General features: G+C 43.5%; 42 protein-coding genes, 2 tRNA genes, 1 rRNA gene and 1 pseudogene. 8 read left to right on the forward strand and 38 right to left on the reverse strand.

Going from position 1 to position 43,208, the window contains the following annotated elements; translation table 11 throughout:
* Positions 1–57: 57 nt before the first annotated feature.
* The 4 genes from C1G53_RS10100 to C1G53_RS10115 form a co-directional block, all read right to left on the reverse strand.
* Positions 58–1,041 (reverse strand): rhodanese-related sulfurtransferase, encoded by a 984-nt coding sequence (locus tag C1G53_RS10100; RefSeq protein WP_105118558.1) that lies wholly within the window; start codon positions 1,039–1,041, stop codon positions 58–60.
* Positions 1,042–1,153: 112 nt separating this feature from the next.
* Positions 1,154–2,080 (reverse strand): hypothetical protein, encoded by a 927-nt coding sequence (locus tag C1G53_RS10105; RefSeq protein ID WP_105118559.1) that lies wholly within the window; start codon positions 2,078–2,080, stop codon positions 1,154–1,156.
* 156 nt (positions 2,081–2,236) lie between these two features.
* Positions 2,237–2,782: an ECF-type riboflavin transporter substrate-binding protein gene (locus tag C1G53_RS10110; RefSeq protein WP_105118560.1), complete on the reverse strand. Its 546-nt coding sequence runs from the start codon at positions 2,780–2,782 to the stop codon at positions 2,237–2,239.
* 20 nt (positions 2,783–2,802) lie between these two features.
* Positions 2,803–3,651 carry an SAM hydrolase/SAM-dependent halogenase family protein gene (locus tag C1G53_RS10115; RefSeq protein WP_105118561.1) on the reverse strand — a complete coding sequence of 283 codons (849 nt, stop codon included), beginning with the start codon at positions 3,649–3,651 and terminating at the stop codon, positions 2,803–2,805.
* Between the two features lie 232 nt (positions 3,652–3,883).
* Here C1G53_RS10115 and C1G53_RS10120 point away from each other — a divergent pair, with 232 nt between their 5' ends.
* From C1G53_RS10120 to C1G53_RS10135, 4 genes are read left to right on the forward strand one after another with little or no spacing between them, the layout of a single operon-like run.
* Positions 3,884–4,408, forward strand: a complete 525-nt coding sequence (locus C1G53_RS10120) for a hypothetical protein (protein ID WP_105118562.1) — start codon at positions 3,884–3,886, stop codon at positions 4,406–4,408.
* A gap of 1 nt (position 4,409) precedes the next feature.
* Positions 4,410–4,625, forward strand: coding sequence for a helix-turn-helix domain-containing protein (locus tag C1G53_RS10125; RefSeq protein WP_002943099.1), 216 nt, complete (start codon positions 4,410–4,412; stop codon positions 4,623–4,625).
* A gap of 1 nt (position 4,626) precedes the next feature.
* Complete coding sequence (locus tag C1G53_RS10130) at positions 4,627–5,133, forward strand: DUF2975 domain-containing protein (protein WP_105118563.1); 507 nt, start codon at positions 4,627–4,629, stop codon at positions 5,131–5,133.
* 11 nt (positions 5,134–5,144) lie between these two features.
* On the forward strand, positions 5,145–5,615 hold the full coding sequence (locus C1G53_RS10135) for a hypothetical protein (RefSeq protein WP_105118564.1): 471 nt from the start codon (positions 5,145–5,147) through the stop codon (positions 5,613–5,615).
* Positions 5,616–5,964: 349 nt separating this feature from the next.
* Here the strand turns inward: C1G53_RS10135 and C1G53_RS10140 are convergent, their stop codons facing one another.
* From C1G53_RS10140 to C1G53_RS10150, 3 genes are all read right to left on the reverse strand, one after another.
* Positions 5,965–6,681, reverse strand: a complete 717-nt coding sequence (locus C1G53_RS10140; protein ID WP_105118565.1) for a YebC/PmpR family DNA-binding transcriptional regulator — start codon at positions 6,679–6,681, stop codon at positions 5,965–5,967.
* Positions 6,682–6,789: 108 nt separating this feature from the next.
* Positions 6,790–8,958, reverse strand: coding sequence for a PTS transporter subunit IIBC (locus C1G53_RS10145; RefSeq protein WP_105118566.1), 2,169 nt, complete (start codon positions 8,956–8,958; stop codon positions 6,790–6,792).
* 38 nt (positions 8,959–8,996) lie between these two features.
* Positions 8,997–9,788: an endonuclease/exonuclease/phosphatase family protein gene (locus C1G53_RS10150; protein ID WP_105118567.1), complete on the reverse strand. Its 792-nt coding sequence runs from the start codon at positions 9,786–9,788 to the stop codon at positions 8,997–8,999.
* Positions 9,789–9,984: 196 nt separating this feature from the next.
* Here C1G53_RS10150 and C1G53_RS10155 point away from each other — a divergent pair, with 196 nt between their 5' ends.
* Entirely contained in the window at positions 9,985–10,692 is a 708-nt protein-coding gene (locus C1G53_RS10155) for a GntR family transcriptional regulator (RefSeq protein WP_105118568.1), read from the forward strand.
* 56 nt (positions 10,693–10,748) lie between these two features.
* Here C1G53_RS10155 and glgP read toward each other — a convergent pair whose 3' ends face one another.
* From glgP to C1G53_RS10255, 20 genes are all read right to left on the reverse strand, one after another.
* On the reverse strand, positions 10,749–13,013 hold the full coding sequence (glgP, locus tag C1G53_RS10160) for a glycogen/starch/alpha-glucan family phosphorylase (protein ID WP_105118569.1): 2,265 nt from the start codon (positions 13,011–13,013) through the stop codon (positions 10,749–10,751).
* Entirely contained in the window at positions 13,006–14,514 is a 1,509-nt protein-coding gene (malQ, locus tag C1G53_RS10165) for a 4-alpha-glucanotransferase (protein WP_105118570.1), read from the reverse strand. Before malQ ends, glgP begins: the two co-directional genes overlap by 8 nt.
* A gap of 203 nt (positions 14,515–14,717) precedes the next feature.
* On the reverse strand, positions 14,718–16,820 hold the full coding sequence (locus C1G53_RS10170) for an ATP-dependent Clp protease ATP-binding subunit (protein WP_105118571.1): 2,103 nt from the start codon (positions 16,818–16,820) through the stop codon (positions 14,718–14,720).
* A 564-nt stretch (positions 16,821–17,384) separates the two neighbouring features.
* A complete protein-coding gene (locus C1G53_RS10175; protein WP_105118572.1) occupies positions 17,385–17,795 on the reverse strand; it encodes a peptide deformylase in 411 nt (136 codons plus the stop codon).
* Positions 17,796–17,866: 71 nt separating this feature from the next.
* Positions 17,867–18,595, reverse strand: a complete 729-nt coding sequence (locus tag C1G53_RS10180; RefSeq protein ID WP_105118573.1) for a MerR family transcriptional regulator — start codon at positions 18,593–18,595, stop codon at positions 17,867–17,869.
* Positions 18,596–18,673: 78 nt separating this feature from the next.
* On the reverse strand, positions 18,674–19,762 hold the full coding sequence (locus C1G53_RS10185) for a nucleotidyltransferase (RefSeq protein ID WP_105118574.1): 1,089 nt from the start codon (positions 19,760–19,762) through the stop codon (positions 18,674–18,676).
* A complete protein-coding gene (locus C1G53_RS10190; RefSeq protein ID WP_105118575.1) occupies positions 19,759–20,505 on the reverse strand; it encodes a class I SAM-dependent DNA methyltransferase in 747 nt (248 codons plus the stop codon). Before C1G53_RS10190 ends, C1G53_RS10185 begins: the two co-directional genes overlap by 4 nt.
* A gap of 148 nt (positions 20,506–20,653) precedes the next feature.
* Complete coding sequence (rsfS, locus tag C1G53_RS10195) at positions 20,654–21,013, reverse strand: ribosome silencing factor (RefSeq protein ID WP_044781673.1); 360 nt, start codon at positions 21,011–21,013, stop codon at positions 20,654–20,656.
* Between the two features lies 1 nt (position 21,014).
* Positions 21,015–21,524 (reverse strand): cysteine hydrolase family protein, encoded by a 510-nt coding sequence (locus C1G53_RS10200; RefSeq protein ID WP_105118576.1) that lies wholly within the window; start codon positions 21,522–21,524, stop codon positions 21,015–21,017.
* Positions 21,521–21,973, reverse strand: a complete 453-nt coding sequence (locus C1G53_RS10205) for a GNAT family N-acetyltransferase (protein WP_105118577.1) — start codon at positions 21,971–21,973, stop codon at positions 21,521–21,523. Before C1G53_RS10205 ends, C1G53_RS10200 begins: the two co-directional genes overlap by 4 nt.
* Before the next feature lie 108 nt (positions 21,974–22,081).
* Positions 22,082–22,669: a bis(5'-nucleosyl)-tetraphosphatase (symmetrical) YqeK gene (yqeK, locus tag C1G53_RS10210; protein ID WP_105118578.1), complete on the reverse strand. Its 588-nt coding sequence runs from the start codon at positions 22,667–22,669 to the stop codon at positions 22,082–22,084.
* A complete protein-coding gene (locus tag C1G53_RS10215; RefSeq protein ID WP_074390984.1) occupies positions 22,666–23,298 on the reverse strand; it encodes a nicotinate-nucleotide adenylyltransferase in 633 nt (210 codons plus the stop codon). Before C1G53_RS10215 ends, yqeK begins: the two co-directional genes overlap by 4 nt.
* A gap of 12 nt (positions 23,299–23,310) precedes the next feature.
* The gene (gene yhbY, locus C1G53_RS10220; protein WP_004195298.1) at positions 23,311–23,622 is read right to left on the reverse strand and encodes a ribosome assembly RNA-binding protein YhbY; all 312 of its coding nucleotides are present in this window, start codon (positions 23,620–23,622) and stop codon (positions 23,311–23,313) included.
* A 56-nt stretch (positions 23,623–23,678) separates the two neighbouring features.
* On the reverse strand, positions 23,679–24,785 hold the full coding sequence (gene yqeH, locus C1G53_RS10225) for a ribosome biogenesis GTPase YqeH (protein ID WP_044764836.1): 1,107 nt from the start codon (positions 24,783–24,785) through the stop codon (positions 23,679–23,681).
* Entirely contained in the window at positions 24,786–25,313 is a 528-nt protein-coding gene (locus C1G53_RS10230) for a YqeG family HAD IIIA-type phosphatase (protein WP_105118579.1), read from the reverse strand.
* Between the two features lie 110 nt (positions 25,314–25,423).
* Positions 25,424–26,101, reverse strand: coding sequence for an SEC10/PgrA surface exclusion domain-containing protein (locus C1G53_RS10235; RefSeq protein ID WP_105118580.1), 678 nt, complete (start codon positions 26,099–26,101; stop codon positions 25,424–25,426).
* Positions 26,102–26,218: 117 nt separating this feature from the next.
* Positions 26,219–26,848: a copper homeostasis protein CutC gene (locus C1G53_RS10240; RefSeq protein ID WP_105118581.1), complete on the reverse strand. Its 630-nt coding sequence runs from the start codon at positions 26,846–26,848 to the stop codon at positions 26,219–26,221.
* Positions 26,849–26,897: 49 nt separating this feature from the next.
* Positions 26,898–27,806 (reverse strand): DMT family transporter, encoded by a 909-nt coding sequence (locus C1G53_RS10245; protein WP_105118582.1) that lies wholly within the window; start codon positions 27,804–27,806, stop codon positions 26,898–26,900.
* Positions 27,807–27,881: 75 nt separating this feature from the next.
* On the reverse strand, positions 27,882–29,363 hold the full coding sequence (gene galT / locus C1G53_RS10250; RefSeq protein ID WP_105118583.1) for a UDP-glucose--hexose-1-phosphate uridylyltransferase: 1,482 nt from the start codon (positions 29,361–29,363) through the stop codon (positions 27,882–27,884).
* 9 nt (positions 29,364–29,372) lie between these two features.
* Positions 29,373–30,545, reverse strand: coding sequence for a galactokinase (locus C1G53_RS10255; protein ID WP_105118584.1), 1,173 nt, complete (start codon positions 30,543–30,545; stop codon positions 29,373–29,375).
* 132 nt (positions 30,546–30,677) lie between these two features.
* Here C1G53_RS10255 and C1G53_RS10260 point away from each other — a divergent pair, with 132 nt between their 5' ends.
* Positions 30,678–31,676: a LacI family DNA-binding transcriptional regulator gene (locus C1G53_RS10260; RefSeq protein WP_105118585.1), complete on the forward strand. Its 999-nt coding sequence runs from the start codon at positions 30,678–30,680 to the stop codon at positions 31,674–31,676.
* 52 nt (positions 31,677–31,728) lie between these two features.
* On the opposite strand, the gene gatB is transcribed toward C1G53_RS10260, so the two are convergent.
* From gatB to C1G53_RS10290, 6 genes are all read right to left on the reverse strand, one after another.
* Positions 31,729–33,168, reverse strand: a complete 1,440-nt coding sequence (gene gatB / locus C1G53_RS10265) for an Asp-tRNA(Asn)/Glu-tRNA(Gln) amidotransferase subunit GatB (protein WP_011921932.1) — start codon at positions 33,166–33,168, stop codon at positions 31,729–31,731.
* Complete coding sequence (gene gatA / locus C1G53_RS10270) at positions 33,168–34,634, reverse strand: Asp-tRNA(Asn)/Glu-tRNA(Gln) amidotransferase subunit GatA (RefSeq protein ID WP_105118586.1); 1,467 nt, start codon at positions 34,632–34,634, stop codon at positions 33,168–33,170. The genes gatB and gatA overlap by 1 nt, the downstream gene beginning before the upstream one ends.
* Positions 34,634–34,936: an Asp-tRNA(Asn)/Glu-tRNA(Gln) amidotransferase subunit GatC gene (gene gatC, locus C1G53_RS10275; RefSeq protein ID WP_011921930.1), complete on the reverse strand. Its 303-nt coding sequence runs from the start codon at positions 34,934–34,936 to the stop codon at positions 34,634–34,636. The genes gatA and gatC overlap by 1 nt, the downstream gene beginning before the upstream one ends.
* 131 nt (positions 34,937–35,067) lie before the next feature.
* Entirely contained in the window at positions 35,068–35,619 is a 552-nt protein-coding gene (locus C1G53_RS10280) for a cysteine hydrolase family protein (RefSeq protein WP_105118587.1), read from the reverse strand.
* Position 35,620: 1 nt separating this feature from the next.
* Positions 35,621–36,409: a GTP-sensing pleiotropic transcriptional regulator CodY gene (codY, locus tag C1G53_RS10285; RefSeq protein ID WP_105118588.1), complete on the reverse strand. Its 789-nt coding sequence runs from the start codon at positions 36,407–36,409 to the stop codon at positions 35,621–35,623.
* A 140-nt stretch (positions 36,410–36,549) separates the two neighbouring features.
* The gene (locus tag C1G53_RS10290) at positions 36,550–37,764 is read right to left on the reverse strand and encodes a pyridoxal phosphate-dependent aminotransferase (RefSeq protein ID WP_105118589.1); all 1,215 of its coding nucleotides are present in this window, start codon (positions 37,762–37,764) and stop codon (positions 36,550–36,552) included.
* 154 nt (positions 37,765–37,918) lie between these two features.
* Here C1G53_RS10290 and C1G53_RS10295 point away from each other — a divergent pair, with 154 nt between their 5' ends.
* Positions 37,919–38,371, forward strand: a complete 453-nt coding sequence (locus tag C1G53_RS10295; RefSeq protein WP_105118590.1) for a universal stress protein — start codon at positions 37,919–37,921, stop codon at positions 38,369–38,371.
* Between the two features lie 18 nt (positions 38,372–38,389).
* On the opposite strand, the pseudogene C1G53_RS13410 reads toward C1G53_RS10295, so the two are convergent.
* Positions 38,390–39,755, reverse strand: a pseudogene (locus tag C1G53_RS13410) (Cof-type HAD-IIB family hydrolase).
* A gap of 69 nt (positions 39,756–39,824) precedes the next feature.
* On the opposite strand from C1G53_RS13410, the gene C1G53_RS10310 reads away from it, so the two are divergent.
* Positions 39,825–40,784, forward strand: coding sequence for an asparaginase (locus C1G53_RS10310; RefSeq protein ID WP_105118593.1), 960 nt, complete (start codon positions 39,825–39,827; stop codon positions 40,782–40,784).
* Positions 40,785–40,847: 63 nt separating this feature from the next.
* Here C1G53_RS10310 and recG read toward each other — a convergent pair whose 3' ends face one another.
* The 4 genes from recG to rrf all read right to left on the reverse strand — a co-directional run.
* Complete coding sequence (gene recG, locus C1G53_RS10315) at positions 40,848–42,866, reverse strand: ATP-dependent DNA helicase RecG (RefSeq protein ID WP_105118594.1); 2,019 nt, start codon at positions 42,864–42,866, stop codon at positions 40,848–40,850.
* Positions 42,867–42,925: 59 nt separating this feature from the next.
* Positions 42,926–42,997, reverse strand: a tRNA-Glu gene (locus C1G53_RS10320).
* A 23-nt stretch (positions 42,998–43,020) separates the two neighbouring features.
* Positions 43,021–43,093 (reverse strand) — tRNA-Asn (locus tag C1G53_RS10325).
* A 5-nt stretch (positions 43,094–43,098) separates the two neighbouring features.
* Positions 43,099–43,208 (reverse strand): 5S ribosomal RNA (rrf, locus tag C1G53_RS10330); the annotation flags it as partial.

Raw genomic sequence — 43,208 nt, forward strand, 5'->3', positions numbered from 1 at the left:
AAGCATTCTGATTACACAAAAAAATTGCACTGATTTCTCAATGCAATTTTAGTATTATTAGGCATTTGCTGGAGCAAGGCTTTCACCAATTGCTTCTAAACGCTCTGCCCATTCTTGGCGAGTCAAGCCATTTTCAGAGATATAACGGTTGCGCTCGTGGGCACGGCATTCAGCTGAACAGCCACGAACATACTTGTGCTCGTTTTCTTCTGACATAAGGGTACGACGGTTACAGAATGGGTTGCCACAGTTGACATAGCGTTCACATGGTGTGCCATCAAACCAGTCCTTACCAACAACAACTGGGTCTACATGGTTGACATCAACAGCGATACGCTCGTCAAAGACATACATCTTACCATCCCACAATTCGCCACGAACTTCTGGGTCTTTACCATAGGTTGCGATACCACCGTGCAACTGACCGACATCCTTGTAACCTTCACGAACCATCCAGCCTGAGAATTTCTCACAGCGAACACCACCAGTACAGTAAACAACTACGCGCTTGTCCATGAATTTCTCTTTGTTATCACGGACCCATTGTGGCAATTCACGGAAGTTGCGGATGTCTGGGCGGATGGCACCACGGAAATGCCCAAGGTCGTACTCGTAGTCATTACGTGTATCCAAAACAACTGTGTCTTCGTCCAAAAGAGCTTCCTTGAATTCTTTTGGTGACAAATAAGCACCTGTTGTTACAAGTGGGTCAATGTCACTGTCGAAGTCGTTGTCTTCTAGACCAAGGTGAACGATTTCTTTTTTATAACGAACAAACATTTTCTTGAAAGCTTGCTCATTTTCTTCATCAATCTTAAACCACAAATCACTGAACAATGGGTTAGCATGAACATAGTCCATGTATTTTTGTGTTGTTTCGTAGTCACCAGAAACAGTACCGTTGATGCCTTCATCAGCAATCAAGATACGGCCTTTTAGTCCGATAGACTTACAGAAAGCCAAGTGCTCTGCAGCATACTCTTTGGCATTTTCAATTGGAACATACTTATAGTATAACAATACGCGAATGTCTTTTGACATGATTTCTCCTTCTCAATCTTTGCAATAGATGATAGAAATTTGACTTTTCTAGTCAAAGCCACCTTCCATTATACCGCTTACAAGACTAAAAAACAAAAATCTGAACTGAAAATTACTCTTCCAATTCAGATTTGAGTTGTTTCAATTTTTCCAAGTCATCATCACCGAGGAGTTGTCCCACCTGGCGCTTGTGGCGCTTGGCAATATTCTTCTTCCACTTGTCCTTTATGGGATCGGTCTGCTTAGCCCTATTTTTCGGTAGCTCCACCTTCTCCTTCTCTTGCCACTCCACATCTTTAATCATCTCTTCCCAGTAGGTGACAATAGCAGAGCAGAGATAGGTTTGTAGTAAGCTCAGCCATTTTTCAACAAAAGTCGACGGTGGTCGATCCTCAACCAAGCGATAGGTCCTTTGGAGTTCAATGAGCTGGGACTGATATTTTTCCCACTGAAGCATGGATTTACTCGGTTTTTTACGATAGAGTTGGCTGTGGCCAATGACCTCTATATAGGGAGCTACAAACCGGCTAATCCGTATTTTGAGAGAGGAACGGGAAAGGTAGGTTGCAGTCAATAAACCTGATGCTAGGAGGCGCTCTACCTCCCTAGCCTGATTATCAGGGAAACGATAGTGGACCAAACAGCTAGCCTCTTCTTCCTCTATGAGCAAACGGACCTGTAACCTGCCTTTATGCCAACTAGCGAAAATATCCTGCTTAGCATCCCAAGCTTTCTGAAAAAATTGTAGCAAGTAGTAGCCTTGTTTGGTCAAGACACACCAACTTCCCTCTTGATAGAGGTAGTTTCGAATAGCCCCCTTCATGTAAAATTCCCCATGAAAATCATAGAAGGTGGGTTGTTTGTAGCTTGAGGTAGATGGATGATTACTGATGCGAAAGACCTTGTAATAAATCGTATTCCATAAAACACATATATAGAGAGAATCTGTCGTTCCAGACTGATAAATGGTTAAAATCTCCTCGCCTGGATTGAGAATAGAATGAATAAGGGGAGCTATATTTTCTTCTGTCCAAGCCATACATCACTCCTCCCTTCATCTGACAATTTCTATTCTTTTATATTATTATATCATACTGTCAATATCTTTCTCAAAAAAATCAACCTAGAAAATTTCTAGGTTGATAGTAACATTCGGTTTTTATTCTATTTTTGATAGTCCTGTTCGTGAAAGTTCTTAATCTTTTGACAAACTACCTGTTTTCGTTTGCGAACGAGCATAAACTCCAAGAAGAATAGTACCAGCAATGGCTATTGTAATACTATTGACAATCCCAGCTACCAAACCCTGAGTGAATACCTTATTTGCTGCTTCACTATAGATTACAATGTCCAATACTGGAGCGATAATTCCCCAGGCAATGACATTGGCAACTACTTGGAAGATATTGAAAACTACAATATCTTTTCCTTCAAAAATCCCTTCCTCAACACGAAGACGATTTTTTGCAAAACCAATAACCAACCCTACTACTCCTGAGGCTAAAATCCATGACCACCAAGGTCCGTATGTCAACGAATCTTTAAGCGTATGGCCAATAAAACCTACTAAAAAGCCAACTACTGGCCCAAATACAACTGACAAAAGTGCCTGAACAGCGTATTGGAGCTGAATTGAAGTATTTGGAACAAAAGTAGGAATGTTGATTAGCAAGCCAATGACAACAAAGAGGGCAGCACCGATACCGGTAGCAACGACTGTTTTGATAGAATTATTTTTCATAAAATTCTCCTTCATTTTCTTTAATTACTAATGCGTTTGATTTCGATATGCCAGTTTTGACCGACACCGACATTATAGGCCTTGGCAAAGGATCCTTGGTTAATGGCCAAGCCCACTCGATAGAGTGAATTGATATAGAGCAGGGGTTGACCGATGCGGACATCCGCAAAAGACTTGCCATAGGTCACTTGGTTTTGATAGACCAACATGTCGTTGTTGTAAATGGTCACTTCAAAACGGTCCTCAAATTGCGGCTTCAAGGTATAAAATTCCTCACGCGTGATTGAGGTCCATAGTGAACCAAAGCGAACATCCAAGATGTCGATAGCTCCTTTGACAAAGTCTGGTCCAACTTCTGTCGGAACGGTTGGAATTTCAACAATATCTGCCACCTGCAACTCTGGTCCAACTTCTTCAAAACTGATATGACCTGAGGCTAATTTTGCACCCGTATAAGCATAAACATCACGACCATGGAAGGTATAGGAATGCTCCGTATTGGCTCTGCGATTGGCCACTTCTGAAATTTCACGAACAGCCTTAATGCCCACATGTTTCTTGATGAAAGAAAGCGTTCCGTTATCCGGGGTAACGATATAGTGGTTTTGTTCCGTCAAAGCCACCACACTTTTACGCTTAGAGCCTACTCCTGGATCAACAACAGATACAAATGTCGTGCCTTCTGGCCAATATTCAACTGTCTGAAAAAGACGGTAAGAGCCTTCGAAAATATTGTAAGGTGTAATATCGTGGGTCAGGTTGTGAACAACTAGGTCACGCGACTCCTGAAGAGCCACACCAATCATAGCTGACACGGCACCATCTACTAGACCAAAGTCAGATTGTAAAACAAGTAAATTATTTGACATAGCTCCTCCTAAAAATGATACTGTTCTATCATAACAGAAAAGCTACAAGCTTTCAAATAGCTATTTTCTAGGGATGGTTATAGTTATCTATTATAACCAGATAATACTACAAACTTTCTCAGTCACACAAAAAATAAATTTTTTAAAAAAACGCTTGCATTTCAAAAATTATTGTTTTATAATAATTTTACAGATAATATTATCATAAAACAATAATAATCGGAGGTTTGCTATGAAAACCAATCTACTCAAAACAGCTGGACTATTAGCTGGTTGTGTTCGCTATTTCTTCTATTTCACGATTGCTCTTTATACCATCTTTACCTTGGCTGGTCTTGGAGGCAACTCCTTTGCGATAGACTCTTGGGAATACACCTTTAACAAACCCATTGACCAGATCAGTGTCTGGCTCATTCTTCTAACGACTGGATTGATTCTAATCGTCTTGGTCGCACTCAGTCACATTGCCTACCTAATTCAAAAACTTTGCAAGCTACTTCTGGAAGAAGATTATTTCGCTTCAGCTAGCCTAGTACTCTATCAGAAACTCTTCATCAGTTTGCTCGTCTTGACTGCTGGGCAATTTTGCCTAACCACTTTGTTTTTCCTGACACATGTTACTGGTCCAAACAACTTCCTCAATCTTCGCTGGTCAGACTTTATCCTCAATGCCCTCTTCCTCTTCGCAACTTATTTTGTCTGGAGATTGGTTCAAAAAGGGCAACAATTAGCAACTGAGAACAGTGAGTTTATCTGATATGGAAATGATTCGCGTAAACTTAGACAAGGTCCTCAAAGACCGACAAATGACTTCCAAGGACCTAGCAGAGCAAGTCGGCATCACCGAAGCCAATCTGTCCATTCTCAAGACAGGCAAGGCAAAAGGTATTCGTTTTAATACCCTGATGAGCATCTGCCGCATCCTAGACTGCCAACCAGGAGATATTTTGGAATATGTGAGGGAGGGGGAATAGCATGAACAAAAAGATATTTTTCAACATCGTCATACAGTTGCTAACGTTTATTCGTTATGGATTGATTGCCTTAACAGGACTAATATTGTTGGCACTTCTTATTCTACTTATAGGCGGGAAACCTATTCAAAATAGTCTACAATTAGATGTCCCCTTTCCTATCATTGTTATTATTCTAATCATAAGTATCCTATTGGTAGCCTGCTTTATCTACATGGCCACCATACTCAAAAAATTGCTCACCAACTTTCAAACAGGAACTATTTTCTCAACTGAAAATGTAGTCTATACAAAGATAATTTTAGGAACCTTAATCGTATGGACGAGCATACAATTTGCAAGTGCTTTTTTCCTATCTTACCTAGATTTAAAGAATGTAAGTGCCTTATATGATTTTTCACTTAGTGACTACTTCATAAATGGTGTGCTGGTTATTATTGCACTACTAGCAAAGATGGTGTTGGAAAAAGGTGTGCTTTTACAAGCTGAAAATGATGAAATTATATAAAGGAGCCCATGATGAAAAAGTATATTTCCCTCATTGCACTCTGCATGATGATACCTTGCTTAAGTGCTTGTCACTCTGTCACTTCAGAAGTTAATAAAGAAATGCAAAACGAGCTAACAGCAGCTTCCATTGAAACAGAAAAAGCTCTAAAAACAGATGAACGTCTGGCTAAGATTGAGAACTTTCAGCAAATTGTCGAAATCACGACATCCAAAGGAGAATTCTCTCTTGAATCTCCTTTCTCTGGCAAAATCTATTTAATGGCAACAAAAGAAAATCTCGAGAAACTCTCAAAAGAAGAGTTTACTCTGAATGAAAAGAGCTTCTCAACTATCGATGCTGGTAGTAGCAATGATTTTAATATTCGCTATAAAAAACAAACTTACCTCACTGTTCAAACCCTATCCGTTCAAGATATGGAACAATTCGAGTACACCAAATCATCTTCCACTTCCGCTATTCTTGTCTTCTATCCAAACTAGCAAAAATTCCTCGATTCAAGCTACAACCGTTCACTGAACAAGCCTCGCTTTTATATTTTTTGCTCGGGTTAAAACAGTCACTTCCCTGACTGTTTTAATCCACTCCCCCGGACTTTTGAGCATAAAGAAAACTGCCTACCGGCAGTTCCAATCTCCAACCTTTTAATATAAAAAAAGTGCTAGTAGATTTCTCGATAAAAAGAAAACCAGCTTCTGCTGGTTCTCATTTCCAACCTTTTAATAAAAATGACTGTCCCCCGGACTTTTGAGTACAAAGAAAACTGCCTGCCGGCAGTTCCAATCTCCAACCTTTTAATAAAAATGACTGTCCCCCGGACAGTCATTTTTATTAAAAGCCATCTACATTCGTGTAGATTTTTTGGACGTCTTCGTCGTCTTCGAGGGCGTCGTAGAGTTTTTCAAATGTTGCGAGGTCATCGCCGTCAAGTGATACTTCTGATTGTGGGATCATTTCAAGTTCAGTAACGTTAAACTCTTCAATACCTGATTCCTTAAGTGCCACGATTGCCTTGTGCAAATCAGTTGGTGCTGTATAAACAGTGATTGTGCCGTCTTCTGCTTCTACGTCATCGACTTCGACATCTGCTTCAAGGAGCAATTCGAAGATGGCATCTGCATCATCACCAGCAAAGACAACTACGCCTTTTTTATCAAACATGAATGATACGGAACCAGACGCACCCATGTTACCACCGTTTTTACCAAAGGCAGAGCGAACATTGGCTGCCGTACGGTTTACATTTGATGTCAAGGTATCAACGATAATCATAGAACCGTTTGGGCCAAAGCCTTCGTAACGACCTTCCACGAAAGTTTCGTCTGTGTTTCCTTTTGCCTTGTCAATGGCCTTGTCAATGATGTGTTTTGGAACCTGCGCTTGCTTAGCACGGTCGATAACAAATTTCAGCGCTGAGTTTGTTTCTGGATCTGGGTCACCCTTTTTCGCTGCTACATAGATTTCAACACCAAATTTGGCGTAAACTTTTGAGTTAGCACCGTCTTTTGCGGTTTTCTTGGCTACAATATTGGCCCATTTACGTCCCATGGGGAACCTCCTACATTTTATAAAATCGCTTTATTATACCATAAATGGCAGGGATTGAGAAGATTTTTAAAAGCAAAAGACAAGCTCGCATGAACTTGTCTTTTTATCTTACAACTCAACTGTCGCAACTTGACTATCTTGACTGACCTGTCCAAGATTTTCAAGGCTGACTGATTTGATTTCTGCTGTGTTTGTGAAGGCAACTACGATGGTTGTTTCGCGTCCTGCTGAACGGATAGCATCCAAATCCGCAACAAGGAGCAAGTCACCAGCTTCAACACGTTGACCGTCTGTTACCTTAGCTGAGAATGGAGCACCGTTTAGTGCAACCGTATCTAGACCCACGTGCACCAAGACTTCTACACCCTTGTCAGACAAAATACCGACAGCGTGTTTGGTTGGGAAGACACTGGTTACAATACCTGAAACTGGTGCGTAAACATTGCCGGAGCTAGGCTCAACTGCATAACCGTCACCCATCATTTTTTGTGAGAAGACCGGATCTTTCACTTCTGTGATGGCAATGGCTTGCCCTTCAGCAACAGAGTAAACTGCCTCGGTCACACCCTTGAATTGTGCTTCCTCCACTACTGTTTCACTTGCAACAATTTCTGTACGCGGAATGGCTACGCCAGATTCTAGCAAATCTTGAATGTCTGATTTGAGGACATCTGCTTTTGGTCCGTAGACTGCTTGAACACCTGAGTCCTTGATAATCAAGCCCATAGCACCAGCCTGTTTCCAAGCATTTTCATCTCCAACCTGTGCCACATCTTTAACACTAACGCGAAGGCGGGTCATACATGCATCCACATCTGCGATATTATCACGACCACCAAGCAAGTTGATGATTTGTACCACTTGTGAATTGGCATCTGCTGTATCTACGTTTGAATTTGAAACCACATCTGTTGTTTCTGTATCATAGTTCCCATTGCGTCCAGAAGTTGCTAGGTTGAATTTTTGAATCATGAAGTTGGCAATGAAGTACATTGCAACTGCAAAGAGGGCTGTTACCCAGATAAAGTTGACAACGTCCATGCCGATACCAGCTTTAATCGCCATCGGTGTACGTGTAAGGAATTCAATATTACCAAATGAGTGCATACGCAAATTGACAATATCCGCCATAGCAAAAGCAGCACCTTGTACAAAAGCATAAACGACATAAAGTGGCATTGCCGCAAACATGAACATAAACTCAATTGGTTCTGTTACACCTGTCAAAAAGACGGCTGCAGCAGATGAAAGGAACATACCACGGTATTTTTTCTTCTTATCCGGGTCAACATTGCGATACATAGCAAGGGTCAAGCCCATGAGAATACCAGAGGAACCAATCATTTGACCTACTTTAAAGCGAGCAGGGGTTACATTGGCAAGAAGATCATTGTACTGAGCCATATCACCAGCATCCTTGAGGTTAATCAAGTCTGTAATCCAAGCTAACCAGAGCGGATCTTGACCAAATACTTGTGTACCAGCTTGAGCACCTGTCAAGATGTCATAGGTACCACCAAGTGACGTATAGTTCATTGGAATGGTCAACATGTGGTGCAAACCAAATGGAAGAAGCAAACGTTCCAAGGTACCATAAACAAATGGGGCTACAATTGGAGCGGTGTCTTGTGAGGTTGCAATCCATTTACCAAAACTGTTAATACCAGTTTGTACAAGAGGCCAGAAGATTGCCAAACCAAGCGCTACAAGAACAGAACGATAGATGACAACAAATGGCACAAAGCGTTTGCCGTTAAAGAAGGTCAATACATCTGGCAACTTGCGATAGTTGTAATATTTGTTGTAGGCAGTCGCACCAACAAAACCAGCAATAATCCCTACAAAGACACCCATGTTCAAAGCAGGCTGACCAAGGATATTGACAAAGTAGCCAGATACTGGAATTTGAGTTCCAAAGACAGTGCTAACAGTCGCAGCTGCATCTGCAAGCATGTCAGTCGTCACACCAAAGAAGTGACCTGTAATCAAGTTAATAAGGATGAAGGCAAGACCTGCTGAGAAGGCACCACCAGCCTTTTCCTTAGCCCAGCTACCACCAATTGCCAAGGCAAAGAGCAAGTGAAGGTTACCGATAATTCCCCAACCAATTTGCGCAATAATATTCCCAATTCGAGCCAATAGCTCTGAATCTTGGCTAATCAGAGGAATTGAGTTCCCGATTGACACCATGAGACCCGCCGCTGGCATTACGGCAATCACAACCATTAAACACTTCCCGAACTTTTGCCAAAATTCGAAACTAAGAAATTTTTTCATGTTCTTCTCCTTAAATAGTTTTCATAGTCTTATGACCTTTAAATACTTACATTTACTTCTACACCGAAGTGATCCGAAATAACCGGTAGATTATCTCCATTGAAAATCACTCGACTGGATTGAACTTGTCTTTCCTGATTTAAGAACACATAGTCCAGACGTTTTTCCTGACTGTGCCCAGCCCAACCATCTATAGCCTTTTCAACAGTGATACCACTGTCCTTTTCCACTGCCAAATCATAACTATCATAAAGACCTAGATTCTTAATAGCTTGATAGGCTTGAGGATCCGATAGTGCATCCGTATTGAAATCACCCATGAGAATTTTCAAGCGTTCCTGGCTAGTTCGATTAACAATCTTTCGAACATTTTCCAGCTGGTCTTCCTCTGGGTGCCCCGGAAGATTGATATGGCAGGAATAAATGTCAATCAATTCCTTCTCATACAAGACCGTCAAACCGATGATTTTTCTAGACAAGATTGATGTCAAATCTTTGTTCTGACTGCAATAGAAGGCATCCACTTCATAGACAGGTAGTTTGGTCAAGAAGGCAATTCCTTCATCGTACCTATCGTAACCAATATGGGAATTGGACCAAAAATAAGAATAGTCTGTCACTCCAAGATTTTTCAGCTTTTCAAGTAAAACCAAACCATAATTGTCTTGGCGTAAGTCTTTGGTCACCAAGGGACTTGTCATCAGCTGATTGACTTCCTGGAGAGCAATCACATGGTATTGCTTTTGGGCAATGGTCTGAGCTAAAATATCCAATTTCTCATGCTGGTCCTCTTCTAGCCAGGCATGAACATTGACTGTTAGTAACTTCATGTCGCTCCTTTCTATTTGCTTAGTAAAACCTTTTCAACTTGTAGCCTTATTATAACGTAAACGTTTTCACTTGTCAACACTTTTACGGAATAATTATTAAAGTTTTCCGTAAAAGTTTATCTTGACTTAGAATACTGACCTTTGGCATTTTTTATGATATACTAGCGGTAAATAGCAAGCTAGGAAGTTACCCCAAATGAGTAAATACAAAAAAGTCTATGCTGACATCAAGGAAAAAATTGAACAAAATATCTGGCAGGCCAATCAAGAGATGCCTACAGAAAATGAACTGATGGAGATTTATTCCTATTCCAAGGACACCATCCGTAAGGCCCTATCTCTGTTGGAAATGGACGGCTATATCCAAAAACGTCAGGGAAGAAACTCGATTATTTTGGACCATAACCTCGTTCGAAAACCATTTGTGTCCGAATTGAAGACCGTCAGTGAACTCAACCGCTCTGCCCATCATCAAGTCCAGACCGAATTGACCAACCTCTATATTGTCCAAGGTCAGCCAGAGGTCATGAAGGAATTGGAAGTGGATGAAAAAACGGATCTCTACCGTGTTAGTCGCGTTCGGACCATTGACGGTGAGCGCTTAGAGTATGAGATTTCCTACTTCGACCGTAGGATTGTCCCCTATCTCAGTAAGGAAGTGGCTGAAAGCTCCATTTATCAGTATTTGGAAAACGACCTTGGCTTAGAAATTTCCCATTCCCGCCGAGAAATTTCCTTCCGCTTTGCGACGGAGGAAGAAAAAAGCCTGCTAGACCTGGCTGACTACGACATGGTGGTTTCCGTCACCAGCACCACCTATCTGGCAGACGGCCGTCCCTTCCAGTACGGAACCATCACCTACCGACCAGACAAGGTGACCTTTGTATCAATGGCCAAACGGTAAAAACTAAACATAGCAAAAAAGAATGTTCCCACTCGGAAACATTCTTTTGTTTTGGATTATTTACTATGCCAGATGTCTTCGTTGTACTGCTCGATTGTACGGTCAGATGAGAAGAATCCTGCTTTAGCGATGTTGTGAACAACTTTCTTGTTCCATGAATCTTGATCTTCGTAGTCTGCAAAGACTTGCTCCTTGACTTTAATGTACTCAGCCAAGTCGATCAAGGTCATGAACCAGTCTTTCGAGATCAATTCATGGTGGAGACGACCAAGGCGTTCTTCATTACCAAGAGCAAGCACTTCATCGCTGATGATAAAGTCAACCGCACGTTTGATATTAGCATCACCATTGTAGTAATCCGCAGATACATAACCAGCCTTGTTGTACAAGTCAATAATAGTATCTGAATCCTTACCAAATGTGTAGATGTTGTCCATGCCAGCCAATTCTGCAATCTCAACGTTGGCACCGTCCATAGTACCAAGTGTCAAGGCACCGTTGAGCATGAACTTCATGTTACCAGTACCTGATGCTTCTTTAGAAGCCAATGAGATTTGCTCAGAAATATCTGTTGCAGGGATGAGTTTTTCAGCAACGGTTACGTTGTAGTTTTCTACCAAGTGAACGTTGAGGTACTTGCTCACTTCTGGGTCATTGTTAATCAACTCAGACAAGCAAAGAATCAAATGAATGATGTCTTGAGCGATAATATAAGCTGGAGCTGCCTTACCACCGAAGATAACAGTGATTTTACGTTTCGGAAGGTTACCGTTCTTGATTTCAAGATACTTGTGGATAACATACAAGGCGTTCATTTGTTGGCGTTTGTACTCGTGGAAACGTTTGATTTGCGTATCGATAATGGAGTTTTCATCCAATTCGATACCCTTGTTGTCTTTCAGGTAACGTTTAAGGGCCAACTTGTTGTTGTGCTTGATTTCAGCCAACTTAGCATGAACTTCCTTGTCATCTGCGAAAGCAAGCAATTTCTCAAGCTTAGTCGCATCTGTCAAATAGTCATCACCAATCAATTCCTTGATGTAGTCTGCAAGGTCTTGGTTAGCAAATTCCAACCAACGACGGAAAGTGATACCGTTTGTCTTGTTGTTGAATTTTTCTGGGTAAAGCTCGTAGAAGCCTTTCAACTCAGAGTTTTTCAAGATTTCTGTGTGGAGAGCCGCAACCCCGTTGACAGAGTTTGAGAAGTGGATATCCATGTGAGCCATGTGCACACGACCAGACTCGTCGATGATGTGAAGGGCTACATCCGCTACTTCCTTAGCAACCAAGGCATCCAATTCCTTGATGATATCTACCAAGTGAGGCACCACTTCTTCCAAGAATGACAATGGCCATTTTTCAAGGGCTTCTGCCAAGATGGTGTGGTTGGTGTAACCAGTCATGTTCTTAACGATTGCCACTGCTTCTGCAAATTCCAAGCCGTGTTTTTCAGTCAAAAGACGGAGCAATTCTGGAATAACAAGTGAAGGGTGAGTATCGTTGATTTGAACATAGGCATAGTCTGCCAAGTCACGCACGTTTGAGCCACGCTCAATCGCTTCATCAATCAATAGCTGAGCAGCGTTTGACACCATAAAGTACTGTTGGTAAATACGGAGCAATTCACCATTCTTATCAGAATCATCTGGGTACAAGAAGAGGGTCAAGTTTTCTTTAATATCAGTCTTGTCAAATGAAATACCGTCTGTAATCAAGTCGTAGTTAACAGACTGGATATCAAACAAGTTGAGGTAGTTTTTAGTATCTTTCTTGTAACCAAGGATGTCCAAACGGTCCAACTTAGAAGTCAAGGTAAAGTTTTTAAACGGTACATCGTAGCTGATTGTCGTTGGAATCAACCAAGAGTTATTTTCAATCCAGAAGTTTGGCTCTGCATCTTGTTGGTTGTCCTTGAAGACTTGTTTAAACAGACCACAGTGGTAGTTCAGACCGACACCCTCACCGTTGATAGCAAGTGTTGACATAGAGTCAATAAAACATGAAGCCAAACGACCAAGTCCACCGTTACCTAGTGATGGTTCTGGTTCAACATCTTCAACTTGAGCCAATGACTTACCAGCCGCTGCCAATTCTACTTGAATGTCCTTGTACACACCCAAGTTAATCAAGTTGTTTGACAAGAGTTTACCGATAAGGAACTCAGCTGAGATATAGTAAACCTTACGTTTTCCTGTATTTTTTGGTTTTGTAGCTGCAGCTTCTTTTACGTAGTTTAACAATTGAAGATAGATTTCTTCGTTTGTTAAATCAGCTAATTTTTTCGAAGTATTTGTTTCTGCAAATGTAGTAAAGTTATTCATGATTTTTATTTCCTCGTTGATATAGTGTAGTCATTTTGACTAAGAAGTTTGTGCGGTCCTGGGTTAAATCTTCGGCTTTCATCCGCCATTCCCAGTTGCCTCCAACGGTTGATGGTGTATTCATCCGACTGTCTTCGCCCAAATCTAACACATCCTGCATGGTTGCAATGGCTGTATCACTGACAGTGGCAAATAAGGTCCGTAACATAGCTTGGGTAACGGGTTCGATTGGCTTGCGGTTGGTATAGGCATCTACAAATTCCTGTTGTTCAGGCTCTAGATTGTTATACCAGCCATTAACCACCTCATTATCATGGGTACCTGTATAGGCGATTGAGTTTGGCACACAACGGTGTGGGATGTCGATGCTCTGCCCTGTCACATCAAAGAAGCCAAATTCTAGGATTTTCATGCCTGGGTAGCCGCAATCTGCCAGAAGTTTACGTGCCTTAGCATCGATATTCCCAAGGTCTTCTGCAATAATCGGCAGGTCACCAAGGGTTTCTTTGACCGCCTTGAAAAGATTGTAGCCTGGGCCTGGCTCCCAAGTGCCGACTTTGGCTACTTCTGCCTTGCCATCTACTTGCCAATAATCTGAGAAGCCTTTGAAGTGGTCAATCCGTAAGACATCATAAAGCTTAAAGCTCTCGTGAATACGGTAAATCCACCAATTGTAGCCAGTCTTTTCATGTTGCTCCCAATCATAAAGTGGGTTCCCCCAGAGCTGACCGTCCGCAGAGAAGTTATCTGCTGGTACGCCTGCCACATAAAGTGGCTTGCGTTCGCTATCAAGCTTGAAGAGCTGTGGTTTAGTCCAAACTTCCACACTATCTGCAGATACGTAAATGGGCATATCTCCAATAATCTTGATGTGGTTCTTGTTAGCGTAGTCCTTCAACTGCTTCCACTGGCTAAAGAAGAAGTATTGAGTAACTTTGAAGTAGTCGATTTGATCTGCTAACTCTAAACGATACTTGGCCAAGGCTTCTTCATTTCGAGCAACCACTTTCTTGTCATCCCATTCTTGTAGGGCCTTGTTGCCAAAATGTTCTTTAATTGCCATGAACTCTGCATAGTCATTTAGCCATGATGAATTAGCTTTTTCAAACTCTTGAAAGGCTACTTTACGCTTGTCATCAGTCAAGAAATTTTTAACAGCTCTTTCCAAGATTGGACGACGTGCCTCATAGATCAAGGCGTAGTCCACTTTTTCTGGATTGTCCCCAAAGTTCACATCTTGGTAATCAAAGTTGGCCAATAAATCTTCTTCTGCCAATAAATCAAAATCAATTAGGTGGGTATTTCCAGCAATAGCTGAAAATGATTGGTAGGGAGAATCTCCATAACTGGTCGTTGTGAGAGGAAGAAGCTGCCAATAGGTTTGCTTGGTTTCTACCAAGAAATCTACAAAATCATAGGCAGGCTTTCCAAAAGTACCGATACCAAACTTACCTGGAAGTGAGGTAATATGCATTAAAATTCCACTGGTACGATTCGCCATAAAAACGTTTTCCTTTCTTTCAAGTACAATGATAGTTTAACGCAAACGTTTGCACTTGTCAAGGAATTATACAAGATTTTTGAAAAACTTTTCCGTAAAACCGCTCGAAAGCTGTCAATATGAGCTTTATTAGACACTTGTTAATACCTTTCAAAAAGAAAATCTGAGAATTTCTTCTCAGATTTTCTATATTATCTTATTTTTTATGAAAAGGTTTGCTCTTCAATTTTGATTTCATTGTCAGCCACATCCGCGAGTAAGTTAGTCACATTTGTATGGTCCAAATAGAAGTCTGTCACCTTATCACGAATTTGATTTTCAATCACTCGACGGAGTGGGCGAGCCCCCATAGCCTTATCATAGCCTGCTTCCATCAAGAATTCTTTGGCAGCTTCGGTCACTTCTAAGTGAATACCTTTTTTAGCTAGGGTCTTATTGACCTGAGCTAACATCAAATCGACGATAGCTTTGAGATCTTCTTTATCCAAATGCTTAAACTCGATAACTGCATTGAAACGGTTGAGAAACTCTGGACGGAAGAATGGTGCAATACGGTCCATGATGTCTGGCTCTTCTTCTTGATCTTCTTCCACACCATAACCAAAACCTGCATTAGAGGTAGCGATGATAATAGTATTTTTAAAGTTAACTTGGTTGCCCTGTCCATCAGTCAAATGCCCATCATCCAGCACTTGCAAGAGGAGGGTAATTACTTGTGGATCAGCTTTTTCAATCTCATCCAAGAGGACAATGGAGTACGGATTGCGGCGGACACGCTCTGTAAGAGTATGGGAATTGTCATCGTAGCCCACATAACCCGCTGTGGTCCCGATTAATTTGGAAACGGCTGTCCGATCACTGTATTCAGACATATCCAGGCGGATAATGGCATCCTTGTTACCAAACAAGTCTAGCGCTAACTGTTTTGCCAACTCTGTCTTACCGACACCTGTCGGACCGACAAATAGGAAGGAACCAATCGGACGGTTGCCGTCATCAAAACCTGCACGATTCCGACGAATGGCACGAGATACAGCTTCCACCGCATCGTCTTGACCGATAACCTTGGCTGACAGGCGATTTTTCAATTCCTTGAGCCGTTCAATGTCAGAGGCTCCCATTTGAGAGACTGGAATTCCTGTCATACGCTCAACTGACTGAGCCACATCATTGACGGTCGCTACTACTTTCTGTTGCTCTGTATGAGTATCAATCTGTTTTTGTAGCTTATCAATACGGACTTTTTCATTCAAGGCTTTTTCATAATCCTCTTTTTCAGCTGCTTCCAACTGCAACTGTTTTGCCTCAGCCATTTCTGCTTCCAAGGTCTGAATATCTGTCACAGGATGTTGTGCAGCCAAGTGAGCAGCGGTCACATCAATCAGGTCAATAGCCTTATCAGGCAAGCTACGTTGCGGAATATATTGGACGGAATAATCAACTGCAGCTCTCAAAACCTCATCTGGCAATTCAATATTGTGGTGGGCTTCATAAAGCGGCTTAATCCCTTTCAAAATCTGGTAGGTGTCTTCTGCGGACGGAGCATTAACCTTGACTTCATTGAAACGACGAGCCAGAGCGGCGTTCTTGTGAATGGTATTGCGGTATTCGTCCTGCGTAGTGGCACCGATAACCGTCAATTCCCCACGGGATAAAGCTGGTTTGAGAATATCCGCTAAACCCTTGGAACCGGAGTCTCCACCAGTACTACCAGCTCCCAAAATCTGATGAATTTCATCAAAGAAGAGAATGATATTTCCAGCTTTTTTGACTTCATCCACAAGATTTTGCACATTTTCCTCAAAAGCTCCACGATACTGAGTCCCAGCTTCCAAGCCTGAAATGTCGATGGAGATAATTTCCTTGTTCTTAATGGCTGCTGGCACATCACCATTGACAATGGCTTGAGCCAAACCTTCTACGACCGCTGTTTTACCAACACCTGCATCACCGACCAAAACTGGATTGTTCTTGGTACGGCGCGCCAAAATTTCCGCTGTTTCTTGGATTTCCTTGTTTCGTCCAATGACTGGATCCAGTTTCCCATCACGCGCATCTTGGGTCAAATTGCGCCCCAGTTTTGCAAGAATCCCATCTGACTTTATCTGACCTTTAGCCTGTGTTTGAGCCACTTCTTCTGTCTGTGGCAGGCGACCAGTCTGACGGTACATAGCGAATTCCTCCGGTGTCACTTCACGCCCATTGATAGAATAACGGCGACGCTCTGTGCTGTAGCCACCCATGTTTCCCATGAGTTGATTGAAAATATCGTCCATATTGTTAAAGTTATTGAAATTGTTGTTCATCGTTTTTACCTCATTTATAATTTTATTTTTTTGACTTTTACTGACCTTTGTTTTAAAAAAATGGATTTAGTCTTTTAGTTTGCTTTTAGTACTAGCTCTAAAGGTTTGGGGAACCTTTGGAGGTGGGAAATAGAGCGAACAAAGTTCGCATCAAAAGCTGCAGGTAGCTTCAATAGTCCAGCGGACTATTAAAGCTTGGAAATCGCACTTACGATTGTAAGTAACATTCATAAGGTACGGCAAAGCGAGTTCTCTAATGATGAGATTATTTGAAGTTTCCTCACTCGCCGCAGTAATAAAAGATAAACTAAATGACGCTAATAGGGTATAATCCTGTCTTTCATCCCAACCTCCTCAGAAGTTTGTCTTTTACTGACCAATAGGTTCAAGAGTAAGTCAAACCGTTCTCGTTTGACCTAAACTGACCTTTTGGTTGAAGAATATGCAAGGCTTATTTACCTTACATTCATATTCTACACCATTGGTCAGTAAAAGTCAATATTTTTGTTTGACCTTTTTTGACTTTTATACAAAAAAATCTACCTGACGGTAGATTTGGTAGCACTAGATGATAATCCCTTCCAAATGATCCAGTTCATGCTGAACAATCTGGGCTTGGAAGTCTGTCAGCTTTAGGCTCTGCTTTATCCAAGAAGCATCAAAAAACTCCACTTCAATCTCCTGATAGCGTGTCGTCGGACGGCTACCTTCCAGCGACAGGCAACCCTCCTCAGTCTTATAAGGCTTGGCCTTGCTGATGAGGACGGGATTATACATGACCAGGTTGGTGAAGCCCATGTTGACGATGATAATCCGCTTTTTGACACCAATCATGTTGGCCGCCATGCCCACACAAGCGTGAGCATTGACTGCTAAAGTGTCCTGCAAATCCTGACCGATCTGCACATCTAGCTGAGTCGCAGGCTCCGACTTCTGTTGCAGGAAGAAAATATCTTTCATAATAGGTTGAATCATGGGGTGTCTCCTTATTTTCTAGCTTCATCTAGTATACCAAAAAAGCCTAGTTCTCACTAGACTTTCCTTATTTATTCTTGGCAATAAATCACAATTGCCTGACTAACAAAAGCTGCTGTGCCTGGTCCACCTGCTCGGTCAATATTGGCTGTAAATCGCTCGTCTTCAACATACATAGGACCTAGATTTTGTAAGATTTCCTTGGTGCAGGTGTAGAAATTTTTCGTGATATAGGCCTGCAAGTTGGCTACCTGAGCCTGCACATCAGGGTGACTGACTTCTAAGCTCTGCATTTTTCCAAAAGCTTCAAAAATAGCCTGCATCTCTTGAGCAAACACCCGGTCTTTGCTAGCATCGTAGCGCTCTTCAAATTCGGCATAGACCGCTGTCTGTCCCCAACGTTCCTTTGCCTCCGCCTTGTAGGCCTCTAGTTGACTGCTATCAAATGCGTGAAAATCCATGACTTCTCCTCCTTTTTCTGTGAGCAATCTGGTGTGATTGATGATGCGGTCCAGCCGTTCCCTTTTGAGCTCTAAAAGGGCGACATGATCCCGCAAAACCTGCTGGCGATTGACTTCCTTCACGTCCAGAAGCTGCTCTATATCCTTGAGAGGAAAATCCAATTCACGAAACAATAGAATTTCTTGCAGACGAGCCAAATTCTCTTGATTATAGTAGCGATAACCATTTTCAGCCACAAATGCTGGTTTGAGCAAACCAATCTGGTCATAGTGGTGCAGGGTCCTCACCGTCAATCCTGTCAACTGACTGACCTGCTTAACTGTCCAATTTTCGTTCATCGAAATCTCCTCTCTATGATTAGTATAAGGGATAACGTAAGGTGAGGGTCAAGAATTTTATCAAAAAACTTTTACATCTCACTCCACCCTCACCGGCACACGCCCGTAGGTCTGCTCTGCTATTGCGTCAGCGCCCAATTGATAGACCACATCCGCCTGCTGGGTCAGACTGTCCCAGGGCTCTTTGCCGATCCGCGTCACCAAGTCCACCCGCTCCTTGACGGTCTTGAGATAGGCCTGGCCTCGATCTGAAAAGCCCAATACATGGACCGCTTCTGGCAAGGGACTTTCCACCGCATTAACCAAGATGTAGGTCAGCACCCGCCGCACCCGCGCCTTGGTGTAGCGCTTGGTCGCAACGGCATCCACTAACTCCTCCACGGTCGCTACGCTCCCAATGGCAGAGCGGATACGACTGGCTAGTTCTTCGTTGACCTGAAAGACCTGACTGAGATCTGGGTGGGTCGCAATCTGGTAGCGGAGCAGAGGAAAATAGTTTCTCCAGCTTACCTTGGTCGCCTCTTCAAAGAGACTGGCAGACGGTAAAAAGTCACGCACCAAGTCCAGCTGGTCAGCACTCTTGCGGATAGCTGTCGCCGAGGCGTAGGACGTTTCCACCTCTTCCGAATGAAAACCAGCCCCCTGCCGTTGAACAGGGCTGAGCTGAATGCCAGTTCCAGCCACCGCCTTAGCATAAGCCAGAGCCAGAATATGATTTGGCGTGTCACCTGTGAAGGTTAGACCCGCAAACTCCTGCCACATAGCCTGGGTCTTCTGTGGATAAGAGAGATGGTCAGGCAAGTTTTTCACAAAATTTTCCATCTCTTCCGACTTATCCACATAGATGTCCGCAATTTTCTGGTAATCCAGCATTTCTTCCGTACCGAAAACCAGTTTTTCCACACCTAGCCTGTGTAAAATGCTGATTGCTCCCTTGGCGAAATGGTCAGCCGACTGGACAGACACCAAAAAGGGCATCTCGACAACAAGATCTGCCCCGTGTTCCAAAGCCATCTGAGCCCGTGTCCACTTATCCACAATAGCTGGCTCACCCCGTTGCATGAAATTACCAGACATGACCACGATTTTCAACCCCTCAACCTGCTCCAGCAGGTATTTATGACCTGTATGGAAGGGATTGTATTCTGCTACGATGCCTGAAATCATGCCTTGACCGCCTTGAAAAACCACCGCTGGCTGGTTTCTGTCGGAGCTTGATTTTCAAAGTCCGCAAAGACTTCCACAGATACAAAACCAGCTTCTTTCAAACATTCCACATAGGTTTCAATCGGATAGGTCCGCTCTTCATGAACTTCATCCCGACGGATAAACCGCTCCTCTTGACTGTCCTCATCTTTGACAAAGAAGGTCAATTCGTGAACGATAGAATGCTCATGCTCCCCCTCGTAAGTATCCCAGACAAAGGCAAAATCCTCGTAGTTTTCATGGTAGCTATAGCCTGCAAATACTTCCTCCATTTGATAAATGGAGTGGACGTCAAAAAGGAAAGTACCACCTTGATTGAGAACAGAGTGAACTCCTTCAAAGACCCGCAAAACAGCTTCTTGGTCCGACATATAGCACAGACTATCCGAGTAACAGGTCACCGCATCGAACTCTCCAACACCTTCCAGAGCCATCATATCTGCTTGGGCCAACTCCATCATGACACCCGCAGCTTCTGCTTTTTTCTGGGCCAATTCCAACATTTCATAGGACAGGTCAAGCCCTGTCACCTCATAACCCTTTTGAGCAAACCGTACAGCCTGAATCCCTGTCCCACAGGCCAATTCTAAAATCGTCTTGGTGTCTTGTGGCAAGTTCCGCAAGCTAAAATCTGTCCATTTATCATACAAGCTGTCATCCATGATTTCATCATAGACCGCCGCAAAGGTTTCATAAGTTGCCATATTTTTCCTTTCATAAAAAGCAGCCAATCGACTGCTTCATTAACTCACACTGTGTTCAAGAAGTCTATCACTTCTAATTACATAATAATGAACTCTCTTTGGTCACTTTCGAGTTGTTTGGTGACCAGTCGAGTTCTCTCCACTCTCACTATTCCACTTCTAAAAAGTCTGCGACTTCCAGGAAGCTACCTTCGTGCCATAATTTTTCAAGGTTATAGAGGTCACGCATTTCTTCTGAGAAGATATGAACGACTACGCCTCCAAGGTCCAAAAGGACCCAGCCACCGTTACTATCGCCTTCTACACGGCTACCCTTGATCCCAACTTCCGCTACCTTTTCACGGATGTTTTCCGCAATAGCCTCCAACTGGCGACTGTTCATGGAGCTGGCAATCACAAAGTAGTCTGTCAGGCTGGTCACGCCTTGAACATCAATTACAACAAGGTCCTCAGCTCGCTTGTCATCAGCAGCCTGGACCACAACTTTTACTAAATCTAGTTCTTTCATCTTATCCTCTAATTATATTTTCTAATGTATCCACCTGGGCAAAATTCCATGACCAGATGTTTTGGTAGTGGTCAATCAAGTCTTTGGCATCCAATTTGCCTGAATAACCTGTCGTCGTTCCGTCCTGAATCGCAGCTACCTTGTAACCTAGTTCAAAGGCCACTTTAATCGTCGTGTCAATGCAAAAATTGGTCGCCATACCCATGATGATGAGCTGCTCCATTCCCTTTTCCTGCAAATAAGCATGAAGCCCCGTTTCCTTGAAGGCACTGTTAAAGGTCTTATCGAAAATCTTCTCACTAGCTAAGGGTGCAACAATTGAGTGAATTTCCCAGTCGGCAGTCCCCTTGACCAATTCCTGGTCATGATGGCGGACATGGATGACTTCTAGCCCCGCTTGACGAGCGTTTGTGAGGCTATCTTGCCAGAGGGCTAATCGCTCTTCAATGGCATAAGGTTTTTCCTCCACTAGAAGGTTCTGAATGTCAATGACTAACAATGCAGATTTCATAGCTTAACACCAGGCGTTTCCAAACGGAAGACCAATTCCCTTTCTTCTTCACTATCCAAGACAAAATCATTTTTCTCCAAGAGATGAGCCATCTTCTGATTGCCCTTAACATAAGCTGCAATCAAATGGTCGCAGACAGGATGTGATTGAGCCATTGCTATTACAACCTCCAAAGCAGCTTGACCATAGCCCCTTCCTTGAAACTCTTGGCCAATCATAAACCGCCAGAGCATATACTGCTGGATGTCCTCATCAATGTCAATCAAGGCAAAACCGACCACCTGTTCATCTGCCCAGATGGCATAGGGGAAAACATCCCCATTTTCTCTGTAAAGCCAAGCGTCAGCGAGTGAACGCACGTTGGGAGCCACGAAGCCCTTGTCCTCCTCGGCTACTGTCAAGTCCAAGACTGCTTGATAGGAGCGTTCATCAAGATATTTTATAGTCATTAGTTTACTTTTAGTACTAGGCAACGAGCTGCAGGCTGTACTGGAGTACGGCAAAGCGAGTTAACGAAGTAATAAAAGAAAAACTAAATGACTATAATGCAATCATCCCTACTCCTTCAACCAAGCAACATAGCCATTATAGGTTTCCAAGGTTTGTGGATAAATGGAAATTCCCTTCTTGGCTAAGTAAGAAATGGTTTGGGCAGTTTCATAGGCTACTGCCTTGTCCAAGGACTCTTTTGCGATACGACGCGCCTCGTCCACCCCAGGAAAATCCCGATTGGGTTCTATGTAGTCCGCCACATAGAGAACCTTGTCCAGCAAGGTCATCTGCCCCGCCCCAACGGTGTGTCGTTGAATGGCTTGGAAAATTTCCCCATCTTCCAAACCAAAATCTTCTGCGATTTTATAGGCGCCAACCACACCGTGCCAGATGTTATTATCCCAGTTGAGCAGGTCCTTGTCCAAATCATACTTGGCAATCAAGTCCAAAAAAACTTGGTCTTCCACTTCCTTAGCATAGTCATGCAAGAGTGCTGCTAGACTGGCTTTTTTCGGATCACAGCCATATTGGTCTGCCAAGGCAAGCGCCGCCTGCTCCACACCCAAGACATGTTGGAAGCGCGCTGGCTTCATGGCTACACGGATTTTTTCCAAAAGAGCCTGACGGTCAAAGGTCAAATCTGCTGCAATCATTGGTAAAGTCCCTTTTCTTCGATATAGTCCAGAACTTCATGAGGCACCATAAAATTCGGCACCCGTCCTTGCTTGATAAAGCTCCGCACCATGCTGGAGGAAATGTCCATCAAGGGCACATCTACCCAGATAACAGGATAGGAAGTCCCTGCCTTGTAACGAGGACGCTGGACACCAACAAACTGCACCAACTGGACCAATTCATCAATCCTGTGCCATTTTGGCAAGTAGTCTACCATATCTGCACCGATGATGAAATAATAATCCGTATCAGGATTTTTTTCCTTCAGCAATTTCATGGTGTCGTAGGTATAGCTGACACCTCGGCGTTCCAGTTCAATGGTTTCAATCCCCAAGCCCTCAATCCCTGCAATAGCCATCTTGAGCATGGAATAGCGATGGTACTCATCAATGGTTTCTTTTGTATCCACATGCGGCGGAAGAAATTCTGGCATGAGCAAGACTTCATCCAGCTTCAACTGTTGACGGACCTGGTCTGCCACAATCAAATGAGCATTGTGGACAGGGTTAAAATTCCCACCCAGAATCCCCACTTGTTTGCGATTGGTTTCTTTCTTTTCAACCTCTAATTCAACCTTGGTAAAGGGTGTTAAGAGTTCAATAGCCATAGGCTCTCCTTCTTAGATTTCTTTGACCTGTTTGGAAATTTTACGGTTCTCTTTCTTGCTAGATTGTTTGAATAAAATCAAGATGCGGCCGATTTTTTGAACCGTGTCCACACCGATTTCTTCTTCCAAGATTTCTGCTACTTCGTGGATGTTTTCATCCGTATTTTGTAGCAAGGTCACCTTGATCAATTCACGCGCATCTAGCGCCTGACGAACACTGGTTTTAATCTGGTCATTTAGACCATTTTTCCCAATCTGAATGATGGGTTTAAGACTGTGTGCCTGACTGTTCAAAAAGGCACGTTGTTTTGAAGTTAATGACATCTATTTTTCCTATGTTTCTATATTTATTGGCTAACAAATGTAACCAGTACGCACATCTAGATAATCGCCTTGCGAATGACCACATCCACACCCTTTGGTGCCCAGGCAGCAATCTTGGCCTTTTCATTGACACGAATCCAACCAAGTCCTGAGAAGACCACATCCGTCTTTTCGGTGATGGTAAATTCATGGCGGACCAATTCAGGAAATTCTTTCAATTCCTTACTGGTTGGCGGCACTAAAAGCGAGCCCGCATGTTTCTGGTAAAATTCACTAGCTCCCTGTAACTTGGTGCGGTGGAGCTGGAGCTCATTGTCAAAGAAAGCCGTAAAGCCTTGGCGTTCACCAGCCACAAAGTCAAATCGTCCCAGACCAGCCAAGAACAAGGTTTGTTCTGGATTGAGCTGGTAGGTCTTTGGCTTGATTTCCTTGCGCGGGCTGATGTACTTGAGGTTTTTAGCCGTCAAATAATGGGCCATCTGGTGACGATGGATAATTCCTGGCGTGTCATAGATGTAGGAACCATCATCCAGAGGAATTTCAATCTTATCTAGCGTCGTTCCAGGGAAACGTGAAGTCGTAATGACATCCTTGTCCCCTGTGATTTCTTGGATAATAGCATTGATCAAGGTTGATTTGCCGACGTTGGTCACGCCGACCACATAGACATCCCGTCCCTTGCGGTGCTGTTCAATCTTCTCAATCAAATCTTTGATGGCCTGCTTGTTTTGGGCTGAAGTCAAGACCACATCAACTGGTCGCATGCCGATTTCATGTGCCCGCTCGGTCAACCACTGAGTGACCTTGCCTGTCTTGACAGACTTGGGTAAAATGTCCTGCTTGTTGCCGACCAACAACACATCATTTCCTGAAATAAAGCGAGGCAAGCCTGGAATGACCGAACCATTGAAGTCAAAAATATCAATGACATTGACCACCAAGGCATCGCTTTCTCCTACGCTATGGAGGAGTTTCAAGAAGTCATCATCTGAGATATTGACATCTGAAATCTCATTGTAATGGCGTAAACGGAAACAACGTTGGCAGTAGAGTTGCCCGGTTTCCAGGCCTTTTTCTAGGGCTGATTGAGGTGTAAATCCAGCGACAGCCTTGTCTAGCGTCTGAATCTGGGCACCACAGCCGATACAAAATAATTCTTCCACTTACATCTCCCTCTTGTAATCTATCGCCCCATACTTAGCGATGATTTTTTTCATGGTCCGCCGCTCACGCCAACGGTTAATCTGCGTATTGATAGAGTCCGTCTGAATCAAGGGTTTGACCAGTACAGACTTGAGCCCAGCTCGCTTAGCAGCCCGAATGTCTGTCATCAACTGATCCCCAATCATGACCACTTCATGCGGTTGAACATCGAAGCGTTTTAAGGCACGGTTAATCCCAAAGGTGAACGGCTTGAGTGCGAAGGCTTCAAATTCAATCCCAAAAGGAGCTACTGCTCGCTTGACCCGCTCGTATTTGTTGTTGGAAACCACCACAACGGGAATGCCTGCGGCCTGTAAATCCTGTAACCACTGGCGCATCTCTGGCGTACCATCGGGATTATTCCAAGCAATTAAGGTATTGTCCAAATCGACAAAGACCACCTTGATACCCTGTTTTTTCAAACTGTCAACTGTCACATCATAGGCCTTTTCCAAGGCAAAATCTGGCATATAATTTTCTAACGTCACGGACTTCTCCAAAGAATTTTATCAGATAATTATACCATTTTTCTAGGAAAAAGGCGAATAGATAGCCAAAAGGAAAACACCCGGTGGAACCGAGTGCCTATCCTACGAACCTATTTGCTTTCTAAAATCCAATCCTTAGGAATGAAAATCATATGGGTCAACAACCAATCAATATCCAGCGAGTATTTTGAAAAGGCAAATCCAATTTCCTCAACACCAGAATCATCCTCATCCATGCCTAAAATCGTCGTCGCATGGCCATAGTCTGCATGACTATCATCAAAGAGGCGCCAAGTTAGAGCCTTGTAAACCAATTTTTTGGCATCATAAAGCGTATAAGCCTCTCGATATTCTGAAAAGGCTAAACAGTCCTTGCCTTTAGGTTCGACACCCTTAATTTGAGCAATGGCAATCAAGCTATCATAGTTGTGATAACGGAGGGAGCTACTCAAGGATTGAGCCAAACTAACCGCATAATCCAAGGCCAAATCACTGACCTCCACAGCCACAGTTCCCAATTGTTCCCGCAATGGATTGAGCAAGTTCGCAGCAAAGCGAGCTAACTCTTCACGGATTTCCTGTGGCAAATTCTCTATGTCTTCAAGAATAACTTCCCTATCTTGCTCAGACCCCTTGTAGACATTGATGTCTAGCCCCTGCTCACCCAGTTTTTCCAGTTCCGAATCAAAACCTGTTTTCCCAGCTTGAACATATTGAGCGAGAGTTTCATAGTAACCTTCTGGCAAGATGATACGCTCTAGGTTGTCAGCTCTTTCAATGATTGTCATGGTTTTCTTCCCCCGTATGTTTGATATTCTTATTGTAACAAGATAAGGGAAAATTGTAAACCTTTTCAACTTTTGTTACATATTTACACCAAGTATATGAATACAAGTAATTCATCGCTACCAAAACAAATGAGTTCCATGAACCTGATCCACAGGTATTTTTTCTAGTAATTCAGGCACATTGTCCACTGTCAAGCCACCACCAATTAAGATTTCAAGCTTACCTTGTGCATAGGAAATAAGCTCCTGCAACCAATCCACATTGTTCAAGGCAGACCCCGTCAAACTGCCTCTTGTCAAAATCCGTGTCACTCCATGGGCTGCCAGCCAATCAATAGCCTCAAATTGACGGTGGCGAGGGATTTGATCAAAAGCCATGTGAAATACAATTTGGCAACCCTGCGACACAGCAAACAAGCGTTCCAAAGCAACTTGATCCAACCAATTATCCTCTGTTAAAACACCAAATACTAAACCATCTGAACCCAGCTCTTTAGCTACTTTGCAATCTTCCACCATCATCTCAATCTCTGCCTCATCGTAGCAAAAATCACCACCACGAGGGCGAATCATGGTCATAACTGTGACTTCATTCTCATGAGCCAGCTGACAAACGTATTTAATCACTGCATAACTTGGCGTTGTTCCCCCAACTGCTAAATTATCACAAAGTTCTATCCGCTGGGCACCCATTGAGATAGCTTTGGCAAGATCTACATGGTTTTCCGAACAAAATTCTTTTATCATTCCAATTTCCTCTTATGTATTTTACTTTAGTATACCAAAAAAGAGTATATTAACCAATACTCTTTTCGGTAATCAAAAAATCCTTTAGCGAAATCAGCAGAACTGCTAGTAGAATACAAACCATGCCGACTAAATCCATGCTCGTAAAGACCTCATTAACCAACCACACTGCAAAAATAATGGAAGCAACAGGTTCAATAGAAGCTAGCAAGCTGGCATTGACCGGGCCGACCATGGTAACCCCTTTGAGAAAGACTGTATAGGCAAAGATGGTCCCGACACCAACAATCCCCACTAAGCCAAACATACTACCACTATCTAATTGAAGGGGTTCTTGCCAGGTCTGTAAACCAAAGGTAACCATCAGCCCTCCCATCAACATCCCCAGACCAATGACCGACAAACTACCATACTGGTCAATGACTTGGGCAGGTAGGATAATATAGAGAGCATAGGTCAGAGCTGAGAAAAGTCCCCAGGCTAAACCAAGCGGGGTAATCGCTAGTTCCGTCAATTGTCCATGGGTTGCAATAAAAAAGGTTCCTACAATTGCCAAGACAATCGAAATCACTTCAACCCCTGTCGGTCTTTGCCTATCTTTCAAGCAGGTATAGGCTAGCACTAAGATAGGGCAGAGGTATTGAAGAACTGTTGCCGTTGCCGCATTTGTATAAGCAATGGCTTGTAAATAGGCCAGCTGATTGAGGGCTAGGCCAAACAAGGCAAAAAGAGATACAGCTAGCACGGCGCGTCCATTTTTCAAGAGTGCAAGCAAATTTCTCCTAGCTGTCACAGCACACAGACCGAGCAAAACAAGACCTGAAACCATCAGGCGCATGGAGGTAATCAACTGTACAGACATGCCTCGTCCGATTAAATACTGCCCACTCACCCCTGACAAGCCCCAGGCAATCCCTGCTATTAAGGTAATCAAGGTTCCCCATCTTTTTTCTGTCATCCTATCTCCTTCATCTCATGTCAATAGTCCCATTATACCAAAAAGAGTAGGACTTGGTCCCACTCTTTCTTACAATTAAGTTGCTAAACCGACAAATTCCACAAAGCGCATAAAGGCCGCCTGACCTTCTGGAGTGCGTTTGTAGACACCTGCATCTTCTAGGACACGGGCAAAAATTTGGCCAACAGAATCTCGAATGACCTCTTCAGCCCTTTCTTCTGTCACATCTGGGTGTTCAGCCTTCAACCTATCTGCCCAAGGCTGATGGTAGGCTGCCACCTGACTGTCTTGACCTAGTAAGTATTTTTTGACTTCAGCCAATTCTGCCTTCAAACGTGGAGGCAAAATCGCCAAGCCCATAACCTCAATCAAGCCGATATTTTCTTTCTTGATGTGTTGGACATCTGGATGTGGATGGTAGATGCCGTCTGGAAATTCTTCCGAAGTCTGATTGTCGCGGAGAACCAAATCCAACTCGTACACATCTCCTCGTTTCCGAGCAATCGGGGTGATGGTATGATGGGGAGTTCCATCTGTTTCAGCCTTAATCTGAACGGCATCATCTGAGTAGCTCCGCCATTTTTCCAAAATCTTAGTCGCCAAGCTCAAGAGCGCTGGCTTATCTGCTGAACTCAAGCGAATCACCGACATGGGCCACTTGACAATCCCTGCCGAAACGGACTCAAAGCCATCGAAGACCAGCTGGCGCTCAATCGGCGCCTTTTCCATGGCAAAACTGTGCCGCCCACCCTGATAGTGATTGTGGGTCAGGATAGAGCCACCTGAGATGGGTAGATCAGAGTTAGAACCGACAAAATAATTTGGAAAGATGTCAAGCAAGTCCAAAAGCTGTTCAAAGGTTTGAGGGCTAATCACCATAGGCACATGCTCTTGGTTCAAGAAAACAGCATGCTCATTGTAATAAGCATAGGGCGAATACTGGAAGCCCCACTGTTCCTGTCCAAGATCCAAGCGAATAATGCGGTGGTTGGCACGTGCTGGGTGATTGATGCGGCCTTGGTAGCCCTCATTTTCCATACAAAGCAGGCACTGAGGGTAGTTTGAAGCTTCCGCTAAACGGGCTGCCGCAATGGCTTTGGGATCCTTCTCTGGTTTGGACAGATTGATGGTTATTTCTAGGTTGCCATAGTCTGTCGGTGTTTGATAATAGATATTTTTGGCAACAGCAGCCACCTTGATGTAGTCATTGCGCTTACTCAAGTCATAAAAATCTGCCACAGCCTGCTCTGGACTGTCTTGATAGGTCTGCCAAAAATCACGATTGACCTGACTAGGACTTGGCGTGATTAAATCCATCAAACAAGCCCCAACCATGTCCTGTTCTTCCAGCAATTCACCCACAAAACCAGTTCGAACCACGTGAGCCAATAGCTCATCTTTTAATTCAATCAAGTCTGTTAGCTCTGTTTGGACAGTCAAAACTTGGTCCCCAACCAAGGCTAAAACCCTATTGCGCAGGTAAAGGGCATCCATTCCTTCAAAATCACTGTTGGCAATAACCTGCTCAACAAAACGCTCCACCAATCCAGCCATCATTTCTCCAATCTATTTTCGAGATAAAACGCGAGAGCCTCCAGCAATCTCCGCTACATAGAAGCTTGGCTCATAGCCAACCACTTCAGTGTAGGTCTTGCCGACATTTTCAGTAAAGGCATCCACCTTATCCTTGTGGACAATGGCAATACCACAGCCGCCGAAACCAGCTCCTGTCATCCGAGCACCAAGAACTCCTTCCTGCTCCCAGGCGGTATGGGCCAAGGTATCCAATTCCAAACCTGTCACTTCATAATCATGCTCCAGGGAAACATGGGAAGCATTGACCAAGCGGCCAAAGGTTGCCAAATCTCCTTCTTCCAAGGCCTTACGAGCCTGTAAGGTCCGTTGGTTTTCCAAGACAGCATGGCGGGCACGCTTGATGCGGTTTACATCTTTGATTAAGTAACTATATTGGTCAAAAGTCCACTCATCCAACTCTCCCAGAGTTTGAATAGTCAAGACTGCATTCAATTCTTCTACAGCTTTTTCACATTCTGCACGACGCTCGTTGTACTTAGAATCCGCCAATTCACGACGTTTGTTGGTGTTCATGATGACAATCACATGGTCACCCAAATCCAATGGCACCAATTCATATTCAAGTGTATTGGTATCCAGATAAATGGCACGTTGGTCCGCTCCCATACCGATCGCAAACTGATCCATGATGCCAGAATTGACACCGATAAAGTGATTTTCCGTTTGCTTACCAATTTTCACCAAATCAAGACGAGTCAATTCAAGTCCATACAACTCTTCTGCGATAATGCCGATTAAAAGTTCCAAGGAAGCTGATGAAGACAAGCCTGAACCATTTGGAATATTACCGTAAACAAAGACTTCCATCCCTGTATCAATGACATGCCCTGCTTCCTGCAAGAATTTAAGAACACCCTTGGCATAGTTGGTCCAGTTGTCCGCCTTATCAAAGACCAAGTTGTTCAAATCTACCTCAATCACACCAACTTCTTCAAAGTTAGCAGAATAGAAACGCAAAACTTGGTCATCACGTTTGCGAGCAGCACCGTAAGTCCCTAAGGTAATGGCCGCTGGAAAGACATGACCACCGTTGTAGTCTGTATGCTCACCAATCAGGTTAATCCGACCAGGTGAGAAGAAAGTCGCATCCGCCTCTTGACCAAACACATCGAGAAAGGCTTGCTTGAGTTGTTCTGTGTTCATAGGAACCTCCTTGATTTTGTAATCGTTTTCTTTTATTGTACAACTTAACAATATAAAAGTCAATATATTTACTAAAAATTTACTAATTTTAGTATTTGTGCTATACTAGATACAAATAGATAGGAGAATACCATGGTTACCATTAAAGACATCGCTGAAAAGGCTAAATTATCATCTGCCACCATCTCCCGCGTACTCAAGGGCGACCTGACCCTATCCGTCAGCCAAGAAACCCGCGACCGCATTTTCAACTTGGCACAGGAATTGGGCTACACCAAGCACATCAAAAAACAAGCACCTCAACAAAAAGGCACCATCGGCATTGTCCAATGGTACACTGAAAGCGAAGAGCTAGCCGACCTCTACTACTACTCCATTCGGGCCAGCATTGAGCATACCGCCAGTCTTCTCGGCTACCAAATCGTCCGCTCCTTCAACGACCTGACCAATCCCCTCCTCCAAGAAGTGGACGGCATCATCGCAGTTGGTAAATTTTCTTCTGGGCAAATAGCAGAGCTGGCCAGCTTATCACCCAAGCTGATTTTTGTGGATTCTGATACACTGACCGAGGGATTTTCCTGTGTCACAACTGACTTTGAACACTCTGTACAGACTGTTATCGACCACTTCCATTCACAAGGCCTGACAGATATTGGCCTCCTAGTCGGACAGGAAGAAACCACAGATGGTCACCAACTGCCAACAGACCCGCGCCTGACTGCCTTTCGTGACTACCTGAACACCTTGGGCATTCTCCAAGAAAACTATATCTACCAAGGAAAGTTCTCCACCCAGTCGGGCTATGAGCTGATGAGCCAGGCTATTGAGGATCTAGGCGACCAACTACCGTCAGCTTTCTTCATGGCAAATGATACCCTGGCAGTCGGTGCCCTGCGTGCTTTACAAGAGCGTCAAATCGCTGTGCCAGAACGGGTCCAACTCATCACCTTTAACGATACAGCCATCACGCGCCAGGTCTATCCAGCCCTGTCTTCTATCAGCGTCTTCACCGAAGAAATGGGACAAGAAGCCATGCAGCTGCTAGACCGTATCATAACTAGTCCACACCCCCACCATCCCCGTAAAATTAAGCTAGGCACTCAGCTGGTTATTCGGGAGAGTTCTTATTGAAAGTGTAAAAACCGAGAGTTCTGACGAATTCTCGGTTTTCTGCTATTCAATTTTAATCCAACAACTTAGCCAATTCCTGAGCCAAGAGTTGTTGTGCAACTTGCGGGTTGGCTTGTCCCTTAGTCGCTTTCATCAAGAAACCTGTAAAGGCCTTATCAGCATTGCGTTTGCCAGACTTGAAGTCAGCTACTGCCGCTTCGTTATCCGCAAAGACTTGGTGGATAATCGGAATCAAGACCGCAGGGTCTGAAATCTGTACCAAGCCAGCTTTCTCAACGTAAGCCTTAGCAGAACCACCTTCCTTAGCCAAGTGAACAAAGACTTTCTTGGCAATCTTAGATGAAATAGTGCCATCTGCAATCAAGGCTATCATTTCAACCAAGTTTTCTGGTGTAAGAGCGATTTGCTCAATAGTCTTACCTTCAGCATTGAGGAACTGAGCCACTTCACCCTGCAACCAGTTAGAAACTTGTTTGGCATCGCCACCTGCTGCCACTGCTGCTTCAAAGAAGTCAGACAGAGCCTTGGTTGATGTCAATTGACCTGCATCGTAGGCAGTCAAGCCCAAGTTTTCCACATAGTGAGCACGGCGAGCCTTTGGAAAGACTGGCAATTCTGCACGCACTTCCTCAATCCAGCTATCATCAATCTCATAGAGCGGTAGGTCTGGCTCTGGGAAGTAACGGTAGTCAGCTGACCCTTCCTTGACACGCATGAGAATGGTTTCACCAGTAGATTCATCGTAACGGCGCGTTTCCTGCTGGATTTGACCACCTGAACGCAAGATTTTGGCCTGACGTTCTACTTCATGCTGCAAACCCTTGCGAACATAGTTGAAGGAGTTGAGGTTTTTCAACTCAGTCTTTGTACCAAATTTTTCTTGACCATAGGGACGAAGAGAGATGTTGGCATCCACGCGCATAGACCCCTCTTCCATCTTGACATCTGAAATGCCAGTGTACTGAATGATTTCTTTAAGGGCTGTCAAGTAGGCATAGGCCTCCTCAGGCGAACGCATATCGGCCTCTGATACAATCTCAATCAAAGGCACACCCTGACGGTTGAGGTCTACATAAGAATAGCCGTCTGTCCCGTGGGTATTCTTACCAGCATCCTCTTCCAAATGCGCACGCTCGATACGGATTTTCTTGGTTGAACCGTCTTCTAGCTCAATCTCAATCCAGCCATTGTAGCCAATCGGCTCGTCAAACTGGGAAATCTGATAGGCTTTAGGGTTATCAGGATAGAAATAGTTCTTCCGGTCAAAGTGCATATCCTTGTGAATGTCCATATTCAAGGCCAAGGCAGCCTTAATACCCGCATCCACAACACCCTTGTTGAGAACTGGAAGGACGCCTGGGAAAGACCAGTCAATCACGTTGGTATTGGCATTTGGGTCCTCACCAAAATGAGCAGATGAAGGTGAGAAAATTTTCGAGTTGGTGTTCAACTCCACATGGACTTCTAGACCAATAATCGTTTCAAAGTTCATTAGTTAGCACCTCCAAAAATCACTGGTTGTTGCTTGTGGTAATCTGTTGTCGCTTCAAAGGCAGCAGCCACTTGGTAAATGGTTTCTTCCGAGTATTTTGGACCAATCAACTGCAAACCGACTGGCAAGCCTTCAACAAAACCAGCAGGAATCGAAATACCTGGAAGACCAGCCAAGTTAACAGGAATGGTCAAAAGGTCCGCCAAGTACATAGCCACAGGGTCATGGTTGAGCGTGTCCAAACCAAAGGCAACCGTCGGAGCTGTCGGCCCCAAAATCAAGTCATAGTTGGCAAAGACCTTCTCAAAATCTTGGATAATCAAGGTTCGCACCTGACCAGCCTTCTTGAAGTAGGCATCGTAGTAACCAGATGACAAGCTAAATGTACCTAACATAATACGACGTTTAACTTCCTCACCAAAACCTTGACTACGGGTTTTCACGTAAATCTCATCCAAGTTGGTCGCATCTTCTGCACGGAAACCATAACGGATACCGTCAAAACGTTGCAAGTTAGAAGATGCTTCTGATGATGCGATAATGTAGTAAACAGCAACCCCATACTTAGAATGTGGCAGGCTGACTTCCTCGATAATCGCCCCCAGGCTTTCCAAGTGCTTAGCCGCCTTGAGAATAGTTTCCTTAACCTGCGGATCAATCCCTTCGCCCATGTATTCTTTTGGCAGAGCAATCTTCATACCCTTGATGTCCTGACCAATCTTGCTAGTGAAGTCAGCAATTTCATTGATGGTTGATGTTGCATCCTTGACATCATGACCAGAGATGACATTGAGCAACTGGGCATTTTCCTTAACTGTCTGTGAAAATGGACCAATCTGGTCAAGAGATGAACCAAAGGCAATCAAACCAAAACGTGACACCGTTCCATAGGTTGGCTTCATTCCCACAATACCATTAAAGGCAGCAGGCTGGCGGATGGAGCCGCCTGTGTCAGAACCGAGTGACAAACGGACCTGACCAGACGCAACAGCAGCAGCTGAGCCACCTGATGAGCCACCAGGAACTTTTGTCTGGTCCCAAGCATTTTTTGTCGGTTTGAAGGCAGAGTTCTCATTGGAACCTCCCATGGCAAACTCGTCCATGTTGGTTTTACCGACAACAATCATATCCTTAGCGTAGGCCTGAGCAACCGATGTCGCATCGAAAATCGGCTCATAATTATAAAGCATTTTTGAAGCAGCAGTGGTCAAAATCCCCTTCGTAGAGATATTATCCTTAACTGCCAAGGGAATACCAGCCATGACATTGTCTGCATCAATCCCCTTTTCATCAAGGGCAGCAGCTTGCGCCAAGGCCGCAGCTTCTGTGATAGTCAAGAAAGCATCCACTGCTCCCTCACGACTCTTGATGTCTTCCAAGGTTGCCTTGGTCAACTCAACCGCAGAAATCTCCTTCTTGACAAGGAGATCATGCAATTCATCAATGGTTTTATTGTTAAACGTCATTAGGCATCTCCTCCCCCGTCTAGAATAGCTGGTACCTTGATAAAGTTATCTTGTGATTCAGGCACATTTTTAAAGAGCTCCTCACGGCTCTCACCTTTTTGGGCAATATCTGCTCGCAAGACATTCTTACGGTCAGCCATGGTTGTGGTTACCGCAACACCTGTCGTATCTACTTCATTGAGCAATTCAACCATATCGACAATCTTGCTCAAACTTGTCGCAAATTCCGCTGTTTCCTGGTCCGAAAATTCCAGCTTAGACAGCTTGGCAACATGACGGACTTCAGCTTCAGAAATCTTCATTCTTACTTTCCTCCTAATGGAAATCTATCTTCTCATTATACCATATTTCCAGCTCCACACAAAGGTAGATATTCCCTCCGATGGAAGCTTTTTTTCGGCAAAAAACCAGTCTAACGACTGGTTCCTAAACCCTAATCTATAATGGTCGCACCAAGCACATGGCGCAGATGGTTGAGAGCAAATTGATGGCTCTCCTCCGTCAATGCGGCAATTGCAGAAGCCACGACCTCAATCCGATAGCCTTTATTGTAGGCATCAATAGCTGTATGCAGGACACAGATATCAGACAGGACACCTGTCAAGACCACCGTATCCACCCGACGTTCTCTCAAACGAACATCCAAGTCCGTACCAGAAAAGGCAGAATAATGTCGCTTGTCCATCCAACGAACACGCGCATGATCCTTGTTTTCGCTATAAAAATCCGCCAAAGGACCGTACAAATCTCGTCCCTGCGTACCCATGATATTGTGAGGTGGAAAGAGCTTGCTTTCAGGATGCAAGTCATCCCCCTCTTCATGACCATCAATGGCAAAAACGATATAGTCCCCATTTTCAAAGGCTTCCCTTGTCACCTGGGCAATCCGCTCAGCAATAGCCTGAGCAGGTTTCCCCGCGGTTAATTTGCCCTTGTCAGCCACAAAATCAACCGTATAATCAATCGAAATCAATGCTTTTATCATCTTAGTAGTCACGTTTCTTAATTTCATCAAAGATAGCTGGAATGAGGACCTTCAAATAAGTTCCTTTCATACCAAGCGAACGACTTTCAATAATCCCTGCACTCTCCAACTTGCGCAGGGCATTGACAATCACAGAGCGAGTAATGCCGATACGATCTGCAATAACAGAAGCCGTCAATTGACCTTCATTACCATTCAATTCGCCCAAAATAGCCGCAACAGCCTTCATTTCAGAATAGGAAAGAGTATTGACTGCCATATTCACCGCTGCACGACGACGAATATTTTTCTCATCCTCTTCCCTCTGGAAGTTAAGTAGTTGGATACCTACTACTGTTGCCGCAATCTCAACCAAAATCAAATCTTCTTCGTGGAATTGCTCTTCATTGCGCCAGATAATCAAGCTGCCAAAGCGGATGCCCGTCACATGGATAGGAGCAATGGTGGTCAAACCATTCGGGTAGATCGAACGAGATTCCACAGGAATAGCTGTCAGCTCACTCTCAACTGGCAAGTTAACCTGGGTATCATAGACCTGAGCAATCGATTTTACATATTCTTCTGGATACTGTTTGTTAATATAGAACTCTTCAACCCTGTCATTATTGGTCTTGTAGTTCATATGATAACCCAAAATTTCACCCTCACTATTGATAATGCAGGCGTTGCAATCAATTATATCAGATAAGTGCTCCGCGATGGCATTGTAAGGCAATTCTTCTGCCAATTGCTCTTCGGAACGCTTCAAAATAGAAGTAATATCCCGAGTTTTTTCTAATAATGTTGTCATATGTTCCTCTTTTTACTGTAATTACACTTATTATACCGAATTATTAGGCAAATTTCAACAATTATCAGAAAATTTACTATTTTTGAAATAGTACTTGCAATTTCAAGTAAGAAAAAGAGCTGATACTCTCAGCTCCACTCTTATCTACGGTATTGACGCAAGAAACGAGTCATTTTTTCCTGAATTTCTGCCAATTCATCTACACGTGGCAGATAGACAATTCGGAAATGGTCCGGATCTTTCCAGTTGAAACCACGACCATGTACCAACAATACCTTCTCTTGCTTGAGGAAATCCAAGACAAACTGTTCATCATCGTCCACTCGGTACATATCGCGGTCAATCTTAGGAAAGACATATAATCCCGCCTTTGGCTTGACTGCTGATAAACCAGGAATATCATTGATAGCCTTGGTAATAAATTCTCGTTGTTCGTACAGACGACCACCTGGCATGAGTAGTTTGTCAACAGATTGAACACCGCCCAAGGAAGTCTGAACAACTTGCTGAGCCAATACGTTTGAACACAAGCGCATATTGGATAACATGTTCAAACCTTCAATATAGCCCTTCACATGTTTCTTTGGCCCAGACAAGACCATCCAACCCACACGGAAACCACAGATACGATGGGATTTTGACAAACCATTCATGGTCACGACAAATAAGTCTGGTGCCAAGGTCGCAATCGGAATATGAACCGCACCGTCAAAGACCATCCGATCATAAATCTCATCAGAGAAAATAATCAATTCATGTCTGCGAGCAATATCAATAATTCCCTCCAAGACCTCTTTGGGATAAAGAGCACCCGTTGGGTTGTTAGGGTTGATCAAAACAATGGCCTTGGTCCGTGAAGTTACCTTGGCCTCCATATCAGCCAAGTCTGGGTACCAATCCGCCGCCTCATCACAGACATAATGGACAGCCTTACCACCAGCCAAACTCACAGCTGCCGTCCAAAGTGGATAGTCAGGCATAGGTACCAAAACCTCATCCCCATTGTCTAGCAAGCCCTGCATAGACATAACAATCAGCTCACTGACACCATTACCGATATAAATATCTTCGATATCCACATTTGGAAACTTCTTCAATTGGCAATACTGCATAATCGCCTTACGGGCTGAAAAAATTCCCTTACTGTCAGAATAACCTTCTGACTTGCGAGCATTGTGGATGAGATCGCGAATAACCTCGTCTGGAGCAGTAAAACCAAATTCAGCAGGATTTCCTGTATTCAGGCGTAAAATCTGCTCACCGTTGGCACGCATACGCATAGCTTCTTCCAAAACTGGACCACGAATATCATAAGCTACATCATCTAATTTCGTTGATTTATTAAACTGTTTCATGTCGTCACCTCGACTTTCTTCTGTTTTCTATTTTACTTCAAAAGTCAAAAAAGTACAAGAATCCCTTTACATTTTCTCCCAAAAGGCTTATAATATAAATGTAATGATAACCTATCATTCTAGAAATGAAGACTTGCTGAAAGGAGTGACTAGTATGACACAATCTTACAAGACCATCCTCGTAGCTGTCGATGGATCCACAGGTGCTGAATTAGCTCTGCACAAGGCAATTCACGTTGCCAAACGCAACCAGGCTCGATTGGTTATTGCCCATGTGATCGACACGCGGGCCCTTCACAATGTTGTTGCTTTTGATGCTTCTGTCTATGAAACATTAGAAAAAGAAGCGGAGCTATTGCTAGAAGAGTACAAACAAAGCGCTGTTGAGGCTGGATTGGCAGAAGTTCAGATCCATATTGAATTTGGTAATCCAAAGACCCTGTTAGCAGTAGATATTCCTAAAGAAACTGGTGCCGATCTCATGTTACTTGGGGCAACAGGTCTTAATGCCTTCGAACGCCTCCTTATCGGTTCTTCATCTGAATACATCATGCGCCATGCAAATATTGATTTGCTCATCGTCCGCGATGGTGAAAAAAGCTTATAAAACACGAAAAGACTTGATCTAGTTATCAAGTCTTTTCATCTGTCTTTCAAGCTCTATAGCAATCTTTTTCTCCGGTGCAAACTTCTCTTCCCAGTCCTCTGGTTTTAAAATTTTGTGAGTAATCGGATCAAAATGCGCCCTACCATCCGGAAAAACTTTTCCCATATTGGCAGTATGCACCAAATCAAAAATAGGTGCTGGATCTACCCCCATTAAGACAAAAGAACCATAGGTAAAATACAAAATGTCCAAGAGAGCATCTGCCTGGTCCTGCAATGATCTACTAGCCGCCCCCTTGCCTTTCACCTTTTCAACAGCCTTATCCAAGCCATCATGCAACTGATGAACATAGTCTTGGAAAGCCTCCTCACTTTCCGAAGAGGCATGCAAAAATTCTACTATCTCCTCAAGCTTAAAGCTAGAACGGTACAGCGCCATCTGCCCATCATATACCCTTGGGCTTTCCTGAGTATCCCCATCCATCAAGGCATGAAAAGCTTTCACACGATTAAAATTCTCATCTCTGCTCTGAAACATTGTTTTCCTCCAGTAAACCTAACTGAACGAATGCCTTATAAATACCATCGCGGTTGTTGGTATCTGTCACAAATGAGGCCACCTTGCGCACTCTCTTAGTTCCATTTCCCATAGCTACAGAATGTTTAATGGCCTTTAACATTTCATAATCATTATTCGAATCGCCAAAAGCCACAACTTCATCTAAACTAAAACGATATTTCTCAGCAACCTTTAAAATTCCAGATAGTTTTGAACTCCCCTTACTGATAATATCCGTTGCATAGGGGCTGGAACGAGTAAAAGACAAGTCCTGACATCCTGCTTCCAATTCTCTGGTTTCTCTCTCTGTTGTCAGCATCATGAGCTGATAAATCGGCTGTTCCAAATAAACTCTCAGGTTCCTTGGACGCTGTGGTCGAACAAATCGCACCAAACGATTAAGAATAAAATTCACCAAACCAGCAAATCTATCAGGAATGAGGCGACTAAGACGATAGGCAACATTTCCTGTCCCTGTGGACATAATTCTGCTACCAAAAACTCCCTTCGATGTTCCAAGAGCCAAATCCTTATGGTTGATCCGAGCATAATCCATCATCTGTTCAACTTGTCCAACTTCTAAAGCACGACTATGGAGAACCTCTTCTCGCGAAAAAATGTATTGACCATTGTAAGTAATCGCCAAATCCAAACCTAGACTAGCCATATATTGCAAGACAAATCGAGGGTCCCGACCAGTTGCCAAGCCAATCAGTATCCCCTTTGCTTTCAAGGAATTGATGGCTGAGATGGTTGATTTACTCACTGTACGTTTATCTGTCAATAAGGTACCATCAATATCAAAAAATACAGCCTTGATTGCCAACCATCTCACCAACTTTCTTAAAAATGTGTTACAATTAGTATAACATACTTTGAAAGAAACAGAAAATTTATGAAAAAAATTCTCGCCCTACACACAGGTGGAACTATTTCCATGCAAGCCGACCAAGAAGGTCATGTGACAAGCAGTCAAGTCAATCCAATGACACAAATCGACACACCCATTGAAGAAATACAAGTCACAGCCATCGATTTTCTCAATGTTCCAAGCCCTCATATCCGTTTGGAACACATGATGACCCTCTATCAAAAAATCAAGGCTGAACAAGCAAACTTTGATGGATTTGTCATTACCCACGGCACTGATACACTTGAAGAAACAGCCTATTTTCTCGACACCATGGCCATACCGGAAAAACCCATTGTATTAACCGGGGCCATGCGTTCATCAAATGAACTTGGTAGCGACGGAGTTTACAACTACCAAACAGCCCTCCGTGTCGCAGCGGATGAAAAGTCTGCAGACAAGGGAGTGCTAGTCGTTATGAATGATGAAATTCATGCCGCCAAGTATGTTACCAAGACCCATACAACCAATGTATCTACCTTCCAAACACCAACCCATGGGCCGCTTGGACTGGTTACCAAACGTGAAATTCTCTACTTTAAAACAGCTGAACCACGCGTACGCTTTGACCTGTCTGCTGTATCAGGAACAGTTCCAATCATCAAGGCCTATGCAGACATGGACACTGTTCTCCTCGAAGCTCTGACAAAAACTGACATTTCTGGACTAGTTATCGAAGCACTTGGAGCAGGTAACCTCCCACCCACTATCCTTCCAACTATCAAAAAACTCCTGGAACGAGGACTTCCTATTATTCTAGTTTCTCGTTGCTTTAACGGCATTGCCGAACCCGTTTACGCCTATCAAGGCGGTGGCATTCAGCTAGAACAAGACGGCATCCTCTTTGTCAAAGAATTAAATGCACAAAAAGCTCGCTTGAAACTACTAATTGCTCTCAATGCCGGCTTAAAAGGACAAGCCTTAGCTGACTATATCCAGGGTTAAGCGCAATTTGACACTTAAAACCATAAAAGACCGAACAGTCGGTCTTTTTTCAATCTTTCAAATCTAATCTAATTCTTCCTTATCCTTCAAATGTTTCAGCAAAACTGACCAATTTGGATTTTCCTGCCAATTTTCTTCACTAACAATCTGACTAGCAACTCGTCTAGCCTCCTCCAGAATTGGATAATCTTCAACAATATTAGCTACCTGAAATTCTGGTAAACCCGATTGGCGAGTACCAAAAATTTCACCAGACCCACGCATTTTTAAATCTGCCTCAGCCAGTATAAAACCGTCCGTCGTTTCTGTCATAATCTTCATCCGTTCCTTGCCCGACTCTGTTTTAGGATTAGCTAGCAAGATAGCATAGGACTGCTTATGCCCACGTCCAACCCGTCCTCTCAACTGATGAAGCTGACTTAAACCAAAACGGTCGGCATCCATAATAACCATAACTGTTGCATTAGGGACATTGACACCGACTTCAATAACGGTTGTCGAAACCAAAATATCAGTCTTTTGCTCCTTAAAGGCCTGCATAATGGAATCCTTTTCTTCATTTTTCATCTTACCATGTAGCAAATCCACTGTAAACTGTCCACCAAAATGAGCTTGTAAGTCAGCTTGTAAGTCAATGGCATTTTTCAAATCCAAGGCCTCAGATTCTTCGATTAAGGGAGAAATAAAATAAACTTGAGCTCCCTTATTTAATTCCTTTTCAAGCCATTCTAAAACGGTAGGCAACTGTTGATGCTTGACCCATCGAGTAATAATGGGTTTACGCCCAGCCGGTAATTGGTCGATAATAGAAACATCCATATCTCCGAAGGCTGTTATAGCTAAGGTTCGAGGAATAGGCGTTGCTGTCATCATGAGCACATCAGGATTATCCCCCTTTTCTCTAAACAAACGCCTTTGTTTAACACCAAATCGATGTTGCTCATCAGTCACGACAAGCCCTAGCTTGTGATATACTACACCTTCTTGTATCAATGCATGGGTACCAACTATCATCTGAACCCGTCCATCAGAAATCGCCTCTAAAGTAGTTCTACGCTCGGAAACCTTCATCCCTCCCGTTAAGAGCGCAATAGATAAATCTGGGAATAGCTGGCACAAACTCTCATAATGCTGTTCTGCCAAAATTTCTGTTGGAACCATAATAGCCGCTTGCATACCAGCACTTACCGCTGCCAACATCGCCAAGCCTGCAACTACTGTCTTACCAGACCCCACATCTCCCTGCAACAAGCGGTTCATATGGGAGGAAGATCTCATGTCAACCAAAATCTCTTCCAAAGCAGTTAGTTGCGCTTCCGTCAAAAGAAAAGGTAGCCTACCTATTTGTTTGTCTAATACTACCTTATCAAAATCAATCTTCAAACCACTAGAAAGGTCACGGTTCCCAGCTTTCAACAATTGTAATTGCAACTGGAAATAAAATAATTCTTCAAACTTAATACGGCGCAAGGCTTGACGGTATTCATCCAGATTAGACGGAAAATGCATAGCAAAAACAGCCTGTTTTCGATTTAAAAGACGATACTTCTCTAATAAAACTACCGGCAAATTCTCATCCAACAAATCCAAATAACCATTATCAATTGCTAATCTAATAGCTTTGACCAACTGAGATTGAGAAATACCTTGAGCCACATGATAGACCGGTTGTAAATCCTCAGCTACCTGAGCCAACAACTTCATTCCAGTCAGACTAGCCTTTGCCTTATCCCACTTACCCCAAATTGCAATGTCCTGCCCCAGAACAATCTTATCAGCTAAATAGGGCTGATTAAAAAAAGAAACCGACAGAACTATCTCACCCTGCTTAATCGAGAAACGTAACCGATTTCTCTTATAACCATAATACTGCACATTAGCCGGAGATACCACGCTACCAACCACTACAGCCTTTTCCCCATCTTGCAAATCTAATATAGACTTACTTTCAAAGTCCTCGTACCGAAATGGATAATAAGTTAATAACTGCCCAATAGTCACAAGATTCAATTTTAAAAATTTCTCTGCTGATTTTGGACCAATTCCAGGCAACATCGATAAATGATCTGACAAACTTTTCATAATTCAATTATACAATAAAACTCTTTTAGTAACAAAAAAAGGGCTAATGCCCTTCGATATAGTCCGTACGGGATTCGAACCCGTGTTACCGCCGTGAAAAGGCGGTGTCTTAACCCCTTGACCAACGGACCATGTAACTAAAGATTTCTCTTTACTCCGCCAACAGGGCTCGAACCTGTGACATCATGATTAACAGTCATGCGCTCTACCAACTGAGCTATGGCGGAATTTCGCTAAGCGACTACCGTATCTCACAGGGGGCAACCCCCAACTACTTCAGGCGTTCTAGGGCTTAACTGCTGTGTTCGGCATGGGAACAGGTGTATCTCCTAGGCTATCGTC

Origin of the sequence: Streptococcus suis (assembly GCF_002960445.1) — a bacterium.
GTDB classification, from domain to species: domain Bacteria; phylum Bacillota; class Bacilli; order Lactobacillales; family Streptococcaceae; genus Streptococcus; species Streptococcus hyiners.

Excerpts from the sequence above, each read along its gene's own strand:
- C1G53_RS10100 (WP_105118558.1), bottom strand. The coding sequence starts at position 1,041 with ATGTCAAAAGACATTCGCGTATTGTTATACTATAAGTATGTTCCAATT.
- C1G53_RS10105 (WP_105118559.1), bottom strand. The coding sequence starts at position 2,080 with ATGGCTTGGACAGAAGAAAATATAGCTCCCCTTATTCATTCTATTCTC.
- C1G53_RS10110 (WP_105118560.1), bottom strand. The coding sequence starts at position 2,782 with ATGAAAAATAATTCTATCAAAACAGTCGTTGCTACCGGTATCGGTGCT.
- C1G53_RS10115 (WP_105118561.1), bottom strand. The coding sequence starts at position 3,651 with ATGTCAAATAATTTACTTGTTTTACAATCTGACTTTGGTCTAGTAGAT.
- C1G53_RS10120 (WP_105118562.1), top strand. The coding sequence starts at position 3,884 with ATGAAAACCAATCTACTCAAAACAGCTGGACTATTAGCTGGTTGTGTT.
- C1G53_RS10125 (WP_002943099.1), top strand. The coding sequence starts at position 4,410 with ATGGAAATGATTCGCGTAAACTTAGACAAGGTCCTCAAAGACCGACAA.
- C1G53_RS10130 (WP_105118563.1), top strand. The coding sequence starts at position 4,627 with ATGAACAAAAAGATATTTTTCAACATCGTCATACAGTTGCTAACGTTT.
- C1G53_RS10135 (WP_105118564.1), top strand. The coding sequence starts at position 5,145 with ATGAAAAAGTATATTTCCCTCATTGCACTCTGCATGATGATACCTTGC.
- C1G53_RS10140 (WP_105118565.1), bottom strand. The coding sequence starts at position 6,681 with ATGGGACGTAAATGGGCCAATATTGTAGCCAAGAAAACCGCAAAAGAC.
- C1G53_RS10145 (WP_105118566.1), bottom strand. The coding sequence starts at position 8,958 with ATGAAAAAATTTCTTAGTTTCGAATTTTGGCAAAAGTTCGGGAAGTGT.
- C1G53_RS10150 (WP_105118567.1), bottom strand. The coding sequence starts at position 9,788 with ATGAAGTTACTAACAGTCAATGTTCATGCCTGGCTAGAAGAGGACCAG.
- C1G53_RS10155 (WP_105118568.1), top strand. The coding sequence starts at position 9,985 with ATGAGTAAATACAAAAAAGTCTATGCTGACATCAAGGAAAAAATTGAA.
- glgP (WP_105118569.1), bottom strand. The coding sequence starts at position 13,013 with ATGAATAACTTTACTACATTTGCAGAAACAAATACTTCGAAAAAATTA.
- malQ (WP_105118570.1), bottom strand. The coding sequence starts at position 14,514 with ATGGCGAATCGTACCAGTGGAATTTTAATGCATATTACCTCACTTCCA.
- C1G53_RS10170 (WP_105118571.1), bottom strand. The coding sequence starts at position 16,820 with ATGAACAACAATTTCAATAACTTTAACAATATGGACGATATTTTCAAT.
- C1G53_RS10175 (WP_105118572.1), bottom strand. The coding sequence starts at position 17,795 with ATGATTCAACCTATTATGAAAGATATTTTCTTCCTGCAACAGAAGTCG.
- C1G53_RS10180 (WP_105118573.1), bottom strand. The coding sequence starts at position 18,595 with ATGAACGAAAATTGGACAGTTAAGCAGGTCAGTCAGTTGACAGGATTG.
- C1G53_RS10185 (WP_105118574.1), bottom strand. The coding sequence starts at position 19,762 with ATGATTTCAGGCATCGTAGCAGAATACAATCCCTTCCATACAGGTCAT.
- C1G53_RS10190 (WP_105118575.1), bottom strand. The coding sequence starts at position 20,505 with ATGGCAACTTATGAAACCTTTGCGGCGGTCTATGATGAAATCATGGAT.
- rsfS (WP_044781673.1), bottom strand. The coding sequence starts at position 21,013 with ATGAAAGAACTAGATTTAGTAAAAGTTGTGGTCCAGGCTGCTGATGAC.
- C1G53_RS10200 (WP_105118576.1), bottom strand. The coding sequence starts at position 21,524 with ATGAAATCTGCATTGTTAGTCATTGACATTCAGAACCTTCTAGTGGAG.
- C1G53_RS10205 (WP_105118577.1), bottom strand. The coding sequence starts at position 21,973 with ATGACTATAAAATATCTTGATGAACGCTCCTATCAAGCAGTCTTGGAC.
- yqeK (WP_105118578.1), bottom strand. The coding sequence starts at position 22,669 with ATGATTGCAGCAGATTTGACCTTTGACCGTCAGGCTCTTTTGGAAAAA.
- C1G53_RS10215 (WP_074390984.1), bottom strand. The coding sequence starts at position 23,298 with ATGGCTATTGAACTCTTAACACCCTTTACCAAGGTTGAATTAGAGGTT.
- yhbY (WP_004195298.1), bottom strand. The coding sequence starts at position 23,622 with ATGTCATTAACTTCAAAACAACGTGCCTTTTTGAACAGTCAGGCACAC.
- C1G53_RS10235 (WP_105118580.1), bottom strand. The coding sequence starts at position 26,101 with ATGACAATCATTGAAAGAGCTGACAACCTAGAGCGTATCATCTTGCCA.
- C1G53_RS10240 (WP_105118581.1), bottom strand. The coding sequence starts at position 26,848 with ATGATAAAAGAATTTTGTTCGGAAAACCATGTAGATCTTGCCAAAGCT.
- C1G53_RS10245 (WP_105118582.1), bottom strand. The coding sequence starts at position 27,806 with ATGACAGAAAAAAGATGGGGAACCTTGATTACCTTAATAGCAGGGATT.
- galT (WP_105118583.1), bottom strand. The coding sequence starts at position 29,363 with ATGATGGCTGGATTGGTGGAGCGTTTTGTTGAGCAGGTTATTGCCAAC.
- C1G53_RS10255 (WP_105118584.1), bottom strand. The coding sequence starts at position 30,545 with ATGAACACAGAACAACTCAAGCAAGCCTTTCTCGATGTGTTTGGTCAA.
- C1G53_RS10260 (WP_105118585.1), top strand. The coding sequence starts at position 30,678 with ATGGTTACCATTAAAGACATCGCTGAAAAGGCTAAATTATCATCTGCC.
- gatB (WP_011921932.1), bottom strand. The coding sequence starts at position 33,168 with ATGAACTTTGAAACGATTATTGGTCTAGAAGTCCATGTGGAGTTGAAC.
- gatA (WP_105118586.1), bottom strand. The coding sequence starts at position 34,634 with ATGACGTTTAACAATAAAACCATTGATGAATTGCATGATCTCCTTGTC.
- gatC (WP_011921930.1), bottom strand. The coding sequence starts at position 34,936 with ATGAAGATTTCTGAAGCTGAAGTCCGTCATGTTGCCAAGCTGTCTAAG.
- C1G53_RS10280 (WP_105118587.1), bottom strand. The coding sequence starts at position 35,619 with ATGATAAAAGCATTGATTTCGATTGATTATACGGTTGATTTTGTGGCT.
- codY (WP_105118588.1), bottom strand. The coding sequence starts at position 36,409 with ATGACAACATTATTAGAAAAAACTCGGGATATTACTTCTATTTTGAAG.
- C1G53_RS10290 (WP_105118589.1), bottom strand. The coding sequence starts at position 37,764 with ATGAAACAGTTTAATAAATCAACGAAATTAGATGATGTAGCTTATGAT.
- C1G53_RS10295 (WP_105118590.1), top strand. The coding sequence starts at position 37,919 with ATGACACAATCTTACAAGACCATCCTCGTAGCTGTCGATGGATCCACA.
- C1G53_RS10310 (WP_105118593.1), top strand. The coding sequence starts at position 39,825 with ATGAAAAAAATTCTCGCCCTACACACAGGTGGAACTATTTCCATGCAA.
- recG (WP_105118594.1), bottom strand. The coding sequence starts at position 42,866 with ATGAAAAGTTTGTCAGATCATTTATCGATGTTGCCTGGAATTGGTCCA.